Origin of the sequence: Streptomyces sp. NPDC097107 (assembly GCF_044762405.1) — a bacterium.
In the GTDB taxonomy this organism is placed as follows: Bacteria; Actinomycetota; Actinomycetes; order Streptomycetales; family Streptomycetaceae; genus Streptomyces; species Streptomyces thinghirensis.
Window position 1 is genome coordinate 1 of sequence record NZ_JBIWEF010000015.1, and the last position, 55,835, is coordinate 55,835.

Genomic DNA, 55,835 nt, shown 5'->3' on the forward strand with positions numbered 1-55,835 from the left:
GGATGTCTTGGAGTGACATCCCTCTTCTACAGCAGCTCCGCTGCCTTGTTCACCGGCCTTGACGAACAAACCCCCGCCCTAACTGAACGGCGTTGCTACTAGAGCAGCTCCCGGGGAGCACTGGAGCGCTGTCCGGGGCTCAGCGCGCGACCTGCGGTTCAGCGCTGCGCTCACGTACGCTGGGCGCATGTCGACCACGCAGGAGCGCACGGAGGAGCAGGACCTCCCGTACGACGTGTTCTCCAGGGCCTGTCCCTCGCGCGGCACCCTGGAACACGTCACGGGGCGCTGGGGCGCGCTGACGCTGGGCGCGTTGTACGAGGGCTCCTTCCGGTTCAACGAGCTGCGGCGCCGCGTCGACGGCGTCAGCGAGAAGATGCTGGCCCAGACCCTGCACGCGCTGGAGCGGGACGGCCTGGTGCACCGCGAGGCCCAGCCCACCAACCCGCCCCGCGTGGACTACGAACTCACCGCGCTGGGGCACACGGTGGCCGGGCGGCTGATCGCGCTCATCCAGTGCCTGGAGGGGCGGATGGACGAGGTGCTCGCGTCGCGCGAGCGGTACGACGCCCGGCAGCTCTAGGCGTTCTGCCCCAGGCCAGGACGGGGCGCCCGCTGGCACTTCGGGCAGAAGTAGCTGGAGCGGTTCATCCACGGCCGGCGGCGCATCGGTGTGGCACAGCGGCGGCAGGGCAGGCCCTCTCGGCCGTACGCGTCGAGCGACCGGTCGAAGTAGCCGGACTCGCCGTTGATGTTGACGTAGAGGCTGTCGAAGCTGGTGCCGCCCACGGCGAGGGCCGCGTTCATCACGTCGCGGACGTGGCCGAGGAGCTCGGCGGTGCGGGGGCGGGTGAAGGTCGCGGTGGGGCGTTCGTAGTGCAGGCGGGAGCGCCAGAGGGCCTCGTCGGCGTAGATGTTGCCGACGCCGCTGATCAGTGACTGGTCGAGCAGGGCCCGTTTGATCGTGGTGCGCTTGCGGCGCAGTGCGAGGTGGAACGCCTCGTCGTCGAAGAGCGGGTCGAGGGGGTCGCGGGCGATGTGCGCGATGACGTCGGGGAGTCCGTCGGGGGTCGTGTCGTGCAGGGACAGGCCGCCGAAGGTCCGCTGATCGACGAAACGGAGTTCGGTGGACAGGGCGTCGGTGAAGCGGACGCGGATGCGCAGGTGCTTCTCGGCCGGTGCCTCGTGCGGCTGGACCAGGAGCTGGCCGCTCATGCCGAGGTGGGCCAGGATCGCCTGCTCGGTGTCCTCCAGGGGCAGCCACAAGTACTTGCCCCGGCGGCTGGGCGTGCCGATGCGGTGGCCCTCGAGGCGGTGGGCGAAGTCGTCGGGACCGGCGATGTGCCGGCGTACCGCGCGCGGGTGCAGCACTTCGGCGTCGGCGACGGTGCGGTGGGCGACCCAGCGCTCCAGGCCGCGCCGTACGACCTCGACCTCGGGCAACTCGGGCATGGCATCCCCTCGGGTGGGCCGGTGGACGAGCCGAACGCCCGCCCCTGGAGTGGGGCGGGCGTTCGAAACGGGCGATGAGTCGGATGGATCGGACGCATCAGGCAGAGGCCGACGGGGCGTCGGCGCTCGGCTGGGCCGCTGCTTCGGCGGCGGGCTGGGCCGCCGCTTCGGCCGCGGTCACCTTGGCGCGCTCGTCCGCCGCGGCCCGGATGGACCGCCACGCGGATTCCGCGGCCTGCTGCTCCGCCTCCTTCTTGCTGCGGCCGGTGCCGGTGCCGTACGAGACGCCTCCGACGCGGGCGGCAGCAGTGAAGGTCTTCTCGTGGTCCGGGCCGGTCTCCGTGACCAGGTACTCGGGGACGCCGAGCCCTTCGGTCGCGGTGAGTTCCTGGAGACTGGTCTTCCAGTCCAGGCCGGCACCGAGGTTCGAGGACTTCTCGATCAGCGGGTCGAACAGGCGGTGTACCAGTTCGGAGGCCGCGTCGAGGCCCTGGTCGAGATAGACCGCGCCGATCACCGCTTCGAGGGTGTCGGCGAGGATGGATGCCTTGTCCCGGCCGCCCGTGCCCTCTTCACCGCGGCCGAGCCGGATGAAGGAGCCGAGGTCGAGCCCACGGCCCACCTGAGCCAGCGCACGCGAGTTGACCACCGCGGCCCGCAACTTGGCCAGCTGGCCTTCGGGCAGGTCGGGGTGGGTGCGGTACAGCGTGTCCGTGACGACGAGGCCGAGGACGGAGTCACCGAGGAACTCCAGCCGCTCGTTCGTCGGCAGACCGCCGTTCTCGTACGCGTAGGAACGGTGGGTCAGTGCACGCACCAGAAGGGCGGACTCGAGCTGATAGCCGAGCCGCCCTTCCAGAAGCGTGTGGGACGAGGCCTGGGTGTCCGCCTTCTTCTTGGCGGGTGGGTCCGCCTTGGCGTCTTCCGCCTTCTTGGGGACTGACACAGTGCCTCTCACCAGCCGCTCAGACCTCGAGGACCTGGCGCTTGTTGTAAGTGCCGCAAGCCGGGCACGCGATGTGCTGCAGCTTGGGCTCGTGGCAGCGCTCGCACGCAACCAGGGTGGGGACCGCAGCCTTCCACTGCGACCGGCGGTGGCGCGTGTTGCTGCGCGACATCTTCCGCTTCGGAACAGCCACGGCTACTTCTCCTGCTTCTCGTCGACGCCAGGTTCGGCGCCGCTCATCTCGTCCTTCTCGCCGTCTCCGAGTGAACCGGCGAGTCCCTGCAAAGCCGCCCAACGAATGTCGACGGCGTCGTGGTGGTGGTCCGGGTCGTCCGCCAGGCGTGCTCCACACTCGGAGCACAGACCCGGGCAGTCTTCCTGGCACACCGGCTGCATCGGCAGTGCGAGCACCACCGCGTCGCGCAGCACGGGTTCGAGGCCGATCAGTCCGTCCTCGACGAAGAGCCTGCCCTCGTCTTCCTCGGCGTCGTCGGCCGGCTCCGCCACAGGGCGGCCCCGGTCGTCGGCGTCAGGGTACGAGAACATCTCCTGGAAGTCCGCCACAAGCTGCTGCTCGAGCGGCTCCAGACACCTTACGCACTCCCCCTCGGCCTTGGCGCGGGCGGTGCCCGTGACGAGCACCCCTTCCATGACCGACTCGAGCCGGAGATCGAGTTCCACCGGGGCGCCTTCCGGCACTCCGATGACTCCCTGGATACCGAAGTCCTTGGGAGCGTCGACCGTGCGGGTCAGGCGCTGGAGCGCACCGGGCCGCCGTCCCAGCTCGTGTGTGTCGAACACGAGGGGGTTGCGGTGGTCGAGGCGCGCGTTCAGAACCATTCCTGCTTTCGGTCTTCGTGGGTGTGGGGGTGCTGCCCTTCGGTGTTCCCGGGCAGCGGCGATCGCGGACGTACGCGCGACCGAAGAGCCAGGATACTGGACCATTCGCTTTCGGCCCAATCCGGCCCGGGACGGCGCCAGGGGCGCAGCCGGTGACGGCGCCCGCGGCTAGAGTCCGCGGCCCTGTTCGTAGGCCCTCAGCTGCTCGGCGCTGATCATGCTCGTGTCGAAGAGGCTGGTCTCGTCGAGGGACTGCGGCTGAGCCTGCGGGGGCTGCTGGGGCTGGGGCTGTGGGGGCTGCTGGGGCTGGGGCTGTGGGGGCTGCTGGGGCTGGGCGTAGCCCTGCTGCCCGTCGTACGCCTGCTGCTGGGGGGCGTACTGGTAGGCGTACGGGTCCGCCGTCTGCTGCTGGTAGCCGTACGGGTCCTGTCCGTCGCCGTAGGCCTGCTGGTAGCCGGCGTAGGGATCGGGCTGCTGCTGGGCGTAGCCGTACGCCGGCTGCTGTGCCGGCATCTCCGGCACGGCCTGCGCCGGCATCTCCGGCACGGCCTGCGCCGGTACCTGTGCCGCCGCCGGCTGCTGCTCGCCGTACTCCCGCTGGTGGGGCTGCACGGCGGGGGCGTCGGAGAGGCCGGCGAGGTAGTCCGCGTCGCTGGAGTGCTGGACGGTGCTCATGTCGTCCGCGAGGGCGCCGAGGTCGTCGGTGGCGATCCTGCCGTGCAGCTTCTGACGGCCCCGGCCGACGGCGTCCAGGGTTTTGGCCAGCACGGCTTCGAAGGCGCCGAGCTTCGTGTCGACGTAGGTGTCGGCGTCGCGGCGCAGGGTCTCCGGGTCATGGCTCCGCTCGGGGGCGTCCTCGTCCTCGTAGCCGTTCTCGTCGAGGCCGGGTCCGGTGCCGAGGAGCTTCTCGCGGCCACGGCCGACGGAGCCGAGGGTCTTGGTGAGGACGACCTCGAAGTTGGCGAGCTTGGAGTCGACGTAGTCGTCGGCCTCGGCGCGGACCTCCTCGGCCTCCTGGCGGGCCTCGGCGAGGATCCGGTCGGCCTCGGCCTGGGAGCGGCGGGCGACCTCGGTGTCGGAGATCAGGGAACCGCGCTCGGCCTGCGCGCTCTCGATGATCCGGTCGGCCTCCTGGCGGGCCTGCGCGACCATCTGGTCGCGGTCGCCGATCAGCTCCTGGGCCTGGGCGAGGGATCCGGGCAGCTCGGCACGCAGCTCTTCCAGCATCGAGAGCAGTTCGGCGCGGTTGACCACGCACGAGGCCGACATGGGCATGGCGCGGGCGCCGGAGACCATCGCGCTGATCTCGTCGAGCTTCTTCTGCACGTCCACCGTGTGCTCGCCACTCTCTACAGCTGTGTTGGAGACGGACGGGACGACTGTACGACCCTGGGGTGTCCGGGGGACACCGGGTGACGGCCAGTCGGTCTCCGGCAGCTGTACGACAGGGGCGTCAGCCCTTCTTCAGGCGTCCGGAGAGGGCTTCGAGGACCAGCGGCGGCACCAGGTGGGAGATGTCGCCGCCCCAGGTGGCGACCTCCTTGACCAGGGAGGACGACATGAAGCTGTAGGTGGGGTTGGTGGGGATGAAGAGGGTCTCCACGCCCGAGAGGCCGTTGTTCATCTGGGCCATCTGGAGTTCGTAGTCGAAGTCGCTGACGGCGCGCAGGCCCTTGACGATGGCCGGGATCTCGCGCTGCTTGCAGAAGTCGACGAGGAGGCCGTGGAAGGACTCCACGCGCACGTTCCCGTACTCGGCGGTGACCTGGCGGATGAGGTCGATCCGCTCCTCGATCTCGAACAGGCTCTTCTTGGACCGGTTGATCATCACTGCGACGTAAACCTCGTCATAGAGGCTGGAGGCACGGGCGATGATGTCGAGATGTCCGTTGTGGATCGGGTCGAATGACCCGGGACAGACGGCGCGGCGCACTTGAGTTCCCTCGCTCTCCGGTCCGGTCATCGTGCGTCTTCGCACGTAGAGGCGGCGCGACCGTACCAAAACGTTCCCTCGCCGTAGCGACGGGACCGGATCGCGTCGAAGCCCTGGGGCCAGCGGAATTCGCCGCCCCTGGTGCTGCGCTCCACGGTGACGAGCGCTTCCCCGGTGAGCCACCCCTCCGTGCGGAGTGTGAGCAGGATCTCCCGAAGATCGTCGTCCGAGACGGCGTACGGCGGATCCAGGAAGACGATGTCGTACGGCTCGGCCGGGGCCGGAGTACGGATGATCTGTTCCGCTTTGCCCGCCCGGACCTCGGCGCCGGGCAGGCCGAGCGCCCTGACGTTCTCCCGGACCGTACGGGCGGCACGGGCGTCGGCCTCGACGAGCAGGACGTGTCCGGCGCCCCGGGACAGCGCCTCCAGGCCGACGGCGCCGGAACCGGCGTACAGGTCGATGACCCGCTCGCCGTCCAGCGGGCCGCCGAGCAGGGACTGCCAGGTGGAGAAGAGTCCCTCGCGCGCGCGGTCGGAGGTGGGGCGGGTGCCGGTGCCCTGCGGGACGGCGAGGCGGCGTCCGCCGGCTTTGCCGGCGATCACGCGGGTCATCTTCGGATCCTTGTCGGTGTGCTCGGGTGTGCGGACGGTGTCCGCTCCCAGTCTGTCAGCCCTTCTCCAGGTACTGCTCCCGCTCGTCGTCCAGCAGTGCGTCCAGAGCCGTCCGCAGACCGGGCAGACCCGTCAGCTCCGGGTCGGCGGCCACTACCGCCGCCGCCTCCTCCCGCGCCTCGGCGATGATCTCCTCGTCCTCGATGACGGCGAGGACGCGCAGGGAGGTGCGGGCGCCGGACTGGGCCTGGCCGAGTACGTCGCCCTCGCGGCGCTGTTCGAGGTCGATGCGGGAGAGCTCGAAGCCGTCGAGAGTGCCGGCGACGGCGCCCAGCCGCTGCCGGGCCGCGCTCGCCTCGGGCATCTCGGTGACCAGCAGGCACAGGCCGGGGGCGGAGCCCCGGCCGACGCGGCCGCGCAGCTGATGGAGCTGGGAGACGCCGAAGCGGTCGGCGTCCATGATCACCATCGCGGTGGCGTTGGGGACGTTGACGCCCACCTCGATGACGGTCGTGGCGACGAGGACGTCGGTCTCCCCCGCCGCGAAGCGGCGCATGACGGCGTCCTTGTCGTCGGGCTGCATCCGGCCGTGCAGGACCTCGACCTTGAGACCCTGGAGCGGGCCCTTCGCCAGCTGCTCGGCGACGTCGAGGACGGCCAGCGGGGGCCGCTTCTCCGCGTCACCCTCGGGGGGCTTCTGGGACCCCTTCTTCGGGGCGTCGTCCTCGTCGCCGATGCGCGGGCAGACGACGTACGCCTGGTGGCCGCCCGCCACCTCCTCGCGGACCCGTTCCCAGGCGCGGGCGAGGAAGTGCGGTTTGTCGGCGGCCGGGACGACATGGCTGGCGATCGGGGACCGGCCGGCCGGGAGCTGGTCCAGGACGGAGGTCTCCAGGTCGCCGAAGACGGTCATGGCGACGGTGCGCGGAATCGGCGTGGCGGTCATGACGAGCAGATGCGGCGGCTGTTTGCCCTTGCCGCGCAGGGCGTCGCGCTGCTCGACGCCGAAGCGGTGCTGTTCGTCGACGACGACCAGACCGAGGTCGTGGAACTGCACCTTGTCCTCGATCAGCGCGTGCGTGCCGATGACGATGCCGGCCTCGCCGGTGGCCAGGTCGAGCAGAGCGTGACGGCGGGCGGCGGCGCCCATCGAGCCGGTCAGCAGCACCACCTTGGTGGCGTGTTCGGCGCCGCCGAGCATCCCGCCCTCGGCCAGCTCCCCCATCATCTCGACGACCGACCGGTGGTGCTGCTGGGCGAGCACCTCGGTGGGCGCCAGCATCACGGCCTGCCCGCCCGCGTCGACGACGGCGAGCATGGCGCGCAGGGCCACCATCGTCTTTCCCGATCCGACCTCCCCCTGGAGCAGCCGGTGCATCGGGTGGTCGGTGGCGAGGTCGCCGAAGATCTCCCGGGAGACCTTCTGCTGGCCGCCGGTGAGGGTGAAGGGGAGACGGTCGTCGAAGGCAGTGAGCAGGCCGTCCGGGCTCGGTTTCCGGGGGACGGCGGGGAGTTGGGTCTCCGCGTGGCGGCGGCGGGCGAGGGCGACCTGGAGGACGAATGCCTCGTCCCACTTCAGGCGGGCGCGGGCGTCCTCGATGTCCGCCTTGGTGTGCGGGCGGTGGATCTTGAGGAGGGCTTCCGGGAGGGAGACCAGGCCACGTCCCTCACGCAGGGAGCCGGGGAGGGGGTCGACGGCCTCCTGCGCGCTGGGCAGCACCGTCTGGATCGCCTTGCCGATCTTCCAGGACTCCAGCTTGGCGGTGGCCGGATAGAGGGGGATGAGGGCGCCCGCCCAGGACTCGACGCTCTCGGTCCCGTCGTCGTCACCACTGCCGTGCAGCAACTCGTACGCCGGGTGGGCCAGTTGCAGTCGGCGGTTGAAGACGGAGACCTTGCCCGCGAACATCGCGCGGGTGCCCGGCAGGAGCTCCTTGTGGGGCTTGTGGACGCCGTTGCCGAAGAAGACGAGCTGGAGGCGGCCGTGGCCGTCCGTGATGGTCACTTCGAGGCGCTGCCCCTTGCCGCGCGGCGCCTTCGACGAGGCGAAGGTGTGCAGGCGGGCGTCGGCGACCTGGGCCACCACCGTGACGTGCTCGTCCATCGGCAGGTCGGCGAGGTGGGTGAGCTGGCCGCGCTCCTCGTATCGGCGGGGGTAGTGGTGAAGGAGGTCGCCGACGGTGTGCAGGCCGAGGTGCTCGGCCATCACCTTCGCGGTGGCGGGGCCGAGTACCTTCTTCAGGGGTTCTCGCAGTGCGGGCACGAGATCCATTCCACACCACGCCACTGACAATGGCCCCGCACCTCCCCGGAAGCCGGCGGTATCGGCCAACACCTCCCCGGTGACCGGCCGCATCAGCCACACACCTCCCCGGTGACCGGCCGCATCAGCCACACACCTCCCCGGTGACCGGCGGTGCCGCCGCGCTACTCCACGCCGATCAGCAGCAGCGCGCCCTGCCTGCCGCCCCGGTAGACCACCGTGTCGACGGCGAGGTACGCCTCGCGGACGCGGGCCTCCAGGTGGGCGGTGACGGTCTCGGGGGTCTCGTCGCCGAGGACCAGGGTGACCAGCTCGCCGCCGGCCGCGAGCATGCGGTCCAGGACGGTCGCGGCGACCTCCGTGACGTCCGCGCCGATCACGGCCACGTCGCCGTCGACGAGGCCGAGTACGTCGCCGGCCTGGCAGATGCCGGCCGTGGTCCACGACTGGCGTTCGGCGACGGCGACCTCGGCGTGGCGGGTGGCGCCCGCCGCCGAGGTCATCGCCACCACGTCCTCGTCGAAGCGCCGCTCGGGCTCGTGCACGGCGAGCGCGGCGATGCCCTGGACCGCGGAGCGGGTCGGGATGAGGGCGACGCGGATGCCTTCGGTGCGCACCTGCTCGGCCGCCGCGGCGGCGGTGTGGCGCAGTTCGACGTCGTTGGGCAGCAGCACGACCTCGCGCGCGTGCGCCCGCCGCAGGGCCTGGACGAGTTCCCCGCTCGCGGGCGGTTCCCCGGGGCGCGCGAGCACGGTGGTCGCGCCGGCCTCGGTGTAGAGCCCGGCCAGACCCTCCCCCGGCACGACCGCCACCACGGCGCGCTGGGTGCGCTCACGCGGCGGGCGCCCGGTTCCGGCGGTGTGCGCGTCGCCGTGCCCGAAGTGGGTGATGCGGATCCGGTACGGCCGCCCGGCCTCGACGCCCGCCTCCACGGCGGCGCCCGCGTCGTCGACGTGTACGTGGACGTTCCACAGTCCCTCACCGCCGACCACCACGAGCGAGTCCCCCAGGGCGTCGAGCCGCTGCCGCAGCCGGGCCACGGCCGCGTCCTCGGCCTCCAGGAGGTAGATCACCTCGAAGGCCGGGCCGCTCTCTTCGCCCTCCGCCGCGCACTCCCCCGCGGCCTCGTCGTCGTGCGCCAGACGCGCGTGCGGCACGGCGACCGGTTCCGGCCCCGGCGCACGACCCGTGAACGTCTCCACCAGGGCCGCGAGGACCGTCACGAGGCCGTGTCCGCCGGCGTCGACCACTCCGGCGCGCTCCAGGACGGGCAGCTGGGCCGGGGTCGCGGCGAGCGCCGCGCGGGCACCGTCGTAGGCCGCCCGGGCCACCGCCGCGCAGTCGCCCTCCGCCCCGTCGGCCACACCGTCGGCCGCGGCGTCCGCCGCGGCGGCGGCGGCCGAGGCGACGGTCAGGACGGTGCCCTCGACCGGGTGGGCCACGGCCTGCCGGGCGGATTCGGCCGCGTGCCGCAGGGCCAGCCGCAGACGCGGACCATCGGTGTGAGCGGGTTCACCCCCGGCGGTGAGCACCTGGGCCATGCCGCGCAGCAGCTGCGCGAGGATCGTCCCGGAGTTGCCGCGCGCGCCGATCAGGGCGCCGTGCGCCATGGCACCCACGGCATCGGCCAGCGAGGGCCCGCCGCCCGCATCCGGCTCCCCGGCGTCCACCGCGTGTGCCGCGAACACCGCCTCCACGGCGGCGACGGCCGACTCGACGGTCAGATAGAGGTTGGTGCCGGTGTCCCCGTCCGCGACCGGATAGACGTTGATCGCGTCGATCTCCTCGCGTGCCCGTCCCAGCGCGCGCAGCGACAGACCGCACCAGGTACGCACCGCCAGAGCGTCGAAGAACCTCTGCGGCACCTGCGCCACCTGCGCCTCCCTGAGCTGCTGGACGTGGCAGGCAGCGTAGACCTTGGGAGGGTGCCCACCGGAAGAGGGCCGGGGGCGGCCCCCTGAGCTGCCATGGTAGTTTCGTTGTACGGGAGCAGCCGTTGTATGCTGCTCCGGTTGCCCGATCCCGATCGGGCTCTTCCCCCTGGCACCGCCACTCAGACCCCGGACCGCTCGCGGCCCCGGAACCTTGATCCCGGCATGCCGGGGTCAACCGTAAGTGCATCTGAAGTCTTTGGAGTGACCCGTGGCTGCCAACTGCGACGTCTGTGGCAAGGGGCCGAGCTTCGGCAACAACATCTCGCACTCGCACCGCCGTACGTCCCGTCGCTGGAACCCGAACATCCAGCGTGTGCGTACCGTGGTCGGCGGGACGCCGAAGCGCGTGAACGCTTGCACCTCGTGCATCAAGGCCGGGAAGGTCTCGCGCTGACGCGTCAGCTGAGCGCGCGGCCACTGCCTGGTCCGCTGCATGGAGCCGGTCCACCTCGGGTGGGCCGGCTTTTTGCCGTGCCGTAAGACTCGACCGGCCGGTAGCCCTGGCCGCACACGGTCGACGGCGCCCCCGTAACCCTCCGCCTCGCCGCGGGAGCGCCCGCCCCGTCCGAACGCTCAGCCGTGGTCCCGCCCGAGCGCCCAGCCGTGGTCCACCGGCCCGATGCCGGCGCCGAGCCCGAAGCCGGCCGCGATCGCCCCGGTGACGTACTCCTTGGCCGCCGCGACCGCCTCGGGTACCGACCGCCCCTTCGCCAGACCGCAGGCGACGGCCGACGCGAGGGTGCAGCCCGTGCCGTGCGTGTGCCGGTTGTCGAGGCGCGGGGCGCGCAGCCAGTGTTCCTCGGAGCCGTCGGTGAGCAGGTCGACGGCGTCGCCGGCCAGGTGGCCGCCCTTGATCAGCACCCAGCGCGGCCCGTACTCCAGCACGGCCGTCGCGGCCCGGCGCAGATCGGTGTCCGACTCGACCCGTACGCCGGTGAGTTGGGCGACCTCGTCGAGGTTGGGCGTGGCGACGGTCGCCACCGGCAGCAGTTCGGTGCGTACGGAGTCCAGCGCGGAGGCGGCCAGCAGCGCGTCCCCGTGCTTGGAGACTCCGACCGGGTCGACGACCGCCGGGGCGTCCGTGCCGCCGATCAACTCGGCGACCGCCTCGACCAGTTCCGCCGAGGACAGCATCCCGGTCTTGACCGCCTGGACGCCGATGTCGTCCACGACGCTGCGGTACTGGGCCCGCACGGCGTCCACGGGGAGTTCCCAGGCGCCCTGCACGCCCAGCGAGTTCTGCGCGGTCACCGCGGTGAGCACGCTCATGCCGTGGGTGCCGAGGGCGAGCATCGTCTTCAGGTCGGCCTGGATGCCGGCACCGCCGCCGGAGTCGGAGCCGGCCACGGTGAGGACCAGGGGCGGTGTCATGATTCCATGTCCTCTCCGAAGTGGTCCCAGCCGCCCTTGCTGGTCCAGGGCGCCCCGTCGACGGTCACCTGGGGCAGCGCGGAGGGGTTGAGGACCTCGCCGATGACCTTCCAGCGGGCGGGCAGCTTCACGTCCGGCGGGAAGGTGGCCACGATCGCGTGGTCCTCTCCTCCGGTGAGAACCCACTGCATGGGGTCGACGCCGACGGCCTGGCCGATGTCGTTCATCTGGGACGGGATGTCGATCTGGCCGGAGCGGATGTCGATCCTGACCTTGCTGGCCTCCGCGATGTGACCCAGGTCGGCGATCAGTCCGTCGCTCACGTCGCACATCGCGGTGGCGCCGAGACCCGCGGCGGCCGGCCCCGCGTGGTACGGCGGTTCCGGACGGCGGTGGGCCTCGACGAAGGCGCGCGGCGAGCGGAAGCCCCGGGACAGTACGGCGAACCCGGCCGCGGACCAGCCGAGCCAGCCGGTCACCGCGACGAGGTCGCCGGGCTGGGCGCCGCCGCGGGTGACGGGCTCCTGGTTGCGCAGGTCGCCGAGCGCGGTGATGGAGACGGTGATGGTGTCGCCGCGCACCACGTCGCCGCCGACCACGGAGGCGCCCGCGACCTGGCACTCGTCGCGCAGCCCGTCCATCAGCTCGGTCGGCCAGGCCACCGGCAGTTCGGCGGGTACGACCAGGCCGAGCAGCAGTGCGGTCGGCACGGCGCCCATGGCGGCGATGTCGGCCAGGTTCTGCGCCGCCGCCTTGCGGCCCACGTCGTACGCGGTGGACCAGTCCCGGCGGAAGTGCCGCCCCTCCACGAGGATGTCGGTGCTGGCCACCACCCGGCGGTCGGGCGCGGCGACCACCGCGGCGTCGTCGCCGGGGCCGACCCGGACCGCCGGGGTGGTGGTGAGACGGGAGGTGAGCTCCCTGATGAGCCCGAACTCCCCCAGCTCACCAACAGTGCCCTTCATCGCCTTGGCTCCCCTTCTGTCCCTGTCCGTGCCCGGTCGCGCGTCATCTCTGCCCTCGTTACGGTCGAAATGACCGTCACCGCGGTCGGCGTGATCGTCAACTCGTGCCATTCCGGTACCCCGGCGCGCGGGGCCCGCGCCCCGCGGGTCTCCCCGTGAAGTGCGGTGACGCGATACCGTGGCGTTCCTTTTCCCCACATGATCCTCGTGGCCGCTCTGGAGGTTCCGTGGTACAGGCGTACATCCTGATCCAGACGGAGGTCGGCAAGGCGTCGACCGTCGCCGAGACGATCAGCAAGATCCCTGGAGTGATCCAGGCCGAGGACGTGACAGGACCCTACGACGTCATCGTCCGCGCCCAGTCCGACACCGTCGACGACCTGGGTCGCATGGTGGTCGCCAAGGTCCAGCAAGTGGACGGCATCACCCGTACTCTGACCTGCCCGGTCGTTCATCTCTGACCCCCTTCCGCCCGCTCGCTCTCGCTCTGCTGATCGCCGCCGCAGGCTGCTCCTCGGCAGACGACAGCGGGTCTGCGGTGGTTCCCGGCCCGGACACAAGGTCACCGAGCTGTTCCGGAACCCGGACAAGGCGCTGCCTCCGACGGGCGGCGGACCGGGGAAACCCGCTGATCATACTGCGGAAGGCGATCCCCGAGGGGACCGCCTTCCGGGCGTGCGTGAAGCCGGACGTCAGCGCAATCCCGTGGACCGCCGCAGCGCTGCCTGGACCAGCCGGTCCACCAGCTCCGGGTAGCTCACGCCGCTCGCCTGCCACATCTGCGGGTACATGGAGATCGGCGTGAAGCCGGGCATCGTGTTGATCTCGTTGATCACGAACTCGTCGTCCTCGGTGAGGAAGAAGTCCGCGCGCACCAGGCCCTCGCAGGAGGCCGCGTCGAACGCCTCGACGGCCTGCCGCTGGACCTCGGCGGTCTCCTCGGGCGTGAGCGGGGCGGGCACGATGCCGGGCGTCGAGTCGATGTACTTGGCCTCGAAGTCGTAGTACGCGTGTTCCGAGGGCGGCGGGATCTCGGCGGGAACGGAGGCGCGGGGGCCGTCCTCGAACTCCAGCACCCCGCACTCGATCTCCCGGCCGCGCAGCGCCGCCTCCACGAGGATCTTCGGGTCGTGGCGCCGGGCCTCCTCGATCGCCTCGTCGAGTCCGGAGGGGTCGTCGACCTTGGTGATGCCGATCGAGGAACCCGCGCGCGCGGGCTTCACGAACAGCGGCCAGCCGTACTCGCCGGCGAAGTCCACGATCCTCTTGCGGGCGCCGGAACGGTCCTGCGCCCAATCGCGGGGCCGGATCACCACGTAAGGGCCGACCTTCAGCCCGTAGGAGGTGAACACCGCCTTCATGTACTCCTTGTCCTGCCCGACGGCCGAGGCGAGCACGCCCGCGCCGACGTAGGGCACACCGGACAGCTCCAGCAGGCCCTGGAGGGTGCCGTCCTCGCCGTACGGGCCGTGCAGCACGGGGAAGACGACGTCGACCTCGCCCAGCGCCTTGGGCACCGAGCCGGGTTCGCTGTAGACGACCTCGCGGCTGGCGGGGTCGACGGGCAGCAACACGCCGCCCTCGGTCGACTCGGCCAGTTCCTCGACGTCGGGCGTACGGCGTTCGGTGATCGCCATGCGTTCCGGTTCGTCGGCGGTGAGGGCCCAGCGGCCGTCCCTGGTGATGCCGATCGGCAGGACGTCGTACCGCGTCCGGTCGATGGCCGCGAGGACGGCTCCGGCGGTGACCACGGAGATCCCGTGTTCGGAGCTGCGCCCGCCGAACACGACGGCCACACGCGGTTTGCGAGGCGGCTGCTCGGGGCTCTGGGGGAGGTTCTCGGTGCTCATATCGCGTTGAGCGTACCCGCCCGTAGGGCCGCGAGACAGCGTCGGCGGGACCGCGTGGCGCGGGTGGACGCCCAGGTTCCGTTCCGGCGCCGACCGGCGTCGCTCAGCGTCGTTCCGGCTTCGCGCTGCGCGACATCAGCTCCTTGAGCGCGACCACCGGAGGCTTGCCCTCGTGCACGATGCCGACGACCGTCTCGGTGAGCGGCATGTCGACGCCGTGCCTGCGGGCCAGATCGAGCACCGACTCGCAGGACTTGACGCCCTCTGCGGTCTGCTTGGTGACCGCGATGGTCTCCTGGAGGGTCATGCCCTTGCCCAGGTTGGTGCCGAAGGTGTGGTTGCGGGACAGCGGCGAGGAGCAGGTCGCCACCAGATCGCCGAGACCGGCCAGTCCGGAGAAGGTCAGCGGGTCGGCGCCGAGGGCGACACCGAGGCGGGTGGTCTCGGCGAGGCCGCGGGTGATGAGGGAGCCCTTGGCGTTGTCGCCGAGGCCCATGCCGTCCGCGATGCCGACGGCCAGCCCGATCACGTTCTTGACGGCGCCGCCGAGTTCGCAGCCGATGACGTCGGTGTTGGTGTACGGGCGGAAGTACGGCGTGTGGCAGGCGGTCTGGAGGCGCTGGGCGACGGACTCGTCCGGACAGGCGACCACGGCGGCGGCCGGCATGCGGGCGGCGATCTCCCGGGCCAGGTTGGGGCCGGTGACCACGGCGATGCGCTCGGCGCCGACCTTGGCGACGTCGTCGATCACCTCGCTCATCCGCATCGCGGAGCCGAGTTCGACGCCCTTCATCAGGGACACCAGGATCGTGCCGGGCGCCAGCAGGGGTGCCCAGTCGGCGAGGTTGGCGCGCAGCGTCTGGGAGGGCACCGCGAGGACGGTGAAGTCGGCGTTCCGCGCGGCCTCGGCGGCGTCGGTGGTGGCCCGCACGCCCGCGGGGAGTTCCACGCCGGGCAGGTAGTCCGGGTTGGTCCGGGTGGAGTTGACGGCATCGGCGAGTTCGGCGCGGCGCCCCCACAGGGTGACGTCGCACCCCGCGTCGGCGAGGACCATGCCGAAGGCCGTGCCCCACGATCCGGTGCCGAAGACGGCCGCCTTGACCGGGTTGCTCACGTGCTCTGCCCTTCTGCCTGCTGCGACTGCCGGGACCGCGCCTGCTCGTTCGGCGGCTGCGGGTTCTGTGTCTGCTGGTGCTGTGCCTGGGTCCGGCGCCGCTGCTCGATCCGCTCCCGGCGCGGGTCGTAAGGGGTTTCGGGCGCCTTCTCGCCGCGGATCTCCTCCAGCTGGCGGGTGACGGCGGCCATGATGACCTCGGTGGCCTCCTTCAGGAGCTCCGTGGTCATCTCCTTGTCGTAGAACCGCGACAGGTCGACCGGCGGGCCCGCCAGCACGCGGTGGGTCTTGCGCGGGAGAAGGCTGGGCTTCCTCGCGTACGGCGGCAGCAGTTCGTTGCAGCCCCACTGGGCGACCGGGACCACCGGGCACCTGGTCTGCAGGGCGACGCGCGCGGCCCCGGTCTTGGCGGTCATCGGCCAGCCGTCCGGGTCGCGGGTGAGGGTGCCCTCGGGGTAGAAGGCGACGCACTCGCCGCGCTGCACGGCGTCGATCGCGGCCCGGAAGGCGCTCAGCGCGTCCGTGCTCTCGCGGTAGACGGGGATCTGTCCGGTGCCCCGCATCGCGGCACCGACGAATCCTTTCTTGAAAAGGCCGCTCTTCGCCAGGAATCGCGGGACGCGCCCGGTGTTGTACTGGTAGTGCGCGTACGCGAAGGGGTCGACGTGCGAATTGTGGTTCACGGCGGTGATAAATCCACCCTCGGCCGGAATGTTCTCCATTCCCCGCCAGTCCCGCTTGATCAGAACCACCAGCGGCGGTTTACAGATCACCGCGGCGAAGCGGTACCAGAAGCCGATTCTGCGGCGGGGCACGCTGACACCTTTCCTCCAGGGCCTGGGGCCGGACAAGTGTCGCCCCGGGCCGCCCGTCTGTCGAGAACACCGTACGCCCCGGAGAGTTAACCGCCAGGTCCCCCAGGTGACAATGACAGCGACGAGAGAAGGACGGAACGCCCGTGCAGTGGACCTTGGTCGTACCCGTGAAGCCCCTCGCCCGGGCCAAGAGCAGACTGTCGGACACCGCGGACGGCGGGGTACGGCCGGACCTCGCGCTGGCGTTCGCCCAGGACACCATCGGAGCCGCGCTGGCCTGCCCGGCGGTGGCGGATGTGGCAGTAGTCACGGACGACGCGCGGGCCGGGCGGGAGCTGGCGGCGCTGGGCGCGTGGGTCGTCGCGGACGAGCCCGGCGGCGGCCTGAACGCGGCCCTGGCGCACGGTGCGGCAGCGGTACGGGCGGCACGTCCCGAAAGTCCGGTGGCCGCGCTCAACGCCGATCTGCCCGCGCTGCGGCCGGCGGAATTGGCGCGGGTCCTGGCGGCGGCGGCACAATTCCCGCGCGCTTTTCTGCCGGACGCGGCCGGAATCGGAACGACCCTGCTGGCCGCGGCACCGGGCCGTGAATTGGCCCCCGTATTCGGCGCGGATTCCCGGGCCCGGCACCGCGCGTCCGGCGCGGTGGAACTGCGGCTCGGCGCGGTGGATTCCGTACGGCAGGATGTCGACACCGGCGGGGATCTGCGCATCGCGCTGGCGCTCGGGGTGGGGCCCCGTACGGCCGCGGTGGCGGCGCGGTTGCTGATCGCCGGGCAGTAGGCTGCCGACATGCAGGCGACCGCATACACGTACGACCCCGACAACCGCAGCGGGCAGGTGCTGCTCGACGACGGCACGCCCGTGCCCTTCGACGCGGCGGCGTTCGACGCGGGGGGCCTGAGACTGCTGCGGCCCGGACAGCGGGTGCGGATCGAGACCGAGGGCGCGGGCGCGGAGCGCCGGATCACGCTGGTGACGCTCCAGACGTTCTGAAACGCCCTGGTCGTCCCGGCCCGCCGGGCCTGCGGGACCCACGGGCCCCGAACACGCCGCGGGCCGGACTCCGAGAGGGAGTCCGGCCCGGCGCGTGAGTGCCCCTGTACCTGGTCGCCTGCTGCTACCTGCTACTTCTTGCGGGCGGTGGCCTTCTTGGCGGTGGTCTTGCGGGCGGTCGACTTCTTGGCCGGGGCCTTCTTGGCGGTCGCCTTCTTCGCGGGGGCCTTCTTGGCCGTGGACTTCTTCGCCGCCGCCGTGGTGCTCTTGGCGGCGGACTTCTTGGCGGGGGCCTTCTTCGCCGTCGCCGTCTTCGCCGCGCCGGCGGTCTTCTTCGCGGTCGTCTTCTTCGCCGCCGCGGTCGTCTTCTTGGCCGCGCCCGTGGCCTTCTTCGCGGCGCCGGTGGCCTTCTTGGCGGCGGCCTTCTTGCCCGCGGCCTTGGAGATGGTGGGCGGCGGGCCGGACAGGCTGCCCTTGGGCGCCTTCTTGACCGCGATGTCGTTCTTCGGGAGCTTCTTCGAGCCGCTCACCAGGTCCTTGAAGCCCTGGCCCGCGCGGAAGCGCGGCACGGAGGTCTTCTTGACCCGAACCCGCTCGCCCGTCTGAGGGTTGCGGGCGTAACGGGCCGGACGGTCGACCTTCTCGAAGGAACCGAAGCCGGTCACCGAGACCCGGTCGCCCGAGACCACTGCACGGACGAGGGCGTCCAGGACCGCGTCGACAGCGTCGGCGGCCTGCTGCCGGCCGCCCAGCTTGTCGGCAATCGCTTCTACGAGCTGCGCCTTGTTCACGTCTTCCCCTTCGGAGACATCGCCAGAACGAATGTGTTCAAGCTTTTTCGCACGTTAGGCAGATATATACCGCAAATCAAACACGAAACGGGCTAATCACCCTTGTGCCGCAACGGACTCGGGCGGTCCCGGCCTGTTCAGCCTTCCTCTTCGGGGAATCGACCCTCGTCGAGGTCGGCGGTGAACCGATCCAGGCGCCTTGCCGCACCGGCGAGATCGTGTTTGGCCGCGGCCGTAATGACCAGCAGCTTCCGGGTCAGCGCCATCCGTACGCCCTCCGGGACTTGCAGTGCGCGCACTCTTGTGTGCGCTTCCTTGAGCCGGACCGCGACCGCCGTATAGAGCTCGAGTTGGCCGTCGTGTTCCATGCACAGATTGTGCCATCTGGGGCGAGTTGTCGCCTGCGCAGGGGGCAACTGCCGCCTCAAACGGCCTTTCGGGCACACACGGAAGCCGCGCCTCCATGGCCCGCGTACCCCGGCAACCACGCCTCTAACGTGGGAAGTTGAGCGACACAGCCGTGCCACACACACGCGACCGGCAGCAGAAACGGCTGTACCCCCGATCGGGCCGATCGGGGGTACAGCCGGGGTGTTGGGTGGCCGAAACTCGACCTTGCGGGGGCCTCCGAAGAGGCCCGGGGGTCACGCCTGGAGGGTCTGCGGCTTGAACGACGGGCGCTTCGCCTCGTACGTGGCGATGTCCGCCTCGTTCTGGAGGGTGATCGAGATGTCGTCCAGGCCGTTCAGCAGCCGCCAGCGGGAGTTCTCGTCCAGCTCGAAGGAGGCGGTGATGCCCTCCGCGCGGACCTCACGGGCCTGGAGGTCGACCGTGACCTCGGCCTGCGGGTCGTTCTCCGTCAGCTCCCACAGGGCATCCACGATCTTCTGGTCGAGGACCACCGTGAGCAGGCCGTTCTTCAGCGAGTTACCGCGGAAGATGTCGGCGAAGCGGGAGGAGATCACGGTCTTGAAGCCGTAGTTCTGCAGTGCCCAGACGGCGTGCTCACGGGAGGAGCCGGTGCCGAAGTCGGGGCCGGCGACCAGGACCGTGGCGCCCTCGCGCTCGGACCGGTTGAGCACGAACTCCGGGTCCTTGCGCCAGGCCTCGAACAGCCCGTCCTCGAACCCGTCCCGCGTCACCTTCTTGAGCCAGTGGGCGGGGATGATCTGGTCGGTGTCGACGTTGCTGCGCCGCAGCGGGACGGCCCGGCCGGTGTGCGTGGTGAATGCTTCCATGACTCTCAGACTCCAGCGGGCGTGGGAACGTCGGCGGCGGTCAGGTCGGCCGGGGAGGCCAGATGGCCCAGGACCGCCGTCGCGGCCGCGACCTGCGGCGAGACCAGATGGGTGCGACCGCCCTTGCCCTGCCGCCCCTCGAAGTTGCGGTTGGAGGTGGACGCGGAGCGCTCCCCCGGGGCCAGCTGGTCCGGGTTCATGCCCAGGCACATCGAGCAGCCCGCGTGCCGCCATTCGGCGCCGGCCTCCTTGAAGACCACGTCCAGGCCCTCGGAGACGGCCTGCAGGCCCACCCGCGCGGAGCCGGGTACGACCAGCATCCGCACGCCGTCGGCGACTTTGCGGTCCCGCACGATCTCGGCGGCGGCGCGCAGGTCCTCGATGCGACCGTTGGTGCACGAACCTACGAAGACGGTGTCCACCTTGATGGAGCGCAGCGGCTGCCCGGCCGCCAACCCCATGTACTCCAGGGCCTTCTCGGCGGCGAAGCGCTCCGAAGCGTCTTCGTACGAAGCCGGGTCGGGGACGGCGGCGGACAGCGGCGACCCCTGGCCCGGGTTGGTGCCCCAGGTGACGAACGGCGCCAGCTCGGCGGCCTCGATGGCGAACTCGGCGTCGAACTCGGCGTCGTCGTCCGTGCGCAGCGTCTTCCAGTACTCGACGGCCGCGTCCCAGTCGGCGCCCTCGGGGGCGTGCGGGCGGCCCTGGAGGTAGGCGAAAGTGGTCTCGTCGGGGGCGATCATGCCCGCGCGGGCGCCGGCCTCGATCGACATGTTGCAGATGGTCATCCGGGCCTCCATCGAGAGCTTCTCGATGGCCTCGCCCCGGTACTCCAGGACGTAGCCCTGGCCGCCGCCGGTGCCGATCCTGGCGATGATCGCGAGGATCAGGTCCTTGGCCGTGACGTCGTCGGGCAGTTCACCGTTGACGGTGATCGCCATGGTCTTCGGACGGACCATGGGCAGCGTCTGGGTGGCCAGCACGTGCTCGACCTGGGAGGTGCCGATGCCGAACGCCAGCGCGCCGAAGGCGCCGTGCGTGGAGGTGTGCGAGTCGCCGCAGACCACGGTGGTGCCGGGCTGGGTCAGGCCGAGCTGCGGGCCGACGACGTGCACGACGCCCTGCTCGACGTCGCCCAGCGGGTGCAGCCGGACGCCGAAGTCCGCGCAGTTCTTGCGCAGCGTCTCCAGCTGGACCCGGGAGACCGGGTCGGCGATGGGCTTGTCGATGTCGAGCGTCGGGGTGTTGTGGTCCTCGGTGGCGATGGTCAGGTCGAGCCGGCGCACCGGACGGCCGCTCTTGCGGAGGCCGTCGAAGGCCTGCGGGCTGGTCACCTCGTGCAGCAGGTGCAGATCGATGAAGAGGAGGTCGGGCTCGCCCTCGGCGCGCCGGACGACGTGGTCGTCCCAGACCTTCTCCGCGAGTGTCCTACCCATCGCTTTCCCTCCGGCCGGCGACGAAGCGCCGACCCAACTAGAGATCTTGGGGAAGCGGTGCCCTCACCCCTGCGTTTCCGGGCAACCGCCACCAGGCCCACTCATCACGGGCCGTTGTGACTTCCTGCCATCAAGAGTGGCGGGTTCCATGGAAAATTGAACTTGCGTTTCACAGAGTGAGACGGGAGTATCGTTTCATGGACAACAGTAGCGGCGTCGGCGTTCTGGACAAGGCGGCCCTCGTCCTGAGCGCTCTGGAGTCCGGCCCGGCCACCCTCGCGGGATTGGTCGGTGCGACCGGACTGGCACGACCCACGGCCCACCGCCTGGCCGTGGCGCTGGAACACCACCGTATGGTGGCGCGCGACATGCAGGGCCGGTTCATTCTCGGCCCGCGCCTGGCCGAACTGGCCGCGGCGGCCGGCGAGGACCGCCTGCTCGCCACGGCGGGCCCGGTCCTCACCCACCTGCGCGACGTCACGGGCGAGAGCGCTCAGCTCTACCGCCGCCAGGGCGACATGCGCATCTGCGTGGCCGCCGCCGAGCGCCTCTCGGGCCTGCGGGACACGGTCCCCGTCGGCTCCACGCTCACCATGAAGGCCGGCTCGTCGGCGCAGATCCTCATGGCCTGGGAGGAGCCCGAGCGCCTGCACCGCGGGCTGCAGGGCGCCCGCTTCACGGCGACGGCCCTGTCCGGCGTGCGGCGCCGCGGCTGGGCCCAGTCCATCGGCGAGCGGGAGCCGGGCGTGGCGTCCGTCTCCGCGCCCGTACGCGGCCCCTCCAACCGCGTGGTGGCCGCCGTGTCCGTCTCCGGCCCCATCGAGCGTCTGACGCGCCACCCGGGCCGCATGCACGCCCAGGCCATCATCGACGCCGCCGGCCGCCTCTCCGAGGCCCTGCGCCGCACGGGCTGACCGCACCCACTTCGGCACGCGACCGGGAAGGGGCCCGCCCCAACGCCGCGGCGGCCCTCCCCTCGCCGGCGTCCAGCAGCACCCTGGACGCCGAACTGGCCCGGTCCTACCGGGACTTGAACAGGCTGGGACTCGCAATGAAAAGAGGCCCCCCGCCGAAGCGGGAGGCCTCCTGATCTTGTACCCCCGACCGGATTCGAACCGGCGCTACCGCCTTGAGAGGGCGGCGTGCTAGGCCGCTACACAACGGGGGCGAGGAACTGCGTTTCCGCAGATCCGAGCTGGTCTACCAGGACTCGAACCTAGACTAACTGAACCAGAATCAGTCGTGCTGCCAATTACACCATAGACCAATGTGGTTTAGACCAGTTTGTACCCCCGACCGGATTCGAACCGGCGCTACCGCCTTGAGAGGGCGGCGTGCTAGGCCGCTACACAACGGGGGCCCTAGCGATCCTGCATCGGGGTCGGCGGGAGCTACCCTGACCGTCCTCGCGGGAAGGATCTGTACCCCCGACCGGATTCGAACCGGCGCTACCGCCTTGAGAGGGCGGCGTGCTAGGCCGCTACACAACGGGGGCTTTGCGGATGTGATCCGCGGCGCAGATAAGCTCTGCGAGCTGGCCTACCAGGACTCGAACCTAGACTAACTGAACCAGAATCAGTCGTGCTGCCAATTACACCATAGGCCACTGGAACGCAAGCCCCGGGGGGATCTTGTTCTAGCGTTGCGCCTCCGGTTCCCGGCCCTTTCGGCCCGCTCCTCGGCGGCGCAGGAAGAACATTACCCGAAGGTGGACGGGGCTCCAAAACGGGTATCGGCGCCGAGGAGCGCGGGGAGTTCGGAGAGCGAGGCGATACGGCGCGGCCCGGCCGGCGGGTCGACGGTCGCGTACACCCCGCCGCGGTCGATCCACACCGACAGCAACCCGGCGTCGGCGGCGCCGCGGCCGTCGATCTCCGGGTGGTCTCCGACGTAGGCGACCTCCCGCGGGGCGAGGCCGAGGGCGTCGCAGGCCGCCAGGAAGGCGCCGGGCTCGGGTTTGGAGACGCCCAGCTCGGCGGCGCACAGGATGGCCTCGAAGCGGTCGTGCACGCCGAGGACGCGCAGCTTGCGGTCCTGGACGGTCAGGCTGGAATTGGAGAGCACGGCGTGCCGGTGACTGGCGGCGAGGGCGTCGAGGACGGGCAGCACGTCCGGGAAGAGCGACCAGGCGGCCTCGTAGTGGGTGACGTAACGCTGGAACCAGTGGTCGGCCTCGGTGTCCGTCAGCTCCGGCCGGCCCAGGAAGACCCGGGTGCGGTCGCGGCGCTGTGCGACGAAGTCGACTTCACCGGCGGCGAAGCGGGCCCACTGCTGTTCGGTGATCTCCCGCCAGCGCACGAGGGCCTCCTCGGCCGATCCGTACCCGGCGAGGAGCCCTTCGGCCACCAGATGGGCGCGCATGCCCTCGCGGTCGGCGGTGGTGTAGTCGAAGAGGGTGTCGTCGACGTCCCAGACCACGGCGCGGATGCTCATGATCCGACGGTAACGCCGTCGGGCCCGCGGCGTCCGCCCGTACCGCGAAGGGGCGGCCCCCGGAAGCCCGGACGCCGCCCCCGCACGTGCACGCGTGCGTCAGGCGGCAGCCCTCGCCAGCGCCGCGTCGATCCGGGCCAGCGCCTTCTCCTTGCCCAGGACCTCCAGGGACTCGAAGAGGGGCAGGCCGACCGTGCGGCCCGTGACGGCGACCCGGACGGGGGCCTGCGCCTTGCCGAGTTTGAGGCCGTGGGCCTCGCCTGCGGCCAGGACGGCCTCCTTGAGGGACTCGGGGGACGTCCAGTCGGCCGCGTCCAGCTTCTCGCGGGCGGTGCGGAGCAGGGCGTCCGAGCCCTCCTTCATCGCCTTGTTCCAGGATGCCTCGTCGAAGACCGGCTCCGGCAGGAACAGGAAGTCGACGTTGTCCGTGATCTCGGAGAGGACCTTCAGGCGGGTCTGCGCGTGCGGTGCGATCGCCTGCCACTTGGCCTCGTCGAAGTCCTCCGGCGACCAGGGGGCGACGGGAGCCTTCAGCCACGGGCGACAGCGCTCGGTGAAGTCCTTCACCTCCAGCATGCGGATGTGGTCGGCGTTGATCGCCTCGCACTTCTTGAGGTCGAAGCGGGCCGGGTTGGGGTTGACGTCCGAGACGTCGAAGGCCGCGACCATCTCCTCGATCGAGAAGATGTCCTGGTCGGCGGAGAGCGACCAGCCGAGCAGGGAGAGGTAGTTGAGCAGGCCCTCGGGGAGGAAGCCGCGCTCCCGGTAGAGGTTCAGGCTCGACTGCGGGTCGCGCTTGGAGAGCTTCTTGTTGCCCTCGCCCATGACGTAGGGCAGGTGGCCGAAGGCGGGGGTCTCCTTGGCGATGCCCAGCTCGGTCAGCGCCTTGTACAGGGCGATCTGGCGCGGGGTGGAGGAGAGCAGGTCCTCGCCGCGCAGGACGTGGGTGATCTCCATCAGGGCGTCGTCGACCGGGTTGACGAGCGTGTAGAGCGGGGCGCCGTTGGCGCGGACGATGCCGTAGTCCGGGACGTTCTCCGGGAGGTATGTGATCTCGCCGCGGACCAGGTCCGTGAAGGTGATCGCCTCGTCGGGCATCCGGAAGCGGACGATGGGCTCGCGGCCCTGCGCCACGTACTCCTCGACCCGGGCGTCGCTCAGCTCGCGGCAGTGGCCGTCGTAGCCGGAGGGCCGGCCGGCGGCGCGGGCGGCCTCGCGGCGGGTGTCCAGCTCCTCCTGGGAGCAGTAGCAGCGGTAGGCGTGGCCGGCGTCGAGGAGCTTGGCGGCGACGTCCTGGTAGATGTCCATGCGCTGCGACTGGCGGTACGGCGCGTGCGGGCCGCCGACCTCGGGGCCCTCGTCCCAGTCGAAGCCCAGCCAGCGCATCGAGTCCAGAAGCTGCTGGTACGACTCCTCGGAGTCGCGGGCCGCGTCGGTGTCCTCGATGCGGAAGACCAGCGTGCCCTGGTGGTGCCGGGCGAACGCCCAGTTGAACAGGGCGGTGCGGACCAGGCCCACGTGGGGGTTGCCGGTGGGGGACGGACAGAAACGGACGCGTACGGGGGAGCCGGGTGCGCTAGCCACGCTTGACAACCTTGTTGGTGAGAGTGCCGATGCCTTCGATGCTGACGGCGACCTCGTCGCCGACGTTGAGGGGGCCGACGCCGGCCGGGGTGCCCGTGAGAATCACGTCGCCGGGGAGGAGCGTCATCGCCTCGGAGATGTTGACGATCAGATCCTCGATGGAGTGGATCATCTCGCTGGTGCGGCCGAGCTGGCGCTGGCCGCCGTTGACCGTGAGCTGGATGGTGAGATCGCTCGGGTCCAGGTCGGTCTCCACCCAGGGGCCCAGCGGGCAGGAGGAGTCGAAGCCCTTGGCCCTGGCCCACTGCTTCTCGCGGCGCTGCACGTCGCGGGCGGTGACGTCGTTGGCGCAGGTGTAGCCGAAGACGACGTCCTTGACGCGGTCGCGCGGGACCTCGCGGCACATGCGGCCGATGACGACGGCGAGCTCGGCCTCGTGGTGCAGCTCCTCGGAGAAGGAGGGGTACTGGATGGCGTCGCCGGGACCGATGACCGAGGTGGACGGCTTGAAGAAGGCGAACGGGGCGTCGGGCACCTCGTTGCCGAGTTCGCGGGCGTGCTCGGCGTAGTTGCGGCCGAAGGCGACGACCTTGTTGGGGAGTACGGGCGGCAGGAGCCGCACCTTGCTCAGGGGCACCTTGGTGCCGGAGAGCTCGAAGTCCGCGAACGGGATGCCCTTGATGATGTCGAGGACGAGCTGGTCCGGCTGGTCGCCCTCGACCGCGCCGAAGGCGACGTTCCCGTCGATGGAGAACCTGGCGATGCGCACGGGTTGCTTGGCCCCTTGCTGAGCTGGCTGGAGTCTGACGCTCCAGGCTAACGCGGCGGGCCCGCCCGGCGGATCAGGCCGGAGGAAAGCGACGGCACCTCACCAGCACAGGCGAGCGGGGTGTGGTGCGTGCGGCCGCAAGGCGGAGGAGGGCGCCAGGACGGAGCCCTGGTAACCGACGACGACGCGGCAGATACGCGTGCCACACCCCGCGTCTGCGGCATGATCCGCCGGCAGGCCCTCAAGGGCGGGCGCCTCGCGCAATAGGTATCCGTGGCCCGACGGGGCGGCGGTTCGGCGCGCGGGCGCCCTTGTGCCCGTACGGCCGCCCTGAACGTTCGGCGGCCGGGTGACGTACTACTCTGCGGCGGAGGCCGCGACGGGCATCTCCATGAGCGTCGTGCGCCGGGGGTTGGCGGTCTGGGCGGGGAGCTCGACGGCGTGCTCCGGCTGCTCCGGCGTCCGCAGGTCGTCGGCGCCGTCGAGGTGCGCCAGCGTCGTGCGTCGCGGATTGGCGATCTTGTGGAACATCATCGTCGTCTTCACGGTTGTACAGACCCTGTCGTGTCCGGGCGCCTGGGGGCTGCTAAGAACCCTTGCGAGGGCGCGGGTTGTCGGTTTTGCCTTCTCTGTAAAGCGTCAGGCTAAACATGCGATTCCCCGCCAACCCGAGCGAGGCTCCTGATCTACGTGTGAGTTTGCTCACTTATCAAGGGTCAAACCGGTCAATTCAGGCTCCCGCACCACCGCGACGAAAGCGACATTGCCCACCTGAACCCACCATTCCGCTCCTGATCATGTCGACTGGGACACCTACCGGACACCGACGACTCGCGGACATACGTCCGTTTTGCGGGTGATCATTTTCTACGTCCGGTGACTCGACCCTCACGTGCTGTCACCTGTGTCACGGGCTGCCCCATGGGCCTTGTTGGAGATCCTGCACTGTGCTGGAATTCCACGGACCGCTGCGGGATCGATCCGGCGCACAGGGGGCGCACACCAGCGCCGAACGGCGGCGAGACGGGGGAACCAGCGCCGGTCACTCACGACCACCACGGGGGCGTATTCAGGGCGCCCCTATGACGCCGACACCGTGCCCGTCCGTTCACGCGGAAGGGCGCCTGGTCCAGAGGTTGCGACGCTAGTGCAGGGACGTTTCAAGAGGGATGGCAGCGCTTCGGCGGAGCCGGAGCCGCAGCACGGCGGGACTGGCCCCAAGGCCGTCAGCTCGTCGCCCCAGCACGCCCAGAACCCGGGTCAGGCCCAGTCCGGCGACAACGGCGACCGCCCCGGTCAGGCCGGGGCGTCGTCCGCCGCCGGCCAGAAGCCGGCCGCGAAGCCGGCCAAGGGCTCGACCGGCCCCGGCCCGCGAATAGCCCTGCGCAACTGGCGGATCTCCACCCGTCTGGTGTCGCTGCTCGCGCTTCCGGTGGTCGCGGCCACCTCGCTCGGCGCGCTGCGCATCAACCAGTCGATGGACGACATCCAGCAGCTCGACAACATGAAGCTGCTCACCGAGATGACCAAGCAGGCCACCGAGCTGGCCGCCGCGCTCCAGGAGGAGCGCGACCAGTCCGCCGGTCCCCTGGCGCACGGCTCGACGTCCAGCGCGATCGCGGTCAAGGGCGACCGGGAGAAGACCGACCGGGCCCTGAAGAACTTCCTCGACCAGTCCGAGGAGATCGACGCCGCCAGCAAGGACGGCAACCTCGTCGGTGTCCGCGACAGCCTCGTCGGCCTCGCCAGCGACCTGAACGATCTGAACAAGATCCGCAGCACCGCCTATCAGGCCGAGGAGAACTCGACCCAGACCGTCGAGGCCTACCACCGCCTGATCAACCACCTGCTCGACCTCTCGCAGGACATGGCGGAGGCGACCAGCAACCCCGACATGATCCAGCGCACGCGCGCCCTGTCGGCCTTCTCCTCGGCCAAGGAGTACGCGTCGATCCAGCGCGCGGTCCTCGCGGCCGCGCTGCCCGCGAACACCTCCAGCAAGGGCAAGCTCTCCGAGAACGACCGGCTCTACGCCCAGTCGGCGCTGCAGAGCCAGACCTCCGAGGTCCGCAGCTTCACCAGCATCTACGGCGACGGCGCCGAGGAACTCCTCAAGCCGATCTCCGAGGGCAACCCGGTGATCGAGTCGTCCGACCAGTACGCCGGCCGCGCGCTCGGCCAGGTCAACGGCCTGGCCGACCTCAAGACCCGCTCCTACCAGGACTGGCTGGACGACAGCTCCACCAAGATCCAGCAGATGAAGAACATCGAGCTCAAGCTGCTGGAGGACATGGAGCAGCAGGCCCGCGAGCTGCGCAGCGAGTCGGAGCGCGAGGCGATCATCTCCGGTGTGCTGATCCTGCTCGTGCTCGGCGTCTCCCTGGTCGGCGCCTTCGTCGTGGCCCGCTCCATGATCCGCTCGCTGCGCCGCCTGGAGGACACCGCGACCAAGGTCGCCCAGGACCGTCTGCCCGAGCTGGTCAAGCAGCTCTCCGAGACCGACCCGCAGGACGTCGACACCTCGGTCGAGTCGGTCGGTGTGCACTCCCGGGACGAGATCGGCCGAGTGGCCGCGGCCTTCGACGACGTGCACCGCGAGGCGGTCCGCCTCGCCGCCGAGCAGGCCCTGCTGCGGGGCAACGTCAACGCGATGTTCACCAACCTCTCGCGCCGCTCCCAGGGCCTGATCCAGCGCCAGCTGTCGCTGATCTCCGAACTGGAGTCCCGCGAGGCCGACCCGGACCAGCTGTCCTCGCTGTTCAAGCTCGACCACCTCGCGACCCGCATGCGCCGTAACGGTGAGAACCTCCTCGTCCTCGCCGGTGAGGAGCCGGGCCGCCGCTGGACCCGCCCGGTCCCGCTGGTCGACGTGCTCCGTGCCGCCGCCTCCGAGGTGGAGCAGTACGAGCGCATCGAGCTGTCCTCCGTGCCGACCACCGAGGTCGCCGGACGCGTGGTCAACGACCTCGTGCACCTGCTCGCCGAGCTGCTGGAGAACGCGACCTCGTTCTCCTCCCCGCAGACCAAGGTCAAGGTCACCGGTCACGCGCTGCCCGACGGCCGCGTGCTGATCGAGATCCACGACACCGGCATCGGCCTCTCGCCGGAGGACCTGGCCGCGATCAACGAGCGGCTGGCCTCGCCGCCGACCGTGGACGTCTCCGTCTCCCGCCGCATGGGTCTGTTCGTGGTCGGCCGGCTCTCGCAGCGCCACGGCATCCGCATCCAGCTGCGTCCGTCCGACTCCGGAGGCACGACCGCGCTGGTCATGCTGCCCGTCGACGTCGCCCAGGGCGGCCGCAAGCCGCAGCCCAAGCAGGGTCAGGGAGCGCCGGGCAACGGCGGCCCGGCCGCCGCGCAGGCCGCGGCCGGTGTCGCGGCGGCCCGGCGCGGTGGTGGCCAGGGCGGTGGCGGCGGTGCCTTCGGTGGCGGTGCCCTCGGCGCCGGTGCGCCGGGCGGTGGCCGGCTCGGTGCCGGTCAGGGGCCGCGGGCCGCACTGCCCGGGCGTGACGCGGGCGGTCGCCCGGGGGCGCCGGGCGGCGCGCGCGGGCCGCAGTCCCCGGCGGGACCGAACCAGCAGAACCGCCCGGCTCCGGTCGGCGCAGGTGCCGGCCAGGCGCCCGGTGCTCCGCAGGGCCTGCAGGCCGCGGGCGTGAACGCGCCGCAGGGCAACGCGCCGCAGGGCAACGCGCCGCAGGGCAACACCCAGCAGGGCCAGGACGCCTTCGGCGGCGGACGTGGCCCGTCCGCGCCCCCGCAGGGCGGCAAGCGCCGCGGCAAGGGGAACGGCGACGCCGAACAGGGCCGTCGCCCGCAGCTGCCGCCGCGCGGCGGTCCGCGGGCCGAGCTGCCCGGCGGCAACCCGCAGCCCCGTACCCCCAGCTGGAGCGACGAGAACGCGCAGCCGCCCGTGCCGCGCGCCTCGCTGGACGCCCCTCGCGGCCACGAGGAGCCGGACAGCTCGCGTGCGGACCGCTCGCCGCGCTTCGACGACCGGCAGGGCCCGGGCTCGACCGCCGAGATGCCGGCGGTTCCCCGGCTCGGTGAGTCCCAGGGCCCCGGTGCCACGGCCGAGTTCGCCCGCCCGGACTTCGACGCCCCGGCACCTCGCCGGGACGACCCGCAGAACACGGAGCGGTTCGCCCAGGCCGGTCAGAACCAGACGGGCCAGAACCACACCGGCCAGAACCAGTACGGCCAGGACCAGGCCGGTCAGAATCAGTACGGCCAGGACCAGTACAGCCAGGACCAGTACGGCCAGGACCAGTACGGCCAGGGCGGAACGCACACCGCCCCGCAGAACGACCAGTTCGCGCGGCCCGAGCCGAACGCCCCGCAGCAGAACGGCGGATCCTTCGTCCGCTCGGACGTCTTCGGCGGACAGCCCGGCCAGACCGGCCCGGCCTCGACCGGCCCGTTCAACGGCGCCCAGGGCTTCGACAACGGCTCGACCGGGCAGCACCGCCTGCCGGAGCGTCAGAGCCCGGCCCCCACCGGCCAGTTCGAGCGCCCGCAGGTCAACGGGACGCACGGCGGGAACGACTTCGGCGCCCAGCAGCCGCCGGCCCCTCAGCAGCGTCCGGCCCACCAGGAGCCCGCGGGCGGGAACGCCAACGGGACCGCCGCGCAGCGGCCGGGTGACGGATGGGCCCTGCCCCCTGCCTCCGGCCCCGGTGACGGACGTACACCGCTGTACGACACGCTGGAGACCAACTGGTTCCACGGCGACCGCGAGGCGAGGGCCCAGCAGGGCGCCCCGGCCGCGGCCCCGGAGCCGCAGGCTCCCCAGCCCCAGACCCCGGCGGCCCCTCAGCGGCCCGCCACCTCCTCCTGGCGCAGCTCGCCGAACGACGACCTCGTCCGGCAGGCCGAGCGCGTACGGCAGCCGGCGGCCGGCGGGATCACCACATCCGGCCTGCCGCGCCGGGTGCCCAGGGCGAACCTCGTCCCGGGCACGGCTCAGCAGCAGTCGCACCAGAACGGTCCGCAGGTATCGCGTGCGCCCGACGAAGTGCGCGGCCGGCTGACCAATCTCCGTCGGGGAATCGCACAGGGCCGCCAGGCCGGGACCAACCAGACCGGCAGCCATCCGCGGCCCACTCACCAGCAGGAGCGTTAGTTGAGCCCGATGAGCCAGGCGGCACAGAACCTCAACTGGTTGATCACGAATTTCGTGGACAACACCCCGGGGGTGTCCCACACCGTCGTCGTGTCCGCCGACGGACTCCTTCTGGCGATGTCGGAAGGGTTTCCGCGCGACCGCGCCGACCAGCTCGCGGCCGTCGCCTCGGGGCTGACCTCGCTGACCGCCGGGGCTTCCCGGATCTTCGAGGGCGGCGACGTGGCACAGACGGTCGTGGAGATGGAACGCGGGTTCCTTTTCCTCATGTCCGTCTCGGACGGCTCGTCCCTGGCCGTCCTCGCCCACCCGGAGTGCGACATCGGCCTCGTCGGCTACGAGATGGCACTCCTGGTCGACCGCGCGGGGGCGGTACTCACGCCCGACCTGCGCGCTGAACTACAAGGAAGTCTGCTCCACTGACCGGCCCCGGCACCACCAGTGTTACCAAATCACCGTCCGGCCGCCACAATCCCCCCACCGGCCTCGTCAGACGGCACGACTGACCGACCTGCTGTCCCGCCCGGAGGATTCATGACCCCGCCCACCGCCTCTCATGATCCGTACGCGGAGCCGTACGAGGACGAGGGCGACCAGCCGCTGGTACGTCCGTACGCGATGACCGGCGGCCGGACGAGGCCGCGCTACCAGCTCGCCATCGAGGCGCTGATCAGCACTACGGCCGACCCGGCAGCGCTCATGGGGCTGCTTCCCGAGCACCAGCGCATCTGCCACCTGTGCCGCGAGGTGAAGTCGGTGGCCGAGGTGTCGGCCCTGCTGGCGATGCCGCTCGGCGTGGCCCGGATCCTCGTCGCGGACCTCGCGGAGGCCGGGCTGGTCGCCATTCACCAGCCGGGCGGCGACGAGAACAATGGCGGTGCGCCGGACGTGACACTGCTCGAAAGGGTGCTCAGTGGACTTCGAAAGCTCTGACGGGGGTCGGGCGACCACCTCCGCGAAGATCGTGGTGGCCGGCGGCTTCGGCGTCGGCAAGACCACGTTCGTGGGCGCCGTCTCCGAGATCAACCCGCTGCGCACCGAGGCCGTGATGACCTCTGCCAGCGCCGGGATCGACGACCTGACGCACGCCGGGGACAAGACGACCACCACGGTCGCCATGGACTTCGGCCGCATCACGCTCGACCAGGACCTGATCCTGTACCTGTTCGGCACGCCGGGCCAGGACCGTTTCTGGTTCATGTGGGACGACCTGGTGCGCGGCGCCATCGGCGCGGTGGTGCTGGTGGACACGCGGCGGCTGGCCGACTGCTTCCCCGCGGTGGACTACTTCGAGAACTCGGGCCTGCCGTTCGTCGTCGCGCTCAACGGCTTCGACGGCCAGCAGCCGTACAACCCGGACGAGGTGCGCGAGGCGCTGCAGATCGGTCCGGACACCCCGATCATCACGACCGACGCCCGGCACCGCGCCGACGCGAAGAGTGCGCTGATCACGCTGGTCGAGCACGCGCTGATGGCACGCCTGCGGTAGGTACGCGGGCGGCCGCAGCCAAGTCGGCAGGGGTCTACGGCACTTGTCGTAGGCGGGATGGAGCCGACTGTGTCCTTTGACACGGTCGGCTCCACCGTTCATAACGTTTCGGCAGAGGAATCGGGTGGTACCGACACGCGACGCGGTCAACTGGTCTCGCTGCGCGCACGAACGCCCCGTCTTTTGACGGGCCTCGCTCTTTATGACCGTTTTACGCGGGGCTTACATCACGTGTAACCCCCGCGTTCCACTGTTTGGAAGAGCGCTGGTCGCCGTGCTGGAATGCCAGAACTGCCCAATGGTCAAAGACGTACTCAGCAGTAGTGCGTACCCGATGACGGACTGGGCTCTGAGACACAGCGGCACGACACAGGTGCCGACCGCCGAGAGGTTGTTGGTCGAGTGAGGCGAAGCAAGAACAGTCCCGAGCCATCGGCCCGGGGCAACTTCACCCCGCCGCCGCGCACAGCGGCGCCCGCCCCCGTGCCCGCTTCGGAAACCAAGGCCGAACCCGCTCCGAGCGGTGGCCGTTTCTCGCCGCGCAACTGGCGGGTGACCACCCGGCTGAACGCGATCCTGCTCATTCCCGTCCTGGTCGGCCTCGTCATGGGCGGCTTCCAGGTGAAGAGCTCGATCGACACCTGGTCGGACGCCGAGGACGCCGAGAGCACCGCGCGCCTGGTGCGGGCCTCCCTCGGCTACGCCAACGCCCTCTACAACGAGCGCGACCTCACGGCCGCCCCGCTGCTGCAGGGCAAGGGCCAGGAGGACGCGACCGTCACCGGGGCCCGGCAGGCGACCGACGAGGCCGCCGACGTCTTCGACGAGGCAGCCCAGGACATGCCCGGCAAGGCGGGCCTGGAGCGCCGGCTGAAGGTGTTCCGGGAGCAGGAACCCAAGCTCCAGACGCTGCGCGTGGCCGCGTACACCTCCAAGCTCAAGGGCGTGGAGACCGAGGAGGGCTACACCGGGATCGCCCACCCCCTGATGGAGTTCGCCAACGAGCTCGGTCTGGGCACCGGCAACATCACCTCCTACGGCCGTACCGTCTACGCGATCTCGCTGACCAAGGCGGCGCTCTCCCTGGAGCGCTCCATCGGTATGCACATGCTGGTCAAGCCGGGTCCGGAGCCCAGCCACCTCGCCAGCCAGCGCGTCGCGCTCTCCTCGTACGCCTACCTGGAGCGCATCGCCATCGAGGAGTACATCGGCGGCGGTACCGAGGCGGACGCGCAGAAGCTCGAGGACGCCGAGGCACAGCTCGAGACGGACGGGGCGGCCATGGCCAAGGAGGCCAAGGCCAAGGACCCGGACTACGTGCCGCCGCCGGCCAACCCGACGACGATGATCTCGGAGCTGGCCCGGCTGGACTCGACGGACACCAGTGCCCGGGCCGACCTGGCCGAGCAGGGCATCACGCCGGAAAACTGGTGGGCGGTCAACACCCTCAAGTTCGACGCGTACCAGAAGATCGAGTCGGACCTCGCCGACAAGGCGGTGTCCGAGGCGTCCACGATCGCCGACGACGCCGAGCGGGACGCCTACATCACGGGTGCCGCGGTCGTCATCGCGCTGCTCGCCGCGTTCATCCTGGCAGGCATGGTGGCCCGCCAGATGAGCCGCTCCATGCGCCAGCTGCGCAACGCCGCCTTCGGCATCGCCGAGCAGCGCCTGCCGATGCTGGTCGACCAGCTCTCCCGTACCGACCCCGGCCGGGTCGACACCCGGGTTCAGCCGATCCCGATCACCTCGACCGACGAGATCGGCGAAGTCGCCCGCGCCTTCGACCAGGTGCACCGCGAGGCCGTCCGGCTCGCCGCCGAGCAGGCCCTGCTGCGGGGCAACATCAACGCGATCTTCACCAACCTGTCGCGCCGCAACCAGTCGCTGATCGAGGGCCAGCTGAGCCTGATCACCGACCTGGAGAACAACGAGGCCGACCCCGACCAGCTGGAGAACCTCTTCCGGCTGGACCACCTCGCCACCCGTATGCGCCGCAACGGCGAGAACCTCCTGGTCCTCGCCGGCGAGGAGCCCGGCCGCCGCTGGGACCAGCCGGTCCCGCTGGTCGACGTGCTGCGCGCCGCCTCCTCCGAGGTGGAGCAGTACGAGCGCATCGAGCTGTCCGGCGTCCCGGAGGCCGAGATCCACGGCCGTGCCGTGACCGACCTCGTGCACCTGCTGGCCGAGCTGCTGGAGAACGCGACGACGTTCTCCTCGCCGCAGACCAAGGTCCGCGTCACCGCGACCCGGCTGCCCGACGGCCGCGTGATGGTCGAGATCCACGACAAGGGCATCGGTCTGACCGCCGAGGACTTCGCGGACATCAACCACAAACTGGCCAACCCGCCGACCGTGGACGCCGCGATCTCGCAGCGCATGGGCCTGTTCGTGGTCGGCCGGCTGTCGGACCGGCACGGCGTCCGCGTCCAGCTGCGCCCCTCCGGCGAGCAGGCGGGCACCACCTCGCTGGTCATGCTCCCGGACGCCATCACGCACGGTGGCGGTGGCGAGCATCAGCGCGACGAGTTCACCGTCTCGCAGATCATCCCGGAGCAGAACTTCCAGGGCGGCGAGAGCTTCGGCCAGGTCGGTCAGCCCATGCGGACCGCCGCCGAGCTGGGCTTCGACGACACCCGGTACTCCGAGGTCCCCGACGACATACGCGAACTCGACCCGGTCGGCCGCTCGCTGATGCGCGAGGAACGCCGCGCGGCCCTGGAGTCCCAGTCGAATCCCGAGCTGCCCGGTCCGGCGGACCACGGCGGCCGCGAGGAGGCCGCGACGCCCGGATACCAGGACCAGTTCACCGGACACCAGCCGGTGTACGACCAGGGCCGGAGCGGCTACCAGGAGCAGCAGGCCGGGCAGACCGGCGGGTACGACCAGCGATCGTCGTACGCCGATCAGCAGCAGACGTCGTACGACGAGCAGTACTTCGCGCCGGGCGGCGGCATGCCGCAGGGCGAGGCGTACCCGGCGGGCGGCGGCTACCAGGACCCCTCCTACCCGGAGCAGGTCCGAGGCGGGCACCAGCCGGCGGGCGCCGACGCCCAGGAGGCGTACTCGCCCTTCGAGCAGCGGCGCCACCAGGACGACTGGCCCCAGCAGGACGGCTACCAGAACGGGTACCAGAACCAGAACGGCTATCCGGACCAGTACCCCGCGGGTGCTCCGGAGGCGGGATCCGTGCAGGCCGCTGACGTGGGCGAGGCGGACCGCGTAGGCTTCGACCGTCCGGGAACGGCCCCCTCCGCCGCCCACCCGATGACCGACGCCGGTCTTCCCCGCCGCGGATCCACCGCGAGCGGCGCGGGCGATGCGGGGCGTGTGGGCCAGGAGGCGCCGGCCGCCGCCCCGGAGGCGGGTGGCACGGACAACTGGCGGTCCGCCAACGACGACCGCTGGCAGCAGGCCTCGGCGCTGCGCAAGCCCAAGGCGGGCGGGGTCACCTCCTCGGGCCTGCCGCGACGGGTACCCAAGGCCAACCTGGTCGAGGGCGCCGCCGAAACCACTCCACAGGGCGGCCCACAGGTCTCCCGCGCCCCGGAGGACGTCCGGGGCAGGCTGAGCAACCTGCGGCGCGGCGTCGAACGAGGCCGTAGCGCAGGCAGTGAAACGAACGGCCAGGACACAAGGAACGAACACCGTGGTCCTGACAGCACCTACAACCAGGAGCGTTAGTGTGAGCCCGATGAGCCAGGCGGCGCAGAACCTGAACTGGTTGATCACCAACTTCGTGGACAACACCCCGGGGGTGTCCCACACGGTGGTGGTCTCCGCCGACGGACTCCTTCTGGCGATGTCCGAAGGGTTCCCGCGCGACCGTGCCGATCAGCTCGCGGCCGTCGCCTCCGGCCTGACCTCGCTGACCGCCGGTGCCTCGCGCATCTTCGAGGGCGGCAGCGTTAACCAGACGGTTGTGGAGATGGAGCGGGGATTCCTCTTCATCATGTCCATTTCCGACGGCTCGTCCCTCGCGGTTCTCGCACACCCGGAGGCGGACATCGGTCTCATTGGGTACGAGATGGCCCTTCTGGTGGACCGTGCCGGCACGGTCCTGACGCCGGATCTGCGGGCTGAGCTCCAAGGGAGCCTTCTCAACTAAAGGACAGACGGTGCGTTTTGGCGTCCCGTGGCCGTAAAGTTTCGGGACGCGGCTCCACAGTGATGGATGCCAGGCACAGTCGGAGGAGGAAAAAGTGGCAACACCCCCAGGCGGTCCGTCTTCGGGCAACTGGTCGTACGGCCCTGGCCAGGGTCAGAACGACGGCTCGGCGAACGGATACGGCTACCCCTCCGTGCCGAGCCACCGGCAGCCGTACGCGCCGCAGGGCCCCGGCCCTTCGCCGTACGACCAGCCGCACGCTCCGCGCATCCAGCCCGTGCAGCCGCAGCGCCGCACCCCTGAGCCGGCGCCTGCCGGGGCGTCGAACAACCCCCTGGTGCGCCCGTACGCCATGACGGGCGGCCGCACCAGGCCGCGGTACCAGCTCGCCATCGAGGCACTGGTGCACACCACCGCGCAGCCGCACCAGATGCAGGGCCAGCTGCCCGAGCATCAGCGGATCTGCAACCTCTGCCGGGAGATCAAGTCGGTGGCCGAGGTCTCGGCCCTCCTGACGATCCCTCTCGGTGTGGCCAGGATCCTCGTCGCCGACTTGGCGGAGGCGGGCCTGGTCGCCATCCATCAGCCCGGCGGCGACGAGAACGCCGGCGGCCAGCCAGACGTGACACTGCTCGAAAGGGTGCTCAGTGGACTTCGCAAGCTCTAGCGGAGGGCCTTCCCGCTCCACCACGTCCGCGAAGATCGTGGTGGCGGGCGGCTTCGGCGTGGGCAAGACCACGTTCGTCGGCGCCGTCTCGGAGATCAATCCGCTGCGCACCGAGGCCGTGATGACATCCGCGTCCGCGGGCATCGACGACCTCACCCACACGGGGGACAAGACGACCACGACGGTCGCCATGGACTTCGGCCGCATCACGCTCGACCAGGACCTGATCCTGTACCTCTTCGGTACGCCCGGCCAGGACCGCTTCTGGTTCATGTGGGACGACCTGGTGCGCGGCGCCATCGGCGCGATCGTTCTGGTCGACACGAGGCGGCTCGCCGACTGCTTCCCCGCCGTCGACTACTTCGAGAACAGCGGTCTGCCGTTCGTGATCGCGCTGAACGGTTTCGACGGCCAGCAGCCGTACAACCCGGACGAGGTCCGGGAAGCGCTGCAGATCGGTCCGGACACCCCGATCATCACGACCGACGCCCGGCACCGCGCCGACGCGAAGAGTGCGCTGATCACGCTGGTCGAGCACGCGCTGATGGCGCGGTTGCGCTAGCCGCGCAGCCTGCCCGGCCTGCGGGCAGTCGTGGCTCCCCCAGTGCCTCAAGGGCCTGGGAGGTGCCCCCAGGGGCGGCACGGGTGGGCGCAGGCGGCACCCCGTCGCGCCGGGTTGCGCATCGCCCCCTGCGGCCACCGGGCTGCCGGGGGCGGTTTCGTTGCCGGGTGCGAGTGCGTCGTGGCCGGTCGCGCAGTTCCCCGCGCCCCTGAAAAGCGAGCGAGGCCCCTCCTGACGGAGGGGCCTCGCTCGCATCTCGGGTCAGCGCCAGCTGTGGGGCGCGCGGAAGCCCGGCTCGCGTTCCAGGCGGCGCCAGCCCGCGCGGACGGGCCCGCCGCCGTGGGTCGGAGCGATCTCGATGGGGTGGGCGGCGGCGCGGGCCATGAGGAGGGCCGTGATGGCGGCGACTTCCTCGGGCTCGGCGTGGCCCTTCTCGACGCGGATGTCGGGAGTGGACATGGACGTGGCTCCTCGGGTCACTGCGGCGGGTTGCCGTGCTTGCGGGAGGGCAGGTCGGCGTGCTTGGTCTGGAGCATCGCGAGGGAGCGGATGAGGACTTCGCGGGTCTCGGCGGGGTCGATGACGTCGTCGACCAGGCCGCGTTCGGCCGCGTAGTAAGGGTGCATCAGCTCGGCCTTGTACTCCTTGACCATGCGGGCCCGCATGGCCTCGGGGTCCTCGGCGTCGGCGATCTGACGGCGGAAGATGACGTTGGCCGCACCCTCGGCACCCATCACGGCGATCTCGTTGGTCGGCCAGGCGTAGGTGAGGTCGGCGCCGATGGACTGGCTGTCCATGACGATGTAAGCACCTCCGTACGCCTTGCGCAGGATGAGCGAGATGCGCGGGACGGTCGCGTTGCAGTAGGCGTAGAGGAGCTTGGCGCCGTGGCGGATGATTCCGCCGTGTTCCTGGTCGACGCCCGGCAGGAAGCCGGGTACGTCCAGGAGGGTGATGATCGGGATGTTGAAGGCGTCGCACATCTGCACGAAGCGCGCGGCCTTCTCGCTGGCCTCGATGTCCAGGACGCCGGCCAGGGCCTGCGGCTGGTTGGCGACGATGCCGACGACCTGGCCGTCCAGGCGGGCCAGGGCGCAGATGATGTTGCGCGCCCAGCGCTCGTGGACCTCCAGGTACTCGCCGTCGTCGACGAGCTCCTCGATGACCTTGGTCATGTCGTACGGGCGGTTGCCGTCGGCCGGGACCAGGTCGAGGAGGGTGTCGCCGCGGCGGTCCGCCGGGTCACCGGACTCGGTGCGGGGCGGGTTCTCCCGGTTGTTCTGCGGGAGCAGCGAGAGGAGGTAGCGCACCTCCGCGAGGCACGTCTCCTCGTCGTCGTAGGCGAAGTGACAGACGCCGGACGTCTCGGCGTGCACGTCGGCGCCACCGAGGCCGTTCTGGGTGATCTCCTCGCCGGTGACGGCCTTGACGACGTCCGGGCCGGTGATGAACATCTGCGAGGTGTCGCGGACCATGAACACGAAGTCGGTGAGGGCGGGGCTGTAGGCGGCACCGCCCGCGCACGGGCCGAGCATCACGCTGATCTGCGGGATGACCCCGGACGCCTTGGTGTTGCGCTGGAAGATCCCGCCGTACCCGGCGAGGGCGCTGACGCCCTCCTGGATGCGGGCGCCGGCGCCGTCGTTCAGGGAGACCAGCGGAGCACCGGCCGCGATGGCCATGTCCATGATCTTGTGGATCTTCGTGGCGTGGGCCTCACCCAGCGCGCCGCCGAAGATCCGGAAGTCGTGTGCGTAGACGAAGACCGTGCGACCCTCCACCGTGCCCCAGCCGGTGATGACACCGTCGGTGTACGGCTTCTTGGCCTCCAGGCCGAAACCGGTCGCCCGGTGCCGGCGCAGCTGCTCGACCTCGCGGAAGGACCCCGGGTCCAGGAGCAGCTCGATGCGCTCCCGTGCCGTCAGCTTGCCCTTGGCGTGCTGCGCCGCCGTCGCCTTCTCGCTCGGCCCGGCCAGTGCCTGCGCACGGATCTCGTGCAGTTCGGCCACTCGCCCGCGCGCGTCCGTCGGCTCACCCGGCGCCTCATCCAAAACGGTCATGTAGCGACTCTACGAAGCAGACCAAGGATTGCCAGCCGTCGACTCCGTACAGTCTCCGACGCGTTTTCCTGGTAGCACTGAACAGAACCCTCACGACATGCAGCCGTTTCGACTGCTCAGGGGGCCTGATCCTTGTAGGGGTCGCACAAAGCCGTCAGCTGAGAGTCACCTCACATTCATGGGTGGTACATACCACCCCTGGAGTGACGCGGACGTGCAGTCGGCGGCCCGTCGCGACGATTTCGACCGTCTCGTCGGCCCGTACCGTCGCTCGCACCGGGTGGTCCCAGATGATCTCCAGAGGCTCTCCCGTGCGCGGTGGTTCGCTCACGCAGAGGGTAGCGGTACGCCCCCTGCGCCGGACCAGCACGCTCGCCCCCGCCGTCGCGGTGAGCGGGCCCGCCGTGCCGGGCTGCCAGAAGTTCGCGGCCGTGAGGCCGAGCGGGGGAACGGCGACCGCCTGGCAGCGGTCGTCGTTGGCGAGGACCGTGAGGCGGCGGCGGTCGGCGGCGCGGCGGGCGACGTCCCGGCGGGAGGCGCCCGGCATGAGGACGTAGAAGTAGTCCGCGTCGGCCGGGTCCGTGCCGTGATCCAGCCAGAGGGTCTGCCAGCGGCGGGTCCGGCGCTCGGTCGTGCTGGTGGTGTTGATGTCGGACCAGGCGCCGGTGCGGTCCTCGCGCAGGGTCCGCAGCCCGCCCCCGGGCACGATCCAGCCGCCGTGGCCCGCCAGATGAGCCCAGCCGCGGCCGCGGACGAGGGCCTGGCGGCCGCCCTCCCCGAGGTTGCGGTTGTCGACGACCGTCTCGACCGGGACGCCGTCCGCGCAGGTGATGCCGGTGCCCAGGCAGACCACCTCGTCATCGAGGAAGAACCAGGACTTGCGGGCTTCGAGGGTCGAGCCGAGCCCTTCGAGGTGCTGTCCGACGGCCGCGTACTCGCCGTCGGTCGTGCCGCCGACCCAGCGGGCGCCGGGCTTGGGCGCGCCCCATTCGCCGCCCGCCCTGTCGGGCAGGCGCTTGGTGGAGACCGTGGTGCCGGGCAGCCGGTACCAGTCGACGGTCGGCCAGAACCAGTCGGTGTACTGGTCCGATCTGGACCCGTTCGCCCACCAGGTGAGCATGCCCGCGCCGGTGTGCCAGCCGCGCGGGTTCTCGCCGTTGCCGCACTCGTAGTGGGCGATGCGGTCACTGGCCATGGCGAGGCCCGCGGTGAAGGCGGGGCGGCGGTGGACGGCGCGGTCCATGGCGGCGAAGAGGGTGTGTCCGGTGGGCTCGGGCGCGGCCTCGACGGGGGCGTCGGCGATCTCGTGCAGCCGGGCCAGGTCGGCGACCCCGAACTGCGGTGCCGTCAGGACGGGGGTGACGGTGTCGCGTTCGATCCAGCCCTTGATCCGCGCGTACCAGCGCCGGCGCTCGGCGTCGCTCGCGCCGCCCGCGAGAACCGCCATGGCGGCGATGAGCTGCTGTCCGTGGAAGTGGTCGCTGCGCATGGCGTGCAGGTCGTCGCTCCTGAGGCAGCCCCGGCTGATGGCGCGGCCGTTGACCCCGTCCATGACCAGTCCGTCGTGGATGAGGGGCGCGTAGGCGTGTTCGACGCTGTCGAGGATGATCTGCCTGCCGGGGTCCGTCACCTCCCACTCCGAGCCGGCGAGCAGGGTGAACAGCCGGCCGAGTCCGTCCAGCATGACCTGGCCGTACGTCCCCGAGTAGGCGACCCAGGTGTGCTGGACGAACGAGCCGTCGGCGTAGAGGCCGTCGCCCTTGGTGACGTACGGGAAGACCGGCGAGAGCGCGTCGCGGGCGAGGGCGATCTTGTCGGGGGCCCGGCCCAGGATGCCGCGCAGGGCGACGGATCGGCACAGGTCGACGCGGTTGGCGCCGGTGGAGGTGCCGGAGTAGTCGCCGAGCATCGCGTCGGGGACGAAGTGGTCGACGGCGGCGCAGGCGGCGGCGGTGCGGTCGGCGCCGAGGTGGTCGTGGAGGGCGGCGGTGATGTCCATCAGGAGGCGGGGGCTGCCGATCTGCCATTCCCACCAGTTGCCGTAGCGGGTGGTGCCCGGGTTGTAGACGGTGGCCGAGAGGTGATCCAGGCCGCGCAGGATGCCGGCGAGGAGTACCTCGTCGCCGGTGGAGCCGGTGCCCTGCTGGACGTACGCCTCGGTCATGGTCCACAGGCGGCCGTAGGCGTAGGTGATGCCGGCGGGCGGGTCGAAGGGGTGGCCGGGCCACAGGGAGGTGGGGGTGGGGGCCATGGCGGCGCGGTGGGCGCGGGCGCGTTCGCCGGTTTCGGCGAGGCGGGAGGCGTACGGTTCGGCGGTCGGGTCGTAGCCGTCGCCGAGGGTGATGCCGAGCCAGCGCCGGCGGAGGGCGTCGTAGGGGTCGGCGGCGGCCTCCGGTGGGGCGCCGAGGGCGCGGGTGCCGAGGGCCGGGGTGAGCGCGGCGGCCAGGGCGGTCGCGAGCAGAACGGTGCGGCGGGTGGGTTCGGCGCCGGTTCGGCGGACGTGCGGCCACTTGGAGGTCATGCTCATGACCCTTCCCCGTTCCGTAGCCCGCCAGGCGGCGGTACGTGTGCTGCGGGATGGGGCCCGCCGGGTTACCAAGAGGAGACCTGACCGCCGTTCCGGTTCGCCTCCGTGCCGGTGCGTTCCGATCCGCGACGAGGTGACCATGCGCCTGCTGCTCGTCCATCCCAGCGCCCTGCTGTACTCCGAGATCTTCCTGCGCCTGGAGCCCCTGGGGCTCGAACGCGTGGCGGGCGCGGCCCGAGTGGCGGGGCACGAGGTCCGGGTCGTGGACCTCCAGGTGATGGACCTGGCGACCCTGCGGGACGAGGTGCGGTCGTTCCGGCCGGAGGCCCTCGGCGTCTCGCTGAACTACCTGGCGAACATCCCCGAGGCGATCGACCTGGCGGCGAAGGTGAAGCGGGAGGTCCCCGGCTGCTTCGTCTTCTTCGGCGGGCACAGCGTCTCCTTCGTCGCCGGGGACGTGCTGGAACAGGCGGCCGGCGCGGTGGACGCGGTGGTCCGGGGCGAGGGCGAACCGGTGATCGCGCCGCTGCTGGAGGCGGTGCGCGACGGCGGGGTGGAGGGCGTTCCCGGTATCGTCACCGCGGCCGGGAGGGGGCCCGCGCCGCTGATGATGCACGGCATCGACTCCCCCCTGCCGGCCCGCGACCTGATGCGCAACCGGCGCCGCTACTTCATCGGCGAGCTGGACCCGTGCGCCTCCATCGAGTTCACCCGCGGCTGTCCCTGGGACTGCTCGTTCTGCTCGGCCTGGACGTTCTACGGCCGCAGCTACCGCAAGGCCTCCCCCGAGGCCGCGGCCGAGGACCTGGCGAGGGTCCGCGAGCCCAACGTCTTCATCGTGGACGACGTGGCCTTCATCCGGCCCGAGCACGGCAACGCGATCGCCGACGAGGTGGAACGGCGCGGCATCCGCAAGCAGTACTACCTGGAGACCCGAAGTGACGTGCTGCTGCGCCACCCCGAGGTCTTCGAGCGGTGGGCGAGGCTCGGCCTGCGCTACATGTTCCTGGGCATGGAGGCCATCGACGCCGAGGGCCTGGACCTGTTCCGCAAGCGGATCAGCCCGGACGAGAACTTCCGGGCGCTGGAGACGGCCCGGCGCCTGGGCATCCAGGTCGCCATCAACCTCATCGTCGACCCGGCCTGGGACGAGGAGCGCTTCCGGGTGGTACGGGAGTTCGCGCTGTCGGTGCCGGAGATCGTGCACTTCACGGTGATGACGCCGTACCCGGGGACGGAGATCTGGCACACCGAGTCCCGCCGCCTCACCACCCGGGACTACCGCCTCTTCGACATCCAGCACGCCGTGGTGCCGACCACACTGCCGCTGGACCGGTTCTACGAGGAACTGGTGCGCACCCAGGCCGTGATCAACCGCAAGCACCTGGGCCTGCGGACGGCGTTCGGCGCGGCCCGGATCCTCGGCCGGAACCTGCTGCGCGGGCAGACGAACTTCGCCCGCATGCTGTGGAAGTTCAACCAGGTCTACAACCCGCGCCGGCAGTTCGCGGACCACAGCATGCCCGTGCGCTACGAACTCCCGCTGCCCAAGCCCGTCGACGTCGGCGACCGGCGGCAGCTGTACGTCCACACGCGGCCGGCACCGCAGGCATCGCGGCCACCCCGCGGATAACTGTTGAAGCGTGAACGGAATAGGTCTACAGTCATGACCGTTGAATTGGTTGAACATTCAACTTCACGACTCGACCCCTTCCGGAGGACGCCATGACCACCACCCCCGACCTCACCACCCTGACCGGCGCGTACACGATCGACCCCGCGCACACCACGATCGGCTTCACGGCACGCCACGCCATGGTCACCAACGTCAAGGGCAAGTTCCTCGACTTCAGCGGCGCCCTGCACCTGGACGGCGCCGACCCGACCCGCTCCAGCGCGTCCCTCGACATCGCGATGGACAGCGTGGACACCGGGTCCGCCGACCGCGACGGCCACCTCAAGAGCTCGGACTTCTTCAAGACGGACGAGTTCCCGAAGATGACCTTCCGCTCCACCGGGGCGGAGGCCCTGGGCGGCGACGAGTACCGCGTGACCGGCGACCTCACGATTCTCGGCACCACCAAGCCGCTCACCATCGACCTGGAGTTCAACGGCGCCGCCAAGGACCCGTTCGGCAACGAGCGCGTCGGTTTCGAGGGCAAGGCGGAGATCAAGCGCTCGGAGTGGGGCCTCACCTGGAACGCGGCCCTGGAGACCGGCGGCTTCCTCGTCTCCGACAAGATCAAGCTGAACTTCGACATCTCGGCGATCAAGCAGGCATGACGCCCCGCGCCCCCTCGGGGGCGGTGAAGTCCACATCGACGGCGGCCCGGACCCGGATACGCCGACCGGGCCGGCCGATCGTCCGGTAGACCGTGTCGTACTGCGCGATCGAACGGTCCGCGGGAACCAGCTCGTCGGCGTCCGCCGCGCTCCGCCGCGACGTGATGTGCCCGCCGGGCCACGAGGACCAGGTCGTATCCCCGGCTCAGCGCCTGCCGTGCCGTGGTGTCCACGCAGACCTCCGTGGCGACCCCGGTCACGATCATCTCGGTGACACCCGGCGCCTTGAGGGTCTCGTCGAGGTCGGTGGCCAGGAAACCGTCCGGGGGCGTCCTGCCGATGACCGGCGCCCCCTCCCGCGGCGCCGGCTCCGGCACGACCCGCCACCCTTCGGTGCCGGGCACCACCTCATCGCCCCGGTGCCGGACCGTCACCACCACCACGCCGGCCGCCCGGCCCGCTCACTCAGCCCCGCGGTCACGGCGACCGTCTCGGCGGCCCGGTGCGCGATGGCGACCATGGCGTTCTGTATGTCGTTGACGAGGAGCGCGGCACTGTACGGCACGGGCTCACCGTGGCGGTGTGTCCCGCCCGGCCGCCGCCCCGTTTCCCAGCAGGTCCCGCGCCTGGTCGAGAGCCTGGCCGAAGGGGTCGGGGAAGACGCCCAGCCCATGCGTGACCAGCGCGCCCTCGTGCAGCAGCATCAGCGAGCGCGCCAGCCGGTCCGCTCCGGCCGCGCCGGCCGCGCCGGTCTCCCGGGCGAGGCGGGTGAACAGGTCGAGCATCCACCGCTTCTGCCCGGCGATGACCGGGTACACCGGGTGGGCCGGATCACTGATCTCCGCGTGGGCGTTGATCATGCTGCACCCCTTGGCCCCGTACTCCGCCGCCCACGCGCGCGAGGCCTCGAAGACGGCCAGTACCCGGGCGGCCGGCGGCTGCCCGGAGGCCGCCTCCAGACGGCCGGCCAGAAGCTCCCGCCAGCGCTCGTCGCGCCCGGCCAGGTACTCCACGACGATCTGCTCCTTCGAGCCGAACCGGTCGTACAGCGTCTTCTTGGTCACCCCGGCCTCGGCGGCGATGAGGTCCACGCCCACGGCATGGATGCCGTGCTCGTAGAACAGCCGCTCGGCGGCCACCAGGACGCGTCGCGCACCGGGCGTCATGCGGACGCGGTGCGGTTTCTCCAGCTTCTCCCGCTTCTCCACAGGCTCCATGCTCACGAGTATACCGATCTGTATATTGGGCATCCGGAAGTGAGTAAACCGATCTGTCTACTGGATTCCGGATGTGGTCGACGTGAAATCCCTGCTCTCGGTCGCCTTCGTACTGTGCTGGAGCTCCGGCTTCATCGGCGCCAAGCTCGGCGCCGGGACGGCGGACGCGACCACGCTCCTGATGTGGCGCTTCCTGCCGCTCGCCGTGGTCCTCGTCGCCGTCGCGGCCTTCTCCCGCGCGGCGTGGCGGGGCCTGGAACTCCGGGACGCCGGCCGGCAGATCGCCATCGGCGCGCTGTCGCAGAGCGGCTATCTGCTCAGCGTCTACTACGCCATCCAGTTCGGCGTCTCCAGCGGCACCACCGCACTGATCGACGGCGTCCAGCCGCTCGTCGCCGGCGCGCTCGCCGGCCCCCTGCTGCGGCAGTACGTCTCGCGCCGGCAGTGGCTCGGACTGTGGCTGGGGCTGGCCGGCGTCGCCACGGTCACGTTCGCCGACGCCGCTGCGGCGGGAGCGGACGTGGCCTGGTGGGCGTACTTCGTGCCCTTCCTCGGCATGCTGTCGCTGGTGGCGGCCACCTTCCTGGAGGGCCGCTCGCGCGCGCCGGTCCGGCCCAGGGTCGCGCTCACGATCCACTGCGTGACCAGCGCCGTCCTCTTCTCCGGCATGGCGGTCGGCTTCGGGGCCGCCACCCCGCCCGCCGACTCCTCGTTCTGGGTGGCGACCGCCTGGCTCGTGGTGCTGCCCACTTTCGGCGGCTACGGGCTGTACTGGCTGATTCTGCGACGGTCAGGAATCACCGAGGTCAACACGCTCATGTTCCTCATGGCCCCGGTCACGGCCGTGTGGGGCGCGCTGATGTTCGGTGAACCCTTCGGCGTGCAGACGGCGCTCGGCCTGGCCGTCGGTCTCGCGGCGGTCGTCGTCGTCCGGCGCGGGGGCGGGGAGGAGGGTGGCGGCGGGTCGCGGACCCGGGTCACCCGGTCCACCCGGTCCACCCGGTCCACCGCCGAATATTCGGTCGTGTCCGGTGCCGAAAGGCGCTAATCTGCCCGACGTGAACAGCCCCGAAGCGTCCAGACTCCGGCCACCGGTCCTCCGGTGGCCGTTCGTGATGCCGGGCTGAGGGACGCGCCGCGCGCGTACCCGTAGTCGCCGCTGTCTCCACCGCCGCCCGCCGGAAGACCGTCCGCAGTGTCGTGTTCGACGTCGACTTCCGGGTGCGGAGTTTTCTTCATGCCGTTCGCTCTTCTTCTGCTGGGCCTTGCCGTGTTCGCCCAGGGAACGTCCGAGTTCATGCTGTCCGGGCTGGTGCCGGACATCGCCAATGATCTACAGGTAACCGTGCCGGCGGCGGGGGCGCTGACCTCCGCCTTCGCGGTCGGCATGGTCGTCGGGGCGCCGCTGATGGCGGCGCTCGGCCGGCGCTGGTCACGACGGGGAGCCCTGCTGGGCTTCCTGGTCGTCTTCCTCGCCGTCCATGTCGTCGGTGCCGTCACCGACAGTTTCGGAGTGCTGCTGGCCACGCGGGTGGTCGGGGCACTGGCCGACGCCGGGTTCCTGGCCGTCGCCCTGGTGGCCGCCACGGGCATGGTCGGGCCTGAGGCCAAGGGGCGGGCCACGTCCACGCTGCTCGCCGGAGTCACGCTGGCCTGCGTGGTCGGGGTGCCCGCCGGGGCGCTGCTCGGGCAGCTGTGGGGCTGGCGGTCGGCGTTCTGGGCGGTGGCGCTGCTGTCGGTGCCCGCCGTGGTGGCGGTCGCCCGGTCGGTTCCGGCCGGGGCCGCCGGTGTCGCTCCTCCCCCGCTGCGGGGCGAGGTGCGTGCGCTGCGCAGCCCGCGCCTCCTGGTCACGCTGCTGCTGGGAGCCCTGGTGAACGGGGCCACCTTCTGTACGTTCACGTATCTCGCGCCGCTGGCCACCGAGGTCGGCGGGCTCGACGACGCGTGGGTGCCCGGCGTGCTGGCGCTCTTCGGGGCGGGGGCGTTCGCCGGGGTGAGCGCGGGCGGGCGGTTCGCCGACCGTCGTCCGGTGCTGGTGGTGACGGCGGGCAGTGCCGCGCTGTGCGCGGGGTGGTGCGTGCTCGCGCTCGGCGCCGGTGACCCGGTTCCGGTCCTCGGGCTCGTGTTCCTGCTGGGCGCCCTGTCCTTCGGGGTCGGCTCCACGCTCATCTCGCAGGTGCTGTACGCGGCACCGGGTGCGCCCACGCTGGCCGGGGGCTTCGCGACGGCCGCGTTCAACGTGGGGGCGGCGTTGGGTCCGTGGGCCGGGGGCGCGGCGATCGGCGCGGGGTTCGGGTACCGGTCGCCGGTGTGGGTCAGCGCGGGGCTGGTCGCCTCCGCCCTTGCTCTCGCCGTCGCGGCGTCGGCTGCGCGGTCGTCGCGGTCGGAACGGTCGGAACGGTCCTCCCCGACGACCCCACCGACGATGGTCTGACCGACGGTGCCCCGTCCGTCGGCGGACAACGTCGACCGCCCGTCCGTCGGCTGGCACCGTCGGGACCACCCCGTCCGCCGACGAGCACCGTCGGGACCACCCCGGCTGGCACCGTCGGGACCACCCCGTCCGCCGGCGGGCACCGTCGGGACCACCCCGTCCGCCGGCGGGCACCGTCGGGACCGCCCCGTCAGAAGCCTCCGCCGAAGTCGCCTCCGCCGCCGAACCCGCCGCCCCCGCCGAAGTCGCCGCCGCCGAAACCGCCCCCGAAGTCGCCGGGGTCGAAGTCCGCGCCGGAGACGTCGCCGCCCTCGTAGCCGCCGAAGTCGCCGTAGCCGGAACCGTAACCGGCTCCGTAGGCGGGGCCGGCCATCATGCTGCCCAGCATGGTGCCGACCAGCAGGCCGGGCAGGATGCCGCCGCCGAAGTAGCCGCCCGCCCAGGGGCCGTAGGCCGGGCCCGCGTCCCAGTAGGGGCGGCGGCCGTACTCGGTGTCCACCTCGCGGATCATCGGGTCCCGGCCGTCGGAGAGGCGGGTCCGGTCGGCGGCGCAGACCGGGACCTGGCGGGTGGCGCCGCCCTGCGGGGTCCAGGTGACGTCGGCGACCGACGGGCCGTGGCGCGGGTCGAAGAAGCAGGGCGGGCGGCGTTCGGGCAGCTGCCTGCCCTCGCGGCGGGCGGCGAGGGCCGCGAGGGAGAAGCGGCCGTCCTCCAGGGCCTGGGTCACGGCCCGGACGTCCTCCGGTTTACGGGCGTCCGCCATGAACGTCTTGGCCTGCTCGTAGGCGTCCAGGGCGCGTTCGTAGTCCGTGCGCATCGCGTCGTCGGCGCGCGGTTCCGCGGGGTGGAAGTCCAGGCGGTCCAGTTCCTCGCCGAACGCCGTGATGTCCTCGTCGACCACCACCCGCAGCCGTTCCAGTGCCGCCCGCTGCTCCTCCTCGCGGCGGTGCCGGTTGCGCCGGGAGAGCGCGTAGACGCTCGCGCCGCCGACGGCCACGACCGCGCCGGCCGTGATCAGCGCGCCGGTCGGCACCGAGGCGCCGCCGGAGTCCCAGGACGAGGGTGCGGAGCCGCGCACGCTGCGCAGCGCGTCGTCCACGAAGTCGTTCAGCTGGGCCTTGGGGTCGCCCGCGCCCTGCGCGGCCGTGACCAGGTTGTCCACGCCCTGGCGGCTCAGCACCCTGCTGTCGGCGCGCGCGTCGAACTCGTCGCCGAGCCGGACGCCGTACAGACCGGTGATGCCGGTCTCGGTGCGGAGGTTCTGGAAGAGGTTCTCGGTCGGGTAACCGGCGGGGAGGACCGCCACGAAGACGGGTTCGTTCGCGTCCTCGATCTTGTCGGCCAGCGCCTCCGCGTCCGACGACGACAGCAGGTCGGAGGCGGCCGGGTCCACGTACACCGGACTCTCGCGCAGGGCCGCGCCGATCTCGGAGACGTCGGTGGCCGCCTGCGCGCCGGGCGCACCGGCCATCAGCACCGCCAGCGCGGCGATGACCGGCGCGACCAGGAGCCGTATGAGGACTCGAACACGTGCGTCCTTCATACGTTCGAAAGTACCCGAATCGACCTCAATAAGACATCAGTACGGGCCCGGAAAACCTGCGCTCATCCCGCGGGCGCGACCCCCGCCCGCAGCAGCCCGTACGTGTACGCGTCCTCCAGGGCCTGCCAGGAGGCGGCGATGACGTTCTCCGCGACGCCCACCGTGGACCACTCCCCCGTCCCGTCGCTCGTGGAGATGAGGACCCTGGTCGTGGACTGGGTGCCGTGCACGCCCTCCAGGATGCGGACCTTGTAGTCGACCAGGTCGAGCTTGGCCAGCTCCGGGTAGATCTTCTCCAGGGCGACCCGCAGGGCGCGGTCCAGGGCGTTGACCGGGCCGTTGCCCTCGGCGGTGGCGACGATGCGCTCGCCCTTGGCCCAGAGCTTGACCGTGGCCTCGTTGGCGTGGGTGCCGTCGGGGCGGTCCTCGGCGATCGAGCGCCAGGACTCGACGTCGAAGTACTTGAGGGGGCCGCCCTCGACCTCGGCGCGCAGCAGGAGCTCGAAACTCGCGTCGGCGGCCTCGTAGGTGTAGCCCGACAGCTCGCGTTCCTTCACCCGCTCGACCACCCGGCCGACCAGCTCACGGTCGCCGCCGAGGTCGATGCCGAGTTCCCTGCCCTTGAGCTCGATGGAGGCGCGGCCTGCCATGTCGGAGACCAGCATCCGCATGGTGTTGCCGACCAGCTCGGGGTCGATGTGCTGGTACAGGTCGGGGTCGACCTTGATCGCGGAGGCGTGCAGGCCGGCCTTGTGCGCGAAGGCGGAGACGCCGACGTAGGGCTGGTGGGTGGAGGGGGTGAGGTTGACGACCTCGGCGATGGCGTGGGAGATGCGGGTCATCTCGCGCAGCCGTCCCTCGGGCAGGACCTGCTTGCCGTACTTCAGCTCCAGCGCGGCCACGACCGGGAACAGGTTGGCGTTGCCGACGCGCTCGCCGTAGCCGTTGGCCGTGCACTGGACGTGGGTCGCGCCCGCGTCGACCGCGGCGAGGGTGTTGGCGACGGCGCAGCCGGTGTCGTCCTGGGCGTGGATGCCGAGCCGGGCACCGGTGTCGGCCAGTACGGTGCCGACCACGGCCTGGATCTGCGCCGGGAGCATGCCGCCGTTGGTGTCGCACAGGATGACCACGTCCGCGCCCGCTTCCGAGGCGGCGCGGACGACGGCCTTCGCGTACTCGGGGTTGGCGCGGTAGCCGTCGAAGAAGTGCTCGCAGTCGACGAAGACCCGGCGGCCCTGTGCGACGAGGTGGGAGACGGTGTCCCGCACCATCGCCAGGTTCTCGTCGAGCGTGGTGCGCAGGGCGAGTTCGACGTGCCGGTCGTGGGACTTGGCGACCAGGGTGATTACCTGGGCGCCGGACTCCAGGAGCGCCTTGACCTGGTGGTCCTCGGCCGCGGTGGCGCCCGGGCGGCGGGTGGAGCCGAAGGCGACCAGCCGGGCGTGCTTGAAGTCGATCTCCTGCTGGGCGCGGGCGAAGAACTCGGTGTCCCGCGGGTTCGCGCCGGGCCAGCCGCCCTCGATGAAGCCCACACCGAAGTCGTCCAGGTGCCGTGCGATGGCCAGCTTGTCCGCGACCGTGAGGTTGATGCCCTCGCGCTGCGCGCCGTCGCGCAGGGTGGTGTCGAAGACGTGGAACGAATCGTCGAGTTCGCTGGTTGCGGTCATGATCTGAAGACTCCTGTATGGGATCTCGGTCTACCGGAATGACCGGTTCCACCGTCCGTCTATGATCCCGCACGCTCTCTTCCCGGCTGGGGGTGGGCCAGGAAAACGAAAAACCTCTCGCGGGTGCGAGAGGTCTGCGCGCGGGTCGAGGACGACGGTGTCCACCCGTACCTGGTCGTACGCGGTGGTCACTGCGGACCGGCGCGCCTGCTGCCAATAATCATGGCGAACGAGAGCACGGGAGCAGTCTGGCACAGACCGCCCCGTACTCACGGACCGTCTCAGGATGCGAACGCAGTGCTGGGCGCTCCACCGCGGGCCGCGCCGCCCGGGCGCGCGATCAGGCGCCCCCGGCCAGGCTCTCGTCCAGGAACTCCCGGACATGGCCGAGAACCCTCCCCCGGTCCGTCCCGCGCAGACCGATCGCCACGTGGATGGCGAAGCCGTCGAGGAGGGCCCGCAGCCGCGAGGCGAAGCGGTCAGGGTCGACCGGGCGGAACTCGCCGCGCGAGACGCCCTCGGCGAGCAGCGCCACCAGGTCGCGGTGCCAGGCGCCCTCGATGGCGGCCTGCCGGTCGCGGGCCTCGCCGGCGGCGTTCTGCGAGCGGTTCCAGACCTCCAGCCACAGCGTCCAGTGCGGGTCGCGGTGCCCGTCGGGGACGTACAGGTCGACGTAGGCGTCGAGGCGGTCGCGGGCCGGTCCGGGCCGGGTGAGCAGGCGGCCGCGTTCGACTCCGAGCCGGCCCTCGCTCCACTCCAGGGTGCGCAGCAGCAGTTCGTCCTTGGAGTGGAAGTAGTAGAGGAGGTGGCCGCTGCTCATGCCGACCTCGCGGCCGAGTGCCGCCATGGTGAGTTTCTCCAGGCCGCGCTCGGCGATCATCTCCATGGCGGCGGCGAGGACGTCCTCGCGCGGCGGGGCGGTGTTGCGGCGGCGGGCGCCGGGGGTGCTCATGCGGAGGCCACCCGGACCGCGCCCGGGAGGAAGCGGATCTCCCACGGCCCGTGACACTCGCTGTGCCAGGTGGCCACCGCCGCTCCGCACCCGCCGCACACCTGGCTGGGCCCTTCCATGCCGAGCGCTCCGCAGCACCCCGGCTCCTGGACGTCCGGGTTGCCGGACAGCTGCTCGCGGGCGTCCTCCGGGTTCACCACCAGGGTGCCGCGCGGCCCCCGCGAGCCCATGGTGCGGGGGCCGTCCGACTCCCCCACCGAGACGCCGGGCAGGGTCGCCCCTTCCCCCTCCGGGTCCGGGTGCGGCACGTACGGCGCCCCGCTCGGCTCGGGGTCGACCGCGTACCTGCCGGGCGGCAGGGCCGGCGGGGCGTGCCGCGAGCCGTCCGGGTTCCCCAGTCCGTCGTACTCCGGGCGCGGCGGCACCTCGGGCAGGAGACGCAGCGGCTCGGTCAGTCGGTGTCCGCAGGCCGTGCAGAGCAGTACATCCACCCGTACGTTCTACCCGATCACCGCCGTCGCCCCGCCGTCAGCCCGTCTTCGGCTGCTGCTGCGTGATGCAGTGGATGCCGCCGCCGCCCGCGAAGATCGTGCGCGCGTCCACCAGGGTCACCGTGCGCTGCGGGTGGAGCCGGCGGAAGATGCCGGCCGCGATCTCGTCGCGCGGGTCGTCGAAGCCGCAGAGCACGACGCCGCCGTTGCAGAGGTAGTGGTTGATGTAGGAGTAGTCCGCCCAGTGGCCGTCGGTCTCCAGGACGGTCGGGGCGGGCACCTCGACGACCTCCAGGCGGCGGCCCCGGGCGTCGGTGGCCGAGCGCAGGATGCCGATGGCCTCCTTGGTCACCTCGTGGTCGGGGTGGGCCGGGTCGGGCTGGTGGTGGGCGACGACCACGCCGGGTGCGGCGAAGGCGGCGACGATGTCGACGTGGCCGAGGGTGCCGAAGCCGTGCGGGGGGTAGTCGCCGGTGAGGCCGCGCGGCAGCCATATCGCCTTGCGGGTGCCGAGGTGGGCGTGGATCTCCGCCTCGACCCGCTCCTTCGTCCAGCCGGGGTTGCGCTCGGGCCCGAGTTGCACGGTCTCGGTGAGCAGGACGGTGCCCTCGCCGTCGACGTGGACACCGCCGCCCTCGTTGACCAGCGGGGAGGTGTACGTGCGGGCGCCGGCGAGGTCGGCGACGTACGCGCCGATCTTCGCGTCGTGCTCCCAGCGGGCCCACTCCTGGGCGCCCCAGCCGTTGAAGCTCCAGTCGACGGCGGCCAGTTCGGTGCCGTCGGTGAGGAAGGTGGGGCCGATGTCGCGCATCCAGGCGTCGTCCAGGTCGCGTTCGGCCGTGTCGACGCCGTCGCCCAGCAGGGCGCGCGCCTCGGCCGACTGCCCCGGACCGCACACCACCGTGACCGGCTCGAAGCGGCGGACGGCACGGGCGACCGATGCCCAGGCGATACGCGCGGCGGCCAGGTCCTCGGGGCTCTCGAAGGTGTGGTTGGGGCCCGGCCACGCCATCCAGGTGCGCTCGTGCGGGGCCCATTCGGGGGGCATGCGGAAGCCGTCGGCGGCAGCGGTCACGGTGGGTACCTTCACAGGAAGTAGAGGCGGTTGAGGGAGACGGACTCGGCCGGTGAGGAGCGCAGCGGGTCGCCGTCCAGGGTGACCAGGCCGGTGCGCTGGTCGACGTCGACCGCGCCGGTACGGGAGTTCAGGCGCAGGTCGGCCGGGCCGATGCCGCGCGTGCCGCGCACCGCGACCCGGCGGCGGCGGGTCGGCATCGTGTCGCCGCCCCGGTCGAGGGCGGCCTGCGCGACGAAGGCCACCGATATGTCGGCGGGCGTGGCGCCGTGCGCGCCGAACTGCGGGCCCAGCACCAGGGGTTCGCAGGTGTCGGTGGCGGCGTTCGGGTCGCCGACCACGCCGTACGCCGGGAAGCCCGACTTGAGGACGAGCTGCGGCTTGGCACCGAAGTACTCCGGGCGCCACAGGACGATGTCGGCGAGCTTGCCGACCTCGATGGAGCCGACCTCGTGGGAGAGGCCGTGGGCGATGGCGGGGTTGATGGTCAGCTTCGCCATGTAGCGCAGCACGCGCTCGTTGTCGTGGTCGTCGTCGGGGGCGCCGAACTCGGCCTTCATCTTCCCGGCCATGGCGAAGGTGCGGCGCACGGTCTCGCCGGCCCGGCCCATGCCCTGCGCGTCGGAGGAGGTGATGCCGATCGCACCCAGGTCGTGCAGCACGTCCTCGGCGCCCATGGTTCCGGCGCGGATGCGGTCGCGGGCCATGGCGGCGTCGCCCGGCAGGTCGGTCTTCAGGTCGTGGACGGAGACGATCATGCCGTAGTGCTCGGCGACCGCGTCCCGGCCGAAGGGCAGGGTGGGGTTGGTGGAGGAGCCGATGACGTTGGGGACACCGGCCATTTTCAGCACGTTGGGGACGTGTCCGCCACCGCACCCCTCGATGTGGAAGGCGTGGATGGTGCGGCCCTCCAGGACGCGGAGGGTGTCCTCCACGGAGAGGCACTCGTTCAGGCCGTCGCTGTGCAGGGCGACCTGGACGTCGTGCTCCTCGGCGACGCGCAGGGCGGTGTCGAGGGCGCGGGTGTGGGCGCCCATGTCCTCGTGCACCTTGAAGCCGCTCGCGCCGCCCTCGGCCAGCGCCTCGACGAGGGGCGCCTCGTGGGAGGACGAACCCCGGCCGAGGAACCCGATGTTGACCGGCCAGGCGTCGAAGGCCCCGAACGCGTGCTTCAGCGCCCAGGGCGAGTTGACGCCGACGCCCCACACCGGGCCGAACTCCTGCCCGATGATCGTCGTCACGCCGGACGCGAGCGACGCCTCCATGATGCGCGGGGAGAGCAGGTGGACGTGGGTGTCGACGGCGCCGGCGGTGGCGATGAGGCCCTCGCCGGAGACGATGGACGTGCCCGTGCCGACCACGACGTCGACCCCGTCGAGGGTGTCGGGGTTCCCGGCCCGGCCGATCCCGCATATCCGGCCCTCGCGGATGCCGATGGAGACCTTCCTGATCCCCTGCGCGGCGTCGATCACGACGACGTTGCTGATGACGACGTCGCAGGTCTCACGGACGGCGGCGGCCTTGAGGTGCAGTCCGTCGCGGGCGGTCTTGCCGAAGCCGGCGAGGAACTCGTCGCCGTAGCGCTGGGCGTCGGACTCGACGCGGATCACCAGCCCCGAGTCGCCGAGGCGGACGCGGTCGCCGGCGCGGGGGCCGTGGGTGGCGGCGTACGCGTACGGGTCGATGCTCATCGGTCTGCTCCCAGATATCCGCAGGCTTCGGCCCTGCGCAGGGCCTCTTCTTTGGCGCCCGGCGCGTCCAGCGGGCCGTCGACCAGCCCGGCGAACCCGATGGCGACACGCGCGCCGCCGATCGGCACGAGCCCGACCTCGACGCGTTCACCGGGTCCGAAGCGGACCGAGGACCCGGCGGGGACCGCGAGGCGCATGCCGTAGGCCCGCTCGCGGTCGAAGTCCAGGCGTGGGTTGGCCTCGAAGAAGTGGAAGTGCGAGGTCACGGAGACCGGCACGGTCGCGGTGTTGGTGACCGGGATGTGCACCGCGGCCTCGGGTTCGGCGTGGCCGGGGCCCGGCAGGAGGGCTCCCGGGCCCGCCGGTCCGAGTGCCCCGCCCCCGATGGGGCCGGAGACCACCGCGAGCCGGGAGCCGTCGTCGAAGACGGCCTCCACATGCACCTCGGTGACCACGTCCGCGACACCGGGCAGCACGTCGTCCGGGCCGAGCACGGACCGGGCGCGCTCGATCGCCTCCGCAAGGCGGGCACCGTCGCGGGCGGCCTCGCACACGGTGTCCGCGATCAGCGCGGTCGCCTCCGGCACGTTCAGCCTGAGCCCCCGCG

52 protein-coding genes, 5 tRNA genes and 1 pseudogene (1 of these 58 running past the window's edge) are annotated in these 55,835 nt (G+C 71.3%); 18 read left to right on the forward strand and 40 right to left on the reverse strand.

All coding sequences use genetic code 11. The features are described 5' to 3' along the window. Window positions 1–187 precede the first annotated feature (187 nt). Window positions 188–583, forward strand: a complete 396-nt coding sequence (locus tag ACIQ1J_RS29950; protein ID WP_210960284.1) for a helix-turn-helix domain-containing protein — start codon at window positions 188–190, stop codon at window positions 581–583. Here ACIQ1J_RS29950 and mutM read toward each other — a convergent pair. The 9 genes from mutM to ACIQ1J_RS29995 form a co-directional block, all read right to left on the reverse strand. Continuing rightward, entirely contained in the window at window positions 580–1,452 is an 873-nt protein-coding gene (gene mutM, locus ACIQ1J_RS29955; RefSeq protein WP_403561711.1) for a bifunctional DNA-formamidopyrimidine glycosylase/DNA-(apurinic or apyrimidinic site) lyase, read from the reverse strand. The two genes, ACIQ1J_RS29950 and mutM, sit on opposite strands and share 4 nt — an antisense overlap. Window positions 1,453–1,549: 97 nt before the next feature. Beyond that, window positions 1,550–2,410, reverse strand: a complete 861-nt coding sequence (gene rnc, locus ACIQ1J_RS29960; protein WP_210960282.1) for a ribonuclease III — start codon at window positions 2,408–2,410, stop codon at window positions 1,550–1,552. 7 nt (window positions 2,411–2,417) lie between these two features. Then, window positions 2,418–2,591: a 50S ribosomal protein L32 gene (rpmF, locus tag ACIQ1J_RS29965; protein ID WP_006139588.1), complete on the reverse strand. Its 174-nt coding sequence runs from the start codon at window positions 2,589–2,591 to the stop codon at window positions 2,418–2,420. Window positions 2,592–2,593: 2 nt separating this feature from the next. Next, on the reverse strand, window positions 2,594–3,238 hold the full coding sequence (locus ACIQ1J_RS29970; RefSeq protein ID WP_403561714.1) for a YceD family protein: 645 nt from the start codon (window positions 3,236–3,238) through the stop codon (window positions 2,594–2,596). A 168-nt stretch (window positions 3,239–3,406) separates the two neighbouring features. Then, window positions 3,407–4,570: a cell division initiation protein gene (locus tag ACIQ1J_RS29975; RefSeq protein WP_403561716.1), complete on the reverse strand. Its 1,164-nt coding sequence runs from the start codon at window positions 4,568–4,570 to the stop codon at window positions 3,407–3,409. Window positions 4,571–4,691: 121 nt separating this feature from the next. Beyond that, on the reverse strand, window positions 4,692–5,171 hold the full coding sequence (gene coaD / locus ACIQ1J_RS29980) for a pantetheine-phosphate adenylyltransferase (RefSeq protein ID WP_210960387.1): 480 nt from the start codon (window positions 5,169–5,171) through the stop codon (window positions 4,692–4,694). Between the two features lie 26 nt (window positions 5,172–5,197). Next, on the reverse strand, window positions 5,198–5,785 hold the full coding sequence (rsmD, locus tag ACIQ1J_RS29985) for a 16S rRNA (guanine(966)-N(2))-methyltransferase RsmD (RefSeq protein WP_403561718.1): 588 nt from the start codon (window positions 5,783–5,785) through the stop codon (window positions 5,198–5,200). 55 nt (window positions 5,786–5,840) lie between these two features. After that, window positions 5,841–8,057, reverse strand: a complete 2,217-nt coding sequence (gene recG, locus ACIQ1J_RS29990; RefSeq protein WP_403561720.1) for an ATP-dependent DNA helicase RecG — start codon at window positions 8,055–8,057, stop codon at window positions 5,841–5,843. Window positions 8,058–8,212: 155 nt separating this feature from the next. Next, window positions 8,213–9,922: a DAK2 domain-containing protein gene (locus tag ACIQ1J_RS29995; RefSeq protein ID WP_403561722.1), complete on the reverse strand. Its 1,710-nt coding sequence runs from the start codon at window positions 9,920–9,922 to the stop codon at window positions 8,213–8,215. Between the two features lie 268 nt (window positions 9,923–10,190). Between ACIQ1J_RS29995 and rpmB the strand changes: the two genes are divergently transcribed. Next, window positions 10,191–10,376, forward strand: coding sequence for a 50S ribosomal protein L28 (rpmB, locus tag ACIQ1J_RS30000; RefSeq protein ID WP_013000438.1), 186 nt, complete (start codon window positions 10,191–10,193; stop codon window positions 10,374–10,376). 179 nt (window positions 10,377–10,555) lie between these two features. On the opposite strand, the gene thiD is transcribed toward rpmB, so the two are convergent. Together thiD and ACIQ1J_RS30010 are read right to left on the reverse strand one after the other, a co-directional pair. Then, the gene (thiD, locus tag ACIQ1J_RS30005; RefSeq protein WP_403561725.1) at window positions 10,556–11,353 is read right to left on the reverse strand and encodes a bifunctional hydroxymethylpyrimidine kinase/phosphomethylpyrimidine kinase; all 798 of its coding nucleotides are present in this window, start codon (window positions 11,351–11,353) and stop codon (window positions 10,556–10,558) included. After that, window positions 11,350–12,318 carry a thiamine-phosphate kinase gene (locus tag ACIQ1J_RS30010; RefSeq protein ID WP_403561727.1) on the reverse strand — a complete coding sequence of 323 codons (969 nt, stop codon included), beginning with the start codon at window positions 12,316–12,318 and terminating at the stop codon, window positions 11,350–11,352. The genes thiD and ACIQ1J_RS30010 overlap by 4 nt, the downstream gene beginning before the upstream one ends. 227 nt (window positions 12,319–12,545) lie before the next feature. On the opposite strand from ACIQ1J_RS30010, the gene ACIQ1J_RS30015 reads away from it, so the two are divergent. Beyond that, on the forward strand, window positions 12,546–12,779 hold the full coding sequence (locus tag ACIQ1J_RS30015; RefSeq protein WP_053137604.1) for an Lrp/AsnC family transcriptional regulator: 234 nt from the start codon (window positions 12,546–12,548) through the stop codon (window positions 12,777–12,779). Window positions 12,780–13,010: 231 nt separating this feature from the next. Here the strand turns inward: ACIQ1J_RS30015 and ACIQ1J_RS30020 are convergent, their stop codons facing one another. The 3 genes from ACIQ1J_RS30020 to ACIQ1J_RS30030 all read right to left on the reverse strand — a co-directional run bounded on the left by ACIQ1J_RS30020 (window position 13,011) and on the right by ACIQ1J_RS30030 (window position 16,097). Beyond that, window positions 13,011–14,168, reverse strand: a complete 1,158-nt coding sequence (locus ACIQ1J_RS30020; RefSeq protein WP_403561729.1) for a D-alanine--D-alanine ligase family protein — start codon at window positions 14,166–14,168, stop codon at window positions 13,011–13,013. A gap of 103 nt (window positions 14,169–14,271) precedes the next feature. Further along, complete coding sequence (locus ACIQ1J_RS30025; protein WP_210960273.1) at window positions 14,272–15,282, reverse strand: NAD(P)H-dependent glycerol-3-phosphate dehydrogenase; 1,011 nt, start codon at window positions 15,280–15,282, stop codon at window positions 14,272–14,274. After that, a complete protein-coding gene (locus ACIQ1J_RS30030; protein ID WP_403561731.1) occupies window positions 15,279–16,097 on the reverse strand; it encodes a lysophospholipid acyltransferase family protein in 819 nt (272 codons plus the stop codon). The genes ACIQ1J_RS30025 and ACIQ1J_RS30030 overlap by 4 nt, the downstream gene beginning before the upstream one ends. Window positions 16,098–16,240: 143 nt before the next feature. Between ACIQ1J_RS30030 and cofC the strand changes: the two genes are divergently transcribed. Beyond that, on the forward strand, window positions 16,241–16,879 hold the full coding sequence (gene cofC / locus ACIQ1J_RS30035) for a 2-phospho-L-lactate guanylyltransferase (protein WP_403561733.1): 639 nt from the start codon (window positions 16,241–16,243) through the stop codon (window positions 16,877–16,879). Window positions 16,880–16,888: 9 nt separating this feature from the next. Next, window positions 16,889–17,092 carry a hypothetical protein gene (locus tag ACIQ1J_RS30040; protein ID WP_210960270.1) on the forward strand — a complete coding sequence of 68 codons (204 nt, stop codon included), beginning with the start codon at window positions 16,889–16,891 and terminating at the stop codon, window positions 17,090–17,092. A gap of 131 nt (window positions 17,093–17,223) precedes the next feature. On the opposite strand, the gene ACIQ1J_RS30045 is transcribed toward ACIQ1J_RS30040, so the two are convergent. From ACIQ1J_RS30045 to leuC, 4 genes are all read right to left on the reverse strand, one after another. Beyond that, window positions 17,224–17,883, reverse strand: coding sequence for an HU family DNA-binding protein (locus ACIQ1J_RS30045; protein ID WP_210960269.1), 660 nt, complete (start codon window positions 17,881–17,883; stop codon window positions 17,224–17,226). Window positions 17,884–18,020: 137 nt separating this feature from the next. Continuing rightward, on the reverse strand, window positions 18,021–18,251 hold the full coding sequence (locus ACIQ1J_RS30050; RefSeq protein WP_121749361.1) for a hypothetical protein: 231 nt from the start codon (window positions 18,249–18,251) through the stop codon (window positions 18,021–18,023). Between the two features lie 276 nt (window positions 18,252–18,527). Beyond that, entirely contained in the window at window positions 18,528–19,121 is a 594-nt protein-coding gene (gene leuD, locus ACIQ1J_RS30055) for a 3-isopropylmalate dehydratase small subunit (protein ID WP_210960268.1), read from the reverse strand. Window positions 19,122–19,126: 5 nt separating this feature from the next. Continuing rightward, on the reverse strand, window positions 19,127–20,557 hold the full coding sequence (leuC, locus tag ACIQ1J_RS30060) for a 3-isopropylmalate dehydratase large subunit (protein ID WP_403561736.1): 1,431 nt from the start codon (window positions 20,555–20,557) through the stop codon (window positions 19,127–19,129). Between the two features lie 197 nt (window positions 20,558–20,754). Between leuC and ndgR the strand changes: the two genes are divergently transcribed. Then, window positions 20,755–21,471: an IclR family transcriptional regulator NdgR gene (gene ndgR / locus ACIQ1J_RS30065; protein ID WP_121749358.1), complete on the forward strand. Its 717-nt coding sequence runs from the start codon at window positions 20,755–20,757 to the stop codon at window positions 21,469–21,471. 181 nt (window positions 21,472–21,652) lie between these two features. On the opposite strand, the gene ACIQ1J_RS30070 is transcribed toward ndgR, so the two are convergent. The 9 genes from ACIQ1J_RS30070 to ACIQ1J_RS30110 form a co-directional block, all read right to left on the reverse strand. Beyond that, a tRNA-Glu gene (locus tag ACIQ1J_RS30070) sits at window positions 21,653–21,725 on the reverse strand. A gap of 27 nt (window positions 21,726–21,752) precedes the next feature. Next, a tRNA-Gln gene (locus tag ACIQ1J_RS30075) sits at window positions 21,753–21,824 on the reverse strand. Between the two features lie 20 nt (window positions 21,825–21,844). Continuing rightward, window positions 21,845–21,917 (reverse strand) — tRNA-Glu (locus ACIQ1J_RS30080). A 62-nt stretch (window positions 21,918–21,979) separates the two neighbouring features. After that, window positions 21,980–22,052, reverse strand: a tRNA-Glu gene (locus tag ACIQ1J_RS30085). A gap of 39 nt (window positions 22,053–22,091) precedes the next feature. Next, window positions 22,092–22,163: transfer RNA gene (locus ACIQ1J_RS30090), tRNA-Gln, on the reverse strand. A 92-nt stretch (window positions 22,164–22,255) separates the two neighbouring features. Beyond that, window positions 22,256–22,990 (reverse strand): HAD family hydrolase, encoded by a 735-nt coding sequence (locus tag ACIQ1J_RS30095; RefSeq protein WP_403561739.1) that lies wholly within the window; start codon window positions 22,988–22,990, stop codon window positions 22,256–22,258. Window positions 22,991–23,089: 99 nt separating this feature from the next. Continuing rightward, window positions 23,090–24,574 (reverse strand): glutamate--tRNA ligase, encoded by a 1,485-nt coding sequence (gene gltX, locus ACIQ1J_RS30100; RefSeq protein WP_403561741.1) that lies wholly within the window; start codon window positions 24,572–24,574, stop codon window positions 23,090–23,092. Then, the gene (locus tag ACIQ1J_RS30105; RefSeq protein ID WP_310871027.1) at window positions 24,567–25,343 is read right to left on the reverse strand and encodes a fumarylacetoacetate hydrolase family protein; all 777 of its coding nucleotides are present in this window, start codon (window positions 25,341–25,343) and stop codon (window positions 24,567–24,569) included. The genes gltX and ACIQ1J_RS30105 overlap by 8 nt, the downstream gene beginning before the upstream one ends. 357 nt (window positions 25,344–25,700) lie before the next feature. Next, window positions 25,701–25,889 carry a hypothetical protein gene (locus ACIQ1J_RS30110; protein ID WP_193776563.1) on the reverse strand — a complete coding sequence of 63 codons (189 nt, stop codon included), beginning with the start codon at window positions 25,887–25,889 and terminating at the stop codon, window positions 25,701–25,703. Between the two features lie 601 nt (window positions 25,890–26,490). Between ACIQ1J_RS30110 and ACIQ1J_RS30115 the strand changes: the two genes are divergently transcribed. From ACIQ1J_RS30115 to ACIQ1J_RS30150, 8 genes are all read left to right on the forward strand, one after another. Continuing rightward, window positions 26,491–30,462 carry a nitrate- and nitrite sensing domain-containing protein gene (locus ACIQ1J_RS30115; RefSeq protein ID WP_403561744.1) on the forward strand — a complete coding sequence of 1,324 codons (3,972 nt, stop codon included), beginning with the start codon at window positions 26,491–26,493 and terminating at the stop codon, window positions 30,460–30,462. 9 nt (window positions 30,463–30,471) lie between these two features. After that, window positions 30,472–30,885 carry a roadblock/LC7 domain-containing protein gene (locus ACIQ1J_RS30120; RefSeq protein ID WP_005479910.1) on the forward strand — a complete coding sequence of 138 codons (414 nt, stop codon included), beginning with the start codon at window positions 30,472–30,474 and terminating at the stop codon, window positions 30,883–30,885. 111 nt (window positions 30,886–30,996) lie between these two features. After that, the gene (locus tag ACIQ1J_RS30125; protein ID WP_003973454.1) at window positions 30,997–31,395 is read left to right on the forward strand and encodes a DUF742 domain-containing protein; all 399 of its coding nucleotides are present in this window, start codon (window positions 30,997–30,999) and stop codon (window positions 31,393–31,395) included. Continuing rightward, window positions 31,376–31,951 (forward strand): ATP/GTP-binding protein, encoded by a 576-nt coding sequence (locus tag ACIQ1J_RS30130; RefSeq protein ID WP_055421789.1) that lies wholly within the window; start codon window positions 31,376–31,378, stop codon window positions 31,949–31,951. The genes ACIQ1J_RS30125 and ACIQ1J_RS30130 overlap by 20 nt, the downstream gene beginning before the upstream one ends. Window positions 31,952–32,353: 402 nt before the next feature. Next, entirely contained in the window at window positions 32,354–35,635 is a 3,282-nt protein-coding gene (locus ACIQ1J_RS30135; RefSeq protein WP_403561747.1) for a nitrate- and nitrite sensing domain-containing protein, read from the forward strand. Between the two features lie 10 nt (window positions 35,636–35,645). Continuing rightward, window positions 35,646–36,059 (forward strand): roadblock/LC7 domain-containing protein, encoded by a 414-nt coding sequence (locus ACIQ1J_RS30140; protein WP_004983065.1) that lies wholly within the window; start codon window positions 35,646–35,648, stop codon window positions 36,057–36,059. A gap of 94 nt (window positions 36,060–36,153) precedes the next feature. Next, window positions 36,154–36,726 (forward strand): DUF742 domain-containing protein, encoded by a 573-nt coding sequence (locus ACIQ1J_RS30145; protein WP_053137547.1) that lies wholly within the window; start codon window positions 36,154–36,156, stop codon window positions 36,724–36,726. Then, window positions 36,707–37,288 carry an ATP/GTP-binding protein gene (locus ACIQ1J_RS30150; protein ID WP_009314218.1) on the forward strand — a complete coding sequence of 194 codons (582 nt, stop codon included), beginning with the start codon at window positions 36,707–36,709 and terminating at the stop codon, window positions 37,286–37,288. The genes ACIQ1J_RS30145 and ACIQ1J_RS30150 overlap by 20 nt, the downstream gene beginning before the upstream one ends. A 261-nt stretch (window positions 37,289–37,549) precedes the next feature. Here the strand turns inward: ACIQ1J_RS30150 and ACIQ1J_RS30155 are convergent, their stop codons facing one another. The 3 genes from ACIQ1J_RS30155 to ACIQ1J_RS30165 form a co-directional block, all read right to left on the reverse strand. Beyond that, window positions 37,550–37,747 carry an acyl-CoA carboxylase subunit epsilon gene (locus ACIQ1J_RS30155; protein ID WP_210960261.1) on the reverse strand — a complete coding sequence of 66 codons (198 nt, stop codon included), beginning with the start codon at window positions 37,745–37,747 and terminating at the stop codon, window positions 37,550–37,552. A 17-nt stretch (window positions 37,748–37,764) separates the two neighbouring features. Continuing rightward, the gene (locus tag ACIQ1J_RS30160) at window positions 37,765–39,348 is read right to left on the reverse strand and encodes an acyl-CoA carboxylase subunit beta (RefSeq protein ID WP_210960260.1); all 1,584 of its coding nucleotides are present in this window, start codon (window positions 39,346–39,348) and stop codon (window positions 37,765–37,767) included. Between the two features lie 154 nt (window positions 39,349–39,502). Continuing rightward, entirely contained in the window at window positions 39,503–41,869 is a 2,367-nt protein-coding gene (locus tag ACIQ1J_RS30165; protein ID WP_403561927.1) for a polysaccharide lyase 8 family protein, read from the reverse strand. Window positions 41,870–42,014: 145 nt separating this feature from the next. Between ACIQ1J_RS30165 and hpnR the strand changes: the two genes are divergently transcribed. Together hpnR and ACIQ1J_RS30175 are read left to right on the forward strand one after the other, a co-directional pair. Continuing rightward, window positions 42,015–43,508 (forward strand): hopanoid C-3 methylase HpnR, encoded by a 1,494-nt coding sequence (hpnR, locus tag ACIQ1J_RS30170; RefSeq protein WP_403561750.1) that lies wholly within the window; start codon window positions 42,015–42,017, stop codon window positions 43,506–43,508. Window positions 43,509–43,600: 92 nt separating this feature from the next. Then, window positions 43,601–44,158 carry a YceI family protein gene (locus ACIQ1J_RS30175; protein ID WP_210960385.1) on the forward strand — a complete coding sequence of 186 codons (558 nt, stop codon included), beginning with the start codon at window positions 43,601–43,603 and terminating at the stop codon, window positions 44,156–44,158. Window positions 44,159–44,394: 236 nt separating this feature from the next. Here ACIQ1J_RS30175 and ACIQ1J_RS30180 read toward each other — a convergent pair. The 3 genes and pseudogenes from ACIQ1J_RS30180 to ACIQ1J_RS30190 all read right to left on the reverse strand — a co-directional run. Further along, window positions 44,395–44,601, reverse strand: a pseudogene (locus ACIQ1J_RS30180) (isochorismatase family protein); the annotation flags it as partial. After that, window positions 44,589–44,723: a hypothetical protein gene (locus tag ACIQ1J_RS30185; RefSeq protein ID WP_403561752.1), complete on the reverse strand. Its 135-nt coding sequence runs from the start codon at window positions 44,721–44,723 to the stop codon at window positions 44,589–44,591. The pseudogene ACIQ1J_RS30180 and the gene ACIQ1J_RS30185, both read right to left, overlap by 13 nt. Window positions 44,724–44,727: 4 nt before the next feature. Next, on the reverse strand, window positions 44,728–45,375 hold the full coding sequence (locus ACIQ1J_RS30190) for a TetR/AcrR family transcriptional regulator (protein ID WP_403561754.1): 648 nt from the start codon (window positions 45,373–45,375) through the stop codon (window positions 44,728–44,730). Window positions 45,376–45,457: 82 nt separating this feature from the next. Here ACIQ1J_RS30190 and ACIQ1J_RS30195 point away from each other — a divergent pair, with 82 nt between their 5' ends. After that, a complete protein-coding gene (locus tag ACIQ1J_RS30195; RefSeq protein ID WP_403561929.1) occupies window positions 45,458–46,423 on the forward strand; it encodes a DMT family transporter in 966 nt (321 codons plus the stop codon). 189 nt (window positions 46,424–46,612) lie between these two features. Continuing rightward, the gene (locus tag ACIQ1J_RS30200; RefSeq protein WP_403561756.1) at window positions 46,613–47,809 is read left to right on the forward strand and encodes a Cmx/CmrA family chloramphenicol efflux MFS transporter; all 1,197 of its coding nucleotides are present in this window, start codon (window positions 46,613–46,615) and stop codon (window positions 47,807–47,809) included. 190 nt (window positions 47,810–47,999) lie between these two features. Here ACIQ1J_RS30200 and ACIQ1J_RS30205 read toward each other — a convergent pair whose 3' ends face one another. The 7 genes from ACIQ1J_RS30205 to ureA all read right to left on the reverse strand — a co-directional run. After that, on the reverse strand, window positions 48,000–49,352 hold the full coding sequence (locus ACIQ1J_RS30205; RefSeq protein ID WP_403561758.1) for a hypothetical protein: 1,353 nt from the start codon (window positions 49,350–49,352) through the stop codon (window positions 48,000–48,002). Between the two features lie 62 nt (window positions 49,353–49,414). After that, window positions 49,415–51,019, reverse strand: a complete 1,605-nt coding sequence (gene cimA, locus ACIQ1J_RS30210) for a citramalate synthase (protein ID WP_403561760.1) — start codon at window positions 51,017–51,019, stop codon at window positions 49,415–49,417. A 340-nt stretch (window positions 51,020–51,359) separates the two neighbouring features. Next, window positions 51,360–51,971, reverse strand: a complete 612-nt coding sequence (locus tag ACIQ1J_RS30215; RefSeq protein WP_403561762.1) for a TetR/AcrR family transcriptional regulator — start codon at window positions 51,969–51,971, stop codon at window positions 51,360–51,362. Then, complete coding sequence (locus tag ACIQ1J_RS30220) at window positions 51,968–52,462, reverse strand: hypothetical protein (protein ID WP_403561764.1); 495 nt, start codon at window positions 52,460–52,462, stop codon at window positions 51,968–51,970. Before ACIQ1J_RS30220 ends, ACIQ1J_RS30215 begins: the two co-directional genes overlap by 4 nt. A gap of 37 nt (window positions 52,463–52,499) precedes the next feature. Continuing rightward, window positions 52,500–53,537: an agmatine/peptidylarginine deiminase gene (locus ACIQ1J_RS30225; protein WP_403561766.1), complete on the reverse strand. Its 1,038-nt coding sequence runs from the start codon at window positions 53,535–53,537 to the stop codon at window positions 52,500–52,502. 11 nt (window positions 53,538–53,548) lie between these two features. Continuing rightward, a complete protein-coding gene (locus tag ACIQ1J_RS30230) occupies window positions 53,549–55,228 on the reverse strand; it encodes an urease subunit alpha (protein ID WP_403561768.1) in 1,680 nt (559 codons plus the stop codon). Next, window positions 55,225–55,835 carry the 3' portion of an urease subunit gamma gene (ureA, locus tag ACIQ1J_RS30235; RefSeq protein WP_403561770.1) on the reverse strand. Its footprint extends 73 nt past the window's final position, so only the last 611 of its 684 coding nucleotides appear in the window; its start codon lies beyond the right edge, outside the window; its stop codon occupies window positions 55,225–55,227. Before ureA ends, ACIQ1J_RS30230 begins: the two co-directional genes overlap by 4 nt.

Excerpts from the sequence above, each read along its gene's own strand:
- ACIQ1J_RS29950 (WP_210960284.1), top strand. The coding sequence starts at position 188 with ATGTCGACCACGCAGGAGCGCACGGAGGAGCAGGACCTCCCGTACGAC.
- mutM (WP_403561711.1), bottom strand. The coding sequence starts at position 1,452 with ATGCCCGAGTTGCCCGAGGTCGAGGTCGTACGGCGCGGCCTGGAGCGC.
- ACIQ1J_RS29970 (WP_403561714.1), bottom strand. The coding sequence starts at position 3,238 with ATGGTTCTGAACGCGCGCCTCGACCACCGCAACCCCCTCGTGTTCGAC.
- rsmD (WP_403561718.1), bottom strand. The coding sequence starts at position 5,785 with ATGACCCGCGTGATCGCCGGCAAAGCCGGCGGACGCCGCCTCGCCGTC.
- recG (WP_403561720.1), bottom strand. The coding sequence starts at position 8,057 with ATGGATCTCGTGCCCGCACTGCGAGAACCCCTGAAGAAGGTACTCGGC.
- thiD (WP_403561725.1), bottom strand. The coding sequence starts at position 11,353 with ATGACACCGCCCCTGGTCCTCACCGTGGCCGGCTCCGACTCCGGCGGC.
- ACIQ1J_RS30010 (WP_403561727.1), bottom strand. The coding sequence starts at position 12,318 with ATGAAGGGCACTGTTGGTGAGCTGGGGGAGTTCGGGCTCATCAGGGAG.
- ACIQ1J_RS30020 (WP_403561729.1), bottom strand. The coding sequence starts at position 14,168 with ATGAGCACCGAGAACCTCCCCCAGAGCCCCGAGCAGCCGCCTCGCAAA.
- ACIQ1J_RS30040 (WP_210960270.1), top strand. The coding sequence starts at position 16,889 with ATGCAGGCGACCGCATACACGTACGACCCCGACAACCGCAGCGGGCAG.
- ACIQ1J_RS30050 (WP_121749361.1), bottom strand. The coding sequence starts at position 18,251 with ATGGAACACGACGGCCAACTCGAGCTCTATACGGCGGTCGCGGTCCGG.
- leuD (WP_210960268.1), bottom strand. The coding sequence starts at position 19,121 with ATGGAAGCATTCACCACGCACACCGGCCGGGCCGTCCCGCTGCGGCGC.
- leuC (WP_403561736.1), bottom strand. The coding sequence starts at position 20,557 with ATGGGTAGGACACTCGCGGAGAAGGTCTGGGACGACCACGTCGTCCGG.
- ndgR (WP_121749358.1), top strand. The coding sequence starts at position 20,755 with ATGGACAACAGTAGCGGCGTCGGCGTTCTGGACAAGGCGGCCCTCGTC.
- ACIQ1J_RS30095 (WP_403561739.1), bottom strand. The coding sequence starts at position 22,990 with ATGAGCATCCGCGCCGTGGTCTGGGACGTCGACGACACCCTCTTCGAC.
- ACIQ1J_RS30120 (WP_005479910.1), top strand. The coding sequence starts at position 30,472 with ATGAGCCAGGCGGCACAGAACCTCAACTGGTTGATCACGAATTTCGTG.
- ACIQ1J_RS30125 (WP_003973454.1), top strand. The coding sequence starts at position 30,997 with ATGACCCCGCCCACCGCCTCTCATGATCCGTACGCGGAGCCGTACGAG.
- ACIQ1J_RS30140 (WP_004983065.1), top strand. The coding sequence starts at position 35,646 with ATGAGCCAGGCGGCGCAGAACCTGAACTGGTTGATCACCAACTTCGTG.
- ACIQ1J_RS30155 (WP_210960261.1), bottom strand. The coding sequence starts at position 37,747 with ATGTCCACTCCCGACATCCGCGTCGAGAAGGGCCACGCCGAGCCCGAG.
- ACIQ1J_RS30160 (WP_210960260.1), bottom strand. The coding sequence starts at position 39,348 with ATGACCGTTTTGGATGAGGCGCCGGGTGAGCCGACGGACGCGCGCGGG.
- ACIQ1J_RS30165 (WP_403561927.1), bottom strand. The coding sequence starts at position 41,869 with ATGACCTCCAAGTGGCCGCACGTCCGCCGAACCGGCGCCGAACCCACC.
- hpnR (WP_403561750.1), top strand. The coding sequence starts at position 42,015 with ATGCGCCTGCTGCTCGTCCATCCCAGCGCCCTGCTGTACTCCGAGATC.
- ACIQ1J_RS30175 (WP_210960385.1), top strand. The coding sequence starts at position 43,601 with ATGACCACCACCCCCGACCTCACCACCCTGACCGGCGCGTACACGATC.
- ACIQ1J_RS30190 (WP_403561754.1), bottom strand. The coding sequence starts at position 45,375 with ATGGAGCCTGTGGAGAAGCGGGAGAAGCTGGAGAAACCGCACCGCGTC.
- ACIQ1J_RS30200 (WP_403561756.1), top strand. The coding sequence starts at position 46,613 with ATGCCGTTCGCTCTTCTTCTGCTGGGCCTTGCCGTGTTCGCCCAGGGA.
- ACIQ1J_RS30205 (WP_403561758.1), bottom strand. The coding sequence starts at position 49,352 with ATGAAGGACGCACGTGTTCGAGTCCTCATACGGCTCCTGGTCGCGCCG.
- cimA (WP_403561760.1), bottom strand. The coding sequence starts at position 51,019 with ATGACCGCAACCAGCGAACTCGACGATTCGTTCCACGTCTTCGACACC.
- ACIQ1J_RS30215 (WP_403561762.1), bottom strand. The coding sequence starts at position 51,971 with ATGAGCACCCCCGGCGCCCGCCGCCGCAACACCGCCCCGCCGCGCGAG.
- ACIQ1J_RS30230 (WP_403561768.1), bottom strand. The coding sequence starts at position 55,228 with ATGAGCATCGACCCGTACGCGTACGCCGCCACCCACGGCCCCCGCGCC.